The 51,508-nt window shown below is 72.2% G+C and carries 51 protein-coding genes and 1 pseudogene (1 of these 52 running past the window's edge); 24 read left to right on the forward strand and 28 right to left on the reverse strand.

Annotated features, from left to right (window positions below; genetic code table 11):
- Both AC07VC_RS10165 and prpB read left to right on the forward strand, forming a co-directional pair.
- Positions 1–592, forward strand: partial view of an MmgE/PrpD family protein gene (locus AC07VC_RS10165; RefSeq protein ID WP_494676440.1) — the 3' portion only. The gene continues 959 nt to the left of window position 1, outside the view; the window shows 592 of its 1,551 coding nt (coding positions 960–1,551); the start codon falls outside the window, past its left edge; its stop codon occupies positions 590–592.
- A complete protein-coding gene (prpB, locus tag AC07VC_RS10170; protein ID WP_494676439.1) occupies positions 592–1,506 on the forward strand; it encodes a methylisocitrate lyase in 915 nt (304 codons plus the stop codon). Before AC07VC_RS10165 ends, prpB begins: the two co-directional genes overlap by 1 nt.
- A 42-nt stretch (positions 1,507–1,548) precedes the next feature.
- Here prpB and AC07VC_RS10175 read toward each other — a convergent pair whose 3' ends face one another.
- The 4 genes from AC07VC_RS10175 to AC07VC_RS10190 all read right to left on the reverse strand — a co-directional run bounded on the left by AC07VC_RS10175 (position 1,549) and on the right by AC07VC_RS10190 (position 6,740).
- Positions 1,549–4,128, reverse strand: coding sequence for a polynucleotide kinase-phosphatase (locus tag AC07VC_RS10175; protein ID WP_494676438.1), 2,580 nt, complete (start codon positions 4,126–4,128; stop codon positions 1,549–1,551).
- On the reverse strand, positions 4,125–5,528 hold the full coding sequence (locus AC07VC_RS10180; RefSeq protein WP_494676437.1) for a 3' terminal RNA ribose 2'-O-methyltransferase Hen1: 1,404 nt from the start codon (positions 5,526–5,528) through the stop codon (positions 4,125–4,127). The genes AC07VC_RS10175 and AC07VC_RS10180 overlap by 4 nt, the downstream gene beginning before the upstream one ends.
- A gap of 71 nt (positions 5,529–5,599) precedes the next feature.
- Positions 5,600–6,145 (reverse strand): GNAT family N-acetyltransferase, encoded by a 546-nt coding sequence (locus AC07VC_RS10185; protein ID WP_494676436.1) that lies wholly within the window; start codon positions 6,143–6,145, stop codon positions 5,600–5,602.
- A 22-nt stretch (positions 6,146–6,167) separates the two neighbouring features.
- Positions 6,168–6,740 carry a TetR/AcrR family transcriptional regulator gene (locus AC07VC_RS10190; RefSeq protein WP_494676435.1) on the reverse strand — a complete coding sequence of 191 codons (573 nt, stop codon included), beginning with the start codon at positions 6,738–6,740 and terminating at the stop codon, positions 6,168–6,170.
- Between the two features lie 45 nt (positions 6,741–6,785).
- Here AC07VC_RS10190 and AC07VC_RS10195 point away from each other — a divergent pair, with 45 nt between their 5' ends.
- The gene (locus tag AC07VC_RS10195) at positions 6,786–7,829 is read left to right on the forward strand and encodes an NAD(P)-dependent alcohol dehydrogenase (protein WP_494676434.1); all 1,044 of its coding nucleotides are present in this window, start codon (positions 6,786–6,788) and stop codon (positions 7,827–7,829) included.
- Positions 7,830–7,853: 24 nt separating this feature from the next.
- On the opposite strand, the gene AC07VC_RS10200 is transcribed toward AC07VC_RS10195, so the two are convergent.
- From AC07VC_RS10200 to AC07VC_RS10220, 5 genes are all read right to left on the reverse strand, one after another.
- Positions 7,854–8,438 (reverse strand): NAD(P)H-dependent oxidoreductase, encoded by a 585-nt coding sequence (locus AC07VC_RS10200; RefSeq protein ID WP_494676433.1) that lies wholly within the window; start codon positions 8,436–8,438, stop codon positions 7,854–7,856.
- 56 nt (positions 8,439–8,494) lie between these two features.
- Positions 8,495–9,154: a response regulator gene (locus AC07VC_RS10205; RefSeq protein WP_494676432.1), complete on the reverse strand. Its 660-nt coding sequence runs from the start codon at positions 9,152–9,154 to the stop codon at positions 8,495–8,497.
- Positions 9,151–10,401, reverse strand: coding sequence for a sensor histidine kinase (locus AC07VC_RS10210; protein ID WP_494676431.1), 1,251 nt, complete (start codon positions 10,399–10,401; stop codon positions 9,151–9,153). Before AC07VC_RS10210 ends, AC07VC_RS10205 begins: the two co-directional genes overlap by 4 nt.
- A 10-nt stretch (positions 10,402–10,411) precedes the next feature.
- Positions 10,412–11,101 (reverse strand): DUF998 domain-containing protein, encoded by a 690-nt coding sequence (locus AC07VC_RS10215; protein ID WP_494676430.1) that lies wholly within the window; start codon positions 11,099–11,101, stop codon positions 10,412–10,414.
- A gap of 96 nt (positions 11,102–11,197) precedes the next feature.
- A complete protein-coding gene (locus tag AC07VC_RS10220) occupies positions 11,198–12,637 on the reverse strand; it encodes a dihydrolipoyl dehydrogenase family protein (protein WP_494676429.1) in 1,440 nt (479 codons plus the stop codon).
- A gap of 188 nt (positions 12,638–12,825) precedes the next feature.
- Between AC07VC_RS10220 and AC07VC_RS10225 the strand changes: the two genes are divergently transcribed.
- The 6 genes from AC07VC_RS10225 to AC07VC_RS10250 are packed head-to-tail and all read left to right on the forward strand — an operon-like array spanning position 12,826 to position 19,436.
- Positions 12,826–13,977, forward strand: a complete 1,152-nt coding sequence (locus AC07VC_RS10225) for a bifunctional 2-methylcitrate synthase/citrate synthase (RefSeq protein ID WP_494676428.1) — start codon at positions 12,826–12,828, stop codon at positions 13,975–13,977.
- 51 nt (positions 13,978–14,028) lie between these two features.
- A complete protein-coding gene (gene metG, locus AC07VC_RS10230; protein ID WP_317230712.1) occupies positions 14,029–15,606 on the forward strand; it encodes a methionine--tRNA ligase in 1,578 nt (525 codons plus the stop codon).
- Between the two features lie 56 nt (positions 15,607–15,662).
- Positions 15,663–16,613 carry a TatD family hydrolase gene (locus AC07VC_RS10235; RefSeq protein WP_317230711.1) on the forward strand — a complete coding sequence of 317 codons (951 nt, stop codon included), beginning with the start codon at positions 15,663–15,665 and terminating at the stop codon, positions 16,611–16,613.
- A 26-nt stretch (positions 16,614–16,639) separates the two neighbouring features.
- Positions 16,640–17,536 carry a 16S rRNA (adenine(1518)-N(6)/adenine(1519)-N(6))-dimethyltransferase RsmA gene (rsmA, locus tag AC07VC_RS10240; RefSeq protein WP_494676585.1) on the forward strand — a complete coding sequence of 299 codons (897 nt, stop codon included), beginning with the start codon at positions 16,640–16,642 and terminating at the stop codon, positions 17,534–17,536.
- Between the two features lie 10 nt (positions 17,537–17,546).
- A complete protein-coding gene (locus AC07VC_RS10245) occupies positions 17,547–18,485 on the forward strand; it encodes a 4-(cytidine 5'-diphospho)-2-C-methyl-D-erythritol kinase (protein ID WP_317230710.1) in 939 nt (312 codons plus the stop codon).
- A gap of 18 nt (positions 18,486–18,503) precedes the next feature.
- Complete coding sequence (locus AC07VC_RS10250; RefSeq protein ID WP_494676427.1) at positions 18,504–19,436, forward strand: DMT family transporter; 933 nt, start codon at positions 18,504–18,506, stop codon at positions 19,434–19,436.
- Positions 19,437–19,513: 77 nt separating this feature from the next.
- Here AC07VC_RS10250 and AC07VC_RS10255 read toward each other — a convergent pair whose 3' ends face one another.
- The gene (locus AC07VC_RS10255; RefSeq protein WP_494676426.1) at positions 19,514–20,014 is read right to left on the reverse strand and encodes a CGNR zinc finger domain-containing protein; all 501 of its coding nucleotides are present in this window, start codon (positions 20,012–20,014) and stop codon (positions 19,514–19,516) included.
- Positions 20,015–20,099: 85 nt separating this feature from the next.
- Here AC07VC_RS10255 and AC07VC_RS10260 point away from each other — a divergent pair, with 85 nt between their 5' ends.
- Positions 20,100–20,987: an alpha/beta fold hydrolase gene (locus tag AC07VC_RS10260; RefSeq protein ID WP_494676425.1), complete on the forward strand. Its 888-nt coding sequence runs from the start codon at positions 20,100–20,102 to the stop codon at positions 20,985–20,987.
- Here the strand turns inward: AC07VC_RS10260 and AC07VC_RS10265 are convergent.
- Positions 20,963–22,669, reverse strand: coding sequence for a glycosyltransferase family 39 protein (locus AC07VC_RS10265; protein ID WP_494676424.1), 1,707 nt, complete (start codon positions 22,667–22,669; stop codon positions 20,963–20,965). The genes AC07VC_RS10260 and AC07VC_RS10265 overlap by 25 nt on opposite strands.
- A 136-nt stretch (positions 22,670–22,805) precedes the next feature.
- Here AC07VC_RS10265 and AC07VC_RS10270 point away from each other — a divergent pair, with 136 nt between their 5' ends.
- Together AC07VC_RS10270 and AC07VC_RS10275 are read left to right on the forward strand one after the other, a co-directional pair.
- On the forward strand, positions 22,806–23,855 hold the full coding sequence (locus AC07VC_RS10270) for a ThiF family adenylyltransferase (protein ID WP_494676423.1): 1,050 nt from the start codon (positions 22,806–22,808) through the stop codon (positions 23,853–23,855).
- Complete coding sequence (locus AC07VC_RS10275) at positions 23,852–24,661, forward strand: nucleotidyltransferase domain-containing protein (protein WP_494676422.1); 810 nt, start codon at positions 23,852–23,854, stop codon at positions 24,659–24,661. Before AC07VC_RS10270 ends, AC07VC_RS10275 begins: the two co-directional genes overlap by 4 nt.
- Before the next feature lie 31 nt (positions 24,662–24,692).
- Here AC07VC_RS10275 and AC07VC_RS10280 read toward each other — a convergent pair whose 3' ends face one another.
- Positions 24,693–25,424 (reverse strand): phosphotransferase enzyme family protein, encoded by a 732-nt coding sequence (locus tag AC07VC_RS10280; RefSeq protein ID WP_494676421.1) that lies wholly within the window; start codon positions 25,422–25,424, stop codon positions 24,693–24,695.
- Between the two features lie 72 nt (positions 25,425–25,496).
- On the opposite strand from AC07VC_RS10280, the gene AC07VC_RS10285 reads away from it, so the two are divergent.
- Positions 25,497–26,180, forward strand: a complete 684-nt coding sequence (locus tag AC07VC_RS10285) for a GNAT family N-acetyltransferase (protein ID WP_494676420.1) — start codon at positions 25,497–25,499, stop codon at positions 26,178–26,180.
- Here the strand turns inward: AC07VC_RS10285 and AC07VC_RS10290 are convergent.
- Complete coding sequence (locus AC07VC_RS10290; protein ID WP_317229234.1) at positions 26,177–26,674, reverse strand: YflT domain-containing protein; 498 nt, start codon at positions 26,672–26,674, stop codon at positions 26,177–26,179. The genes AC07VC_RS10285 and AC07VC_RS10290 overlap by 4 nt on opposite strands.
- A gap of 86 nt (positions 26,675–26,760) precedes the next feature.
- Here AC07VC_RS10290 and AC07VC_RS10295 point away from each other — a divergent pair, with 86 nt between their 5' ends.
- The 7 genes from AC07VC_RS10295 to AC07VC_RS10325 all read left to right on the forward strand — a co-directional run bounded on the left by AC07VC_RS10295 (position 26,761) and on the right by AC07VC_RS10325 (position 34,383).
- Positions 26,761–27,273: a MarR family winged helix-turn-helix transcriptional regulator gene (locus AC07VC_RS10295; protein WP_494676419.1), complete on the forward strand. Its 513-nt coding sequence runs from the start codon at positions 26,761–26,763 to the stop codon at positions 27,271–27,273.
- A gap of 135 nt (positions 27,274–27,408) precedes the next feature.
- A complete protein-coding gene (locus AC07VC_RS10300; protein ID WP_094117036.1) occupies positions 27,409–29,427 on the forward strand; it encodes an aldo/keto reductase in 2,019 nt (672 codons plus the stop codon).
- Positions 29,406–30,452: a LacI family DNA-binding transcriptional regulator gene (locus AC07VC_RS10305; protein WP_494676418.1), complete on the forward strand. Its 1,047-nt coding sequence runs from the start codon at positions 29,406–29,408 to the stop codon at positions 30,450–30,452. The genes AC07VC_RS10300 and AC07VC_RS10305 overlap by 22 nt, the downstream gene beginning before the upstream one ends.
- 40 nt (positions 30,453–30,492) lie before the next feature.
- Complete coding sequence (locus AC07VC_RS10310) at positions 30,493–30,843, forward strand: GntR family transcriptional regulator (protein WP_104290015.1); 351 nt, start codon at positions 30,493–30,495, stop codon at positions 30,841–30,843.
- Positions 30,840–31,799, forward strand: a complete 960-nt coding sequence (locus AC07VC_RS10315; protein ID WP_494676417.1) for a DUF1648 domain-containing protein — start codon at positions 30,840–30,842, stop codon at positions 31,797–31,799. Before AC07VC_RS10310 ends, AC07VC_RS10315 begins: the two co-directional genes overlap by 4 nt.
- A gap of 50 nt (positions 31,800–31,849) precedes the next feature.
- A complete protein-coding gene (locus AC07VC_RS10320; protein WP_494676416.1) occupies positions 31,850–32,002 on the forward strand; it encodes a hypothetical protein in 153 nt (50 codons plus the stop codon).
- 179 nt (positions 32,003–32,181) lie between these two features.
- Positions 32,182–34,383 carry a sialate O-acetylesterase gene (locus tag AC07VC_RS10325; protein WP_494676415.1) on the forward strand — a complete coding sequence of 734 codons (2,202 nt, stop codon included), beginning with the start codon at positions 32,182–32,184 and terminating at the stop codon, positions 34,381–34,383.
- A 215-nt stretch (positions 34,384–34,598) separates the two neighbouring features.
- Here AC07VC_RS10325 and AC07VC_RS10330 read toward each other — a convergent pair whose 3' ends face one another.
- The 3 genes from AC07VC_RS10330 to AC07VC_RS10340 all read right to left on the reverse strand — a co-directional run bounded on the left by AC07VC_RS10330 (position 34,599) and on the right by AC07VC_RS10340 (position 36,599).
- Positions 34,599–35,516 (reverse strand): MerR family transcriptional regulator, encoded by a 918-nt coding sequence (locus tag AC07VC_RS10330; protein WP_494676414.1) that lies wholly within the window; start codon positions 35,514–35,516, stop codon positions 34,599–34,601.
- 104 nt (positions 35,517–35,620) lie between these two features.
- Positions 35,621–35,905 carry a hypothetical protein gene (locus AC07VC_RS10335; RefSeq protein ID WP_494676413.1) on the reverse strand — a complete coding sequence of 95 codons (285 nt, stop codon included), beginning with the start codon at positions 35,903–35,905 and terminating at the stop codon, positions 35,621–35,623.
- Between the two features lie 178 nt (positions 35,906–36,083).
- Positions 36,084–36,599, reverse strand: a complete 516-nt coding sequence (locus AC07VC_RS10340) for a hypothetical protein (protein WP_104289309.1) — start codon at positions 36,597–36,599, stop codon at positions 36,084–36,086.
- Between the two features lie 565 nt (positions 36,600–37,164).
- Between AC07VC_RS10340 and AC07VC_RS10345 the strand changes: the two genes are divergently transcribed.
- Together AC07VC_RS10345 and AC07VC_RS10350 are read left to right on the forward strand one after the other, a co-directional pair.
- On the forward strand, positions 37,165–37,749 hold the full coding sequence (locus tag AC07VC_RS10345) for a recombinase family protein (RefSeq protein WP_494676412.1): 585 nt from the start codon (positions 37,165–37,167) through the stop codon (positions 37,747–37,749).
- Between the two features lie 450 nt (positions 37,750–38,199).
- On the forward strand, positions 38,200–39,048 hold the full coding sequence (locus AC07VC_RS10350) for a hypothetical protein (RefSeq protein ID WP_494676411.1): 849 nt from the start codon (positions 38,200–38,202) through the stop codon (positions 39,046–39,048).
- A gap of 243 nt (positions 39,049–39,291) precedes the next feature.
- Here AC07VC_RS10350 and AC07VC_RS10355 read toward each other — a convergent pair whose 3' ends face one another.
- The 8 genes and pseudogenes from AC07VC_RS10355 to AC07VC_RS10390 all read right to left on the reverse strand — a co-directional run bounded on the left by AC07VC_RS10355 (position 39,292) and on the right by AC07VC_RS10390 (position 45,070).
- Positions 39,292–39,510 carry a hypothetical protein gene (locus AC07VC_RS10355; protein WP_494676410.1) on the reverse strand — a complete coding sequence of 73 codons (219 nt, stop codon included), beginning with the start codon at positions 39,508–39,510 and terminating at the stop codon, positions 39,292–39,294.
- A 259-nt stretch (positions 39,511–39,769) separates the two neighbouring features.
- Positions 39,770–41,032, reverse strand: a complete 1,263-nt coding sequence (locus AC07VC_RS10360; RefSeq protein ID WP_494676409.1) for a hypothetical protein — start codon at positions 41,030–41,032, stop codon at positions 39,770–39,772.
- A gap of 277 nt (positions 41,033–41,309) precedes the next feature.
- Positions 41,310–41,537, reverse strand: coding sequence for a hypothetical protein (locus AC07VC_RS10365; protein ID WP_494676408.1), 228 nt, complete (start codon positions 41,535–41,537; stop codon positions 41,310–41,312).
- Positions 41,538–41,686: 149 nt separating this feature from the next.
- Entirely contained in the window at positions 41,687–42,238 is a 552-nt protein-coding gene (locus tag AC07VC_RS10370) for a GNAT family N-acetyltransferase (protein ID WP_494676407.1), read from the reverse strand.
- A 140-nt stretch (positions 42,239–42,378) separates the two neighbouring features.
- Complete coding sequence (locus AC07VC_RS10375; protein ID WP_494676406.1) at positions 42,379–42,603, reverse strand: hypothetical protein; 225 nt, start codon at positions 42,601–42,603, stop codon at positions 42,379–42,381.
- Positions 42,604–42,782: 179 nt separating this feature from the next.
- Positions 42,783–43,568, reverse strand: a complete 786-nt coding sequence (locus AC07VC_RS10380; protein ID WP_494676405.1) for a CPBP family intramembrane glutamic endopeptidase — start codon at positions 43,566–43,568, stop codon at positions 42,783–42,785.
- Between the two features lie 118 nt (positions 43,569–43,686).
- Positions 43,687–44,076: pseudogene (locus AC07VC_RS10385) on the reverse strand (putative immunity protein); the annotation flags it as partial.
- A 238-nt stretch (positions 44,077–44,314) separates the two neighbouring features.
- Positions 44,315–45,070 (reverse strand): MerR family transcriptional regulator, encoded by a 756-nt coding sequence (locus tag AC07VC_RS10390; RefSeq protein ID WP_494676404.1) that lies wholly within the window; start codon positions 45,068–45,070, stop codon positions 44,315–44,317.
- Positions 45,071–45,476: 406 nt separating this feature from the next.
- Between AC07VC_RS10390 and AC07VC_RS10395 the strand changes: the two genes are divergently transcribed.
- Complete coding sequence (locus tag AC07VC_RS10395; protein WP_494676403.1) at positions 45,477–46,388, forward strand: MerR family transcriptional regulator; 912 nt, start codon at positions 45,477–45,479, stop codon at positions 46,386–46,388.
- Between the two features lie 179 nt (positions 46,389–46,567).
- On the opposite strand, the gene AC07VC_RS10400 is transcribed toward AC07VC_RS10395, so the two are convergent.
- From AC07VC_RS10400 to AC07VC_RS10410, 3 genes are read right to left on the reverse strand one after another with little or no spacing between them, the layout of a single operon-like run.
- Entirely contained in the window at positions 46,568–47,245 is a 678-nt protein-coding gene (locus AC07VC_RS10400) for a response regulator transcription factor (protein WP_494676402.1), read from the reverse strand.
- Between the two features lie 26 nt (positions 47,246–47,271).
- On the reverse strand, positions 47,272–48,636 hold the full coding sequence (locus AC07VC_RS10405) for a sensor histidine kinase (protein ID WP_494676401.1): 1,365 nt from the start codon (positions 48,634–48,636) through the stop codon (positions 47,272–47,274).
- Positions 48,637–48,671: 35 nt separating this feature from the next.
- Entirely contained in the window at positions 48,672–49,343 is a 672-nt protein-coding gene (locus tag AC07VC_RS10410; RefSeq protein ID WP_494676400.1) for a DedA family protein, read from the reverse strand.
- 238 nt (positions 49,344–49,581) lie between these two features.
- Here AC07VC_RS10410 and AC07VC_RS10415 point away from each other — a divergent pair, with 238 nt between their 5' ends.
- Complete coding sequence (locus AC07VC_RS10415; protein WP_494676399.1) at positions 49,582–50,868, forward strand: serine hydrolase domain-containing protein; 1,287 nt, start codon at positions 49,582–49,584, stop codon at positions 50,866–50,868.
- A 364-nt stretch (positions 50,869–51,232) separates the two neighbouring features.
- On the opposite strand, the gene AC07VC_RS10420 is transcribed toward AC07VC_RS10415, so the two are convergent.
- Positions 51,233–51,508, reverse strand: a 276-nt coding sequence (locus AC07VC_RS10420; protein WP_494724461.1) for a hypothetical protein, incomplete at its 5' end; no start/stop codon positions are given.

Consider the following 51,508-nt stretch of genomic DNA (forward strand, 5'->3'; position numbering starts at 1 on the left):
GCTCGCCGACGCGGACGCCGTCGACCGCGTCCTCATCCACTCCTCGCACCACACCCACGTGGTCATCGGATCCGGCGCCAACGACCCGCAGAAGTACGACCCGCGGGCCAGTCGCGAGACCCTCGACCACTCGATCCCGTACATCTTCACCGTCGCCCTGCAGGACGGCGCCTGGCATCACGTCGACTCGTACGCGCCCGAGCGCGCCGGCCGCCCCGACACGGTCGACCTGTGGCGCCGCGTCACGACCACGGAGGACCCCGAGTGGACGCGCCGCTACCACTCCATGGACCCGGCGGAGAAGGCGTTCGGCGGCCGCGTCGAGATCCGCCTGACGGACGGCTCGACCATCGTCGACGAGATCGCCGTCGCCGACGCGCACCCGCTCGGCGCCCGCCCGTTCGCGCGCGCCGACTACGTCGCCAAGCTCCGCACCCTCGCCGACGGGGTGCTCGAGGAGGCCGAGGTCGAGCGCTTCCTGGCGCTCGTCGAGCGCCTGCCGGAGCTCGCCGCCGACGAGCTCGCCGGCCTCACCGTCACCGCCCGACCCGGCCTCCTCGAGCGCGCCGGCTCCCCGAAGGGACTCCTCTAGTGCTGCACTCCGCCCTCACCGCCGCCGCCAAGCGCCGCGCGTTCCGCGAGCGGCTCGCCTCGGGTGAGCTGATCCGCATGCCCGGCGCGTTCAACCCGCTCTCGGCCCGGCTCATCCAGGACAAGGGCATGGACGGGGTCTACATCTCGGGCGCCGTGCTCTCCGCCGACCTCGGGCTCCCGGACATCGGGCTCACCACCCTCACCGAGGTCGCCGGGCGCTCGCAGCAGATCGCGCGCGTCACCGACCTGCCGTGCCTCGTCGACGCGGACACGGGGTTCGGCGAGCCGATGAACGTGGCCCGCACCGTGCAGATGCTCGAGGACGCGGGCGTCGCGGGCCTCCACATCGAGGACCAGGTGAACCCGAAGCGCTGCGGCCACCTCGACGGCAAGCAGGTGGTCGACGAGTCGACCGCGCTGAAGCGGATCCGCGCCGCGGTGGACGCCCGCCGCGACCCCGACCTGCTGATCATGGCCCGCACCGACGTGCGCGGCGTCGACGGCATGGACGCCGCCATCGACCGCGCCCGCGCGCTGGTCGACGCGGGCGCCGACGCGATCTTCCCCGAGGCGATGGCCGACCTCGCCGAGTTCGCGGCTATGCGCGCCGCGGTGGACGTGCCGATCCTCGCCAACATGACCGAGTTCGGGAAGAGCGAGCTGTTCACCACCTCCCAGCTGCGGGACGTGGGCGTCGACATCGTCATCTACCCCGTGTCGCTGCTGCGCCTCGCGATGGGCGCCGCCGAGCGCGGCCTCGACGCGATCCTCGAGGAGGGCACGCTCGCCGGGAGGGTGCCCGAGATGCAGACCCGCGCGCGCCTCTACGAGCTGCTCGACTACGCGGGCTACAGCGCCTTCGACGAGGACGTCTTCACCTTCACGCTGGAGGGGAACCGCGGCGGGGCGTGATGCCCGGCGGTCGCGTCCGTCGATGGGCGCGACCAGCCGGCGTCACAGCCGCGGGTCCACCGGCTCGGACTCCATCGCCAGCACGCCGAAGACCGCCTGGTGCACGCGCCATGTCGGCTCGCCCGCGACGAACCGCTCGACGGCCTCGATCCCGAGCGCGTACTCGCGCAGCGCCATCGACCGCTTGCGGCCGACGTCGCGGTCGCGCAGGCGGCGGAGGTTCGCGGGCTCCGTGTAGTCGGGGCCGTAGACGATGCGCAGGTACTCGCGGCCGCGCACCTTGATGCCGGGCTGCGCGAGCGACTTCCGGCCGCGGACGAGGCCCGCGGTCGGCTTCACGACCATGCCCTCGCCGCCCGCGGCCGTCAGGTCCTCCCACCAGCGCGTCGCGGCCGCCTCGGACTCGGGGGACCCGAGGTCCACGGAGACGGAGCGGGTCGGGATGACGAGCCCCGGATCCGCGGCGGCCAGCCGGTCCGCGAGCTCCAGGTGCCAGGCGTGGTCGCGCTCGACGTGCGTGGCGCCCTCGGTGGCGAGGAGCTGGAACGGCGCGAGCCGCACGTCCTCGAGGCCCGTGCACGGCGCCGCGTGGCGGCGGTAGGCGGCGACGTACGCCTCCGCATCCGCGGCCCGGGCGCGCGTCCGGTCCAGGAGGTCGGCCACGTCGACGCCGGCGGCCGCGGCTCGCTCCAGGGTGCGGACGGCGGCGGGCAGCGCGGCCGTCGCGGCGGCGCCGACGGACGCGTACTGCTCCCGGATCAGCGGTCCCGCCTTCATCGACCACGGCAGCAGCTCCGCGTCGAGCAGGATCCACGACGTGTCCAGCTCCGCCCAGAGCCCCGCCGCCTCGACCGCCGCGTCCAGCCGGGCGAGGAGCGCGTCGGTCTCGCCGGCCTCGAGGAACGGACGGCCCATGCGCGTGTGCACGACGCCGCGCCAGCCCTCGGGCGCGCCGAACCGCGCCGCGTCCCGGGTCAGGAGCACGACCGCGCGGGACCCCATGTGCTTCTCCTCGCAGACCACCCGCTCGAGCCCGTCGCGGCGGTACGCCTCGAACGCCTCGGCCGGGTGCTCGAGCACGTCGTCGCGCGCGGACGTCGCCGGCGGGCTCATCGTCGGCGGCAGGTAGACGAGGTGCCGCGGGTCGATGGCGAAGCGGCTCATGGTCTCGAGCGCGCCGGCGGCGGCGTCCTCGCGGATCCCGATGCGGCCCGCTGCCCGCGTCTCCACGATCTGCTTGCCCAGGACGTCGTCGATGCGGAGGAGGCCCGGGTCCCGCAGGGGGACGGCGGGTGCGCTGGCCGACCGGTCCAGCGGCGCGACCGGCTCGTACCAGACGCGCTCGGCGGGCACGGAGACGACCTCGCGCTCCGGCCAGCGGAGGGCGCTCAGCTTCCCGCCGAAGACGCACCCGGTGTCGAGGCACATCGTGCCGTTGACCCACTCGGCCTCCAGGGTCGGCACGTGCCCGTAGAGCACGGTCGCGGATCCGCGGTAGTCGGCGGCCCACGGCAGGCGCACGGGCAGGCCGTACTCGTCGGTCTCGCCCGTGGTGTCGCCGTAGAGCGCGAACGACCGCACGCGTCCGGACGCCCTCCCGTGGTACGCCTCGATGAGGCCGGCGTGCGCCACCACGAGGTCGCCGCCGTCGAGCACGAGGTGCGAGACGAGCTCCCGGCAGAAGCGCTCCACGTCGATGCGGAAGGCCTCGTCCTCCTCCGCGAGCTGGGCCAGCGACTCGCCCAGGCCGTGCGCGACGGTCACCTTCTTTCCCTGCAGCGCCCGCACGAGCTTGGCCTCGTGGTTGCCGGGGACGGCGAGCGCGTGGCCGGCGCGCACCATCCCCATCGCGAGCCGGAGCACGCCCGGGGTGTCGGGCCCCCGGTCCACGAGGTCGCCGAGGAACACGGCGCGGCGGCCCTCGGGGTGCTCGGCGTCGACCGGCCGGCCGCGCTCATCGCGCCGGATGGCGTAGCCGAGCTGCTGGAGCAGCGTCTCGAGCTCGGCGCGGCAGCCGTGCACGTCGCCGATCGCGTCGAACGGGCCGCGCTCGGAGCGGCGGTCGTTGAGCAGCGGCTCGACGGTGAACCGCGCGGCGGCGACCTCCTCGACGCCGCGCAGCACGTGCACCTTCCGGAAGCCCTCGCGGCCGAGGCCCTTCAGCGACCGCTGGAGCTGATCATGCTGGCGCTTCACGACGGACGCGCCGAAGTCCCGGTCGGTGCGGGCCGCGTTCCGCTCCACGCAGACGCCCACGGGCACGTCGAGCACGATCGCGACGGGCAGGACGTCGTGGTCGCGCGCGAGCTGCACGAGCGAGCGGCGCGACTCGGCCTGCACGTTCGTGGCGTCGATCACGGTGAGCAGCCCCGCCCGCAGCCGCTGGGACGCGACGTGCCGGAGCGCCTCGAAGGCGGCCGGGGTCGCGCTCTGGTCGTTCTCGTCGTTCGAGACGAGTCCGCGGAACACGTCGCTCGAGAGGACCTCGTAGGGGCCGAAGTGCGTGCGGGCGAAGGTGGACTTGCCGGATCCGCTCGCGCCGACCAGGAGCACGAGCGACATGCGGGGGAGGGGCAGGGCGGGCGCGGCCTCGGGCGTCAGGGCGGCGGGTGCGTCGGTCATCGGGAGACGGCCTTCCGGAAGAGGGCGAGCTGGGTGGGGGACCCGTGGGAGGGGTCGGCGTCGCCGACGGGCCGCATCTCCACGTGGTAGCCGTACCGGTCGGCGACGCGGGCCGCCCACGCGGCGAACTCGGCACGGGTCCACTCGAAGCGGTGGTCGGGGTGCCGGAGCGCGCCGGCGTCGAGACCCGGGTAGAGCGCGTTGTGCTCCGCGTTCGGCGTCGTCACGACGACGGTGCCCGGGGCGGCGGATCCGAAGACCGACGACTCGAGGGCGCCGTGCCGGTCGGGGTCCACGTGCTCGATGACCTCCATCAGCACGATCGCGTCGAGACCGGCGATGCGCGGGTCCTCGTAGGTCGCCGAGGACTGCAGCAGAGCGACCCGCTCGCGCACCCGGTCGCTCGCGTCCCGCAGGCCGAGGCGCCGGGCCGCCGCCTCCAGGTCGCGGACGCTGACGTCCGTGCCGACGAGCCGCGTGAACGCCGGGTCGGGCACCAGGTGCGCGAGCAGCGCGCCCGAGCCGCAGCCCACGTCGGCGACCGTGCGGGCGCCCACCTCGGTCAGCACCCCGTGCACCGTCTCCGCGCGCAGGCGGGCGAGCGACGGGGAGCGCGGCGCGGCCGGCGCGGATGCCGTGCCCACGGTGCCCGGCTCCGCCGTCCGCCCCTCGTCGAGGAGCGCGTCGGCCTCGCCCACGAGGTCGCGCTGGTGCGCGAGGTAGCGGCGGGTGATCAGGTCGCGGGCCGGGTGCTCCGCGAGCCAGCCCTCGCCCGCGCGCAGCAGCTTGCCGACCTCGTCGTCCGAGACCCAGTAGTGCTTGCCGTCGTCGAGCACGGGCAGGAGCACGTAGAGGTGGCGGAGCGCGTCGGCGAGCCGGACGTCGCCCGTCAGCACGAGGTCGACGTAGGCGGAGTCGCCCCAGGCGGGGAAGGCGGGATCCAGCGGCACCGGCTGGACGTCGACCTGCCAGCCGAGCGGGGCGAACAGCTCGCGCACGAGCTCGACGCCGCCGCGGGCGGGAAGCGCGGCGACCGTGACCGTGAGCGGCAGCGTGCCGGCGGCGAGCTCCGGGAAGGACTCGCTGCGCCCGCCCATGGCCGTGCGGAAGACCTGCCCGATGGCGACGGCGAGCATCGACGAGGACGCATAGGGCCGGTCGTTGACGTAGTGGGTGATGCTGAGGGCGCCCGCGCTGCGGAACCGCGCGTCGCGGACGAGCGCGATCGGGTCCACCTCCAGCAGCAGCGCCACCGTGCAGCGGTCGTCGGAGACCTCGGGGTAGAGCACGTGCGCCGTGCCCACGGGCAGGTCGAACGACTGCGCCTTGCCGGGGTGCTTGCGCAGCAGGTGGCTGAGGTCCGATGCGGAGGGCGCCGTGGAGGTGAGGGTGATGAGCACGACGGTCTCCCTGCTGGCGTATGCGACCCGGTGCGGAGGCCTCGGCCCACCGTAGCGAGCCGTGCCGCCCCTCAGAGGCGGACGACGCGGTACGTCTCGTCGACCGCGAACCCCGCGCGGGCGTAGAGGGGGATCGCGCGGGTGCTGGAGTGCACGCGCACGTAGCGGCAGCCGGCGTCACGCGCGACGTCGAGCAGCGCCCCGAGGAGGCGCGCGCCCGTGCCCGAGCCGCGGAGCGCGGGCAGCACGTACACCGACTGGACGTCCCCGGCGACGCGGCTGAGGTCGTCGGGCGTCGGCGGCCGGTCCGTGAGGGCGATCCAGGCCATGCCCACGATCCCGCCGCCGGCCTCCGCGACGAGGCACCGGTGCGTGGCGGCGTGCGCCTCGGCGAAGGCGACGGTCGCGGCGGCGTATCCGGCGAGGTCCGTGGCGGGCTCCGTGCCCGTCTCGTCGACGCTCCAGCGCCAGCGCAGCTCGGCGACGCGCGGGAGGTCCGAGGGGCGCGCGGGGCGGATGGCGACGGCGGGCCGATCGGGACGCCTCGGATCCCCGGCGTCCTCGGCGGTGGCGGCGTCGTCCGGTCGGTCGCGGGGCGCATCGGCGGGAGCGGTCATGGACCGAACCTACGGGCCGCGGTCAGCCGCCGCAGAGCCCGGCGCGCACGGTCTCCGCGAGCGCCCGACGGCGTCGCGCGTGCACCGCGTCCGGCTCGTCGGCGGTCGCCACCGTCGTGATCGAGATCTGCGCCCAGCTCGCGGCCGTCGCGATGAGCAGGCTCCACACGTCGTCGGGGTCGAGGTCCGCGCGGATCCGGCCCGCGGCCTGGGCGGCGACGATGTCGCGGCGATGGCCCGCGTCGTGCTCCTCGAGGCCGGGGTAGAGGTAGCCGGCCGGCTCGCGCTCGAGGCGCTTCCACAGCACGAGGCGGGCGAGCGCGGGATCGGCCAGGTAGTCGTCGTACAGCAGCGCCGCGTAGCCGGGCAGGTCGTCGGCGGTGAAGGGCACGCGGTCGCCGTTCGCGATCACGTGCTCCGCGAAGACCGCGTCGAACAGGCGGTCCTTCGCCCCGAAGTGCGCGTAGAGCATGGGCTTGCTCATGCCGGAGGCGGCGGCGATGCGGTCGACGCGCGCTCCGGCGATGCCCCGTGCGGCGAACTCCTCCGTGGCGGCGTCGAGGATGCGCTGGCGGGTGCGGTCGGCCGTCGTCATGCCCTCGACCCTATAGATCTACCAACCAGTAGGTAGGGTGGGGGCATGCGCACCACAGCCCTCCTCTCCCCGGCCTCCGGCCAGCCCCTCCGTCCGACGCCGATCGACCGCCGCGCCCTCCGCTCGGACGACGTCGACGTGCGCGTCACCCACGTCGGCGTCTGCCACTCCGACCTGCACGCCCTCGACCACCCGGGCCGCGGCGAGGCGCTCGTCCCCGGCCACGAGTTCGTCGGCGAGGTGGTCGCGGTCGGACCCGCCGTCACGGCCTTCGCGCCCGGCGACCCCGTCGCGGTGGGCAACATCGTCGACTCCTGCGGCGCCTGCCGCATGTGCCGGGCGGGGCACGAGAACATGTGCGTCGAGTTCCCGACGCTCACCTATGGCGGCCGCGACCGGGTCGACGGGTCCTCCACGCTCGGCGGGTACTCGGGCCGGTACGTCGTCCGGGAGTCCTTCGTCTACCACCGGCCCGCGGCGCTGGACCCCGCCGCCGTCGCCCCGCTCATGTGCGCGGGCGTCACCGTGTGGGAGCCGATGCGCGCCGCCGGGGTCGGCCCCGGCACGCGCCTCGGCGTCGTCGGGCTCGGCGGGCTCGGGCACCTCGCCGTGCGGCTCGGCCGGGCGCTCGGCGCCGAGGTCACCGTGTTCACCACGACGGCGGCCAAGGCGGCCGACGCGGAGAGGCTGGGCGCGAGCCGCACCGTGGTCTCGACCGATGCCGCCGCGATGGCCGGGGCGGACCGGAGCCTCGACCTCGTGCTCGACACGGTCTCCGTGGCCCACGACCTCGCGCCCTACCTCCGCGCGCTCGACCTCGACGGCACGCTCTGCGTGCTCGGCCACCTCGGCCCGCTGTCCGTGCAGGCGATGGACCTCCTGACGGGCCGCCGGAAGCTGACGTCCTCCGGCAGCGCCGGGCGGCCCGCGACCCGGGACCTGCTCGACTTCTGCGGGGAGCACGGCATCACGGCGGACGTGGAGGTGCTGCCCGCCGCCGCCGTGGAGACCGCGTTCGCCCGCCTCCGCCGGAACGACGTGCGCTACCGCTTCGTGCTCGACATGGAGGGGATCGACGCCGCGATCTGACCGGATCCCCACGCCGCCCCGACGTCAGTCGATCGCGGCGACCACCTCCGCGACGGCTCGCTCCACCTCGGCACCCGTCGCGTCGCGGTCGCCCGACTCGGAGTCGTGGACGAACGCGGTCGCGCCCCGCCGGGCACCGCAGTAGTCGAGGATCCCGTGGCCCACCTGCGTCTCGAACGCCGACAGGTAGCCGTGCCGCGCGAACGACGCGCGGCTCGTGCCGGACACGGGGACCAGGTGCACGGTGAGCCGCTGGAGCCGCTCCTCGATGCGCCCCTCGTCGTCGATCCCGAAGGCCCAGCCGGCGATGAAGGTGCGGTCGATCCAGCCCTTCAGCAGCGCGGGCATGGACCACCACCACACGGGGAAGACGAGCACGACGAGATCCACGGCGTCGAGCCGCGCCTGCTCGGCGAGGACGTCCGCGGGGGCGGCGGCGTCACCGGAATAGGCGCGCCGGTCGGCCATGCCGAACACCGGGTCGAAGCCCTCCTGCGCGAGGTGCGCGAGCGTCGTGCGGTCGGCCCCGAGCGCGTCGGCGAGCCGGCGGGCGACGTGATGGGTGAGGGAGTCGGGATCGGGGTGGGCCGTGACGATGAGCGCGGTCATGCGTCCATCCGACCATGCCGCGAGCCCCGCGAGCCCCGCGAGCCCCGCGAGCCCGCTCAGACGAGCCCGCGCTCGTAGGCGAGGATCACCGCGTGCACGCGGTCCCGCAGCTGCAGCTTCTGCAGGATCCGCCCCACGTGCGTCTTAACGGTCGACTCCGACACCACGAGCCGGTCCGCGATCTCCGGGTTGCTGAGCCCGCGCGCCATCGCCACCAGCACCTCGTGCTCTCGCTCCGTGAGCTCCTGGAGCCGATCCGGCGCCTCCGCCGAGGTGCGCGGGAGCCGCGGCGCGAAGAGGTCGAGCATCGCGCGGGTCACGCGCGGCGCCACGATGGCGTTCCCGGCGGCGATCGCGCGGATCGCGGCGGTCAGCTCCGCGCGCGGCGTGTTCTTGAGCAGGAAGCCGCTGGCGCCCGCGCGGAGCCCCGCGAAGGCGAGCTCGTCCGCGTCGAAGGTCGTGAGGATCAGGACGCGGCTGGCCGGGCTCTCGCGCACGATGCGCCGGGTCGCCTCGATGCCATCCATGCCGGGCATGCGCACGTCCATCACGACCACGTCGGGGGAGCGGTCCGCGGTCATGGCGACGGCCTCGCCGCCGGACGCCGCCTCGCCCACCACCTGCAGGCCGGGCTCGGCGTCGAGCACCATGTGCATGCCGCGGCGGAACAGCTCCTGGTCGTCGACGAGCAGCAGTCGGATCCCGTCGGCGGTCACGCGTCGTCCCCTGCCTGCGGGAGGCGGACGTGCACGCGCCAGCCGCCGTCGTCCCCGGGCCCGGCCTCGACGGATCCCCCGTACAGGTGCGCGCGCTCGCGCATGCCCACGAGGCCGCGGCCCGAGCCGACCGACGGGGCAGGCCGGGACCGCGCGCGGCCGTCGTCGACGACGCTGATCACGGCACCCGCCCCGGAGAGGTCGAGGCGCACGAGCACGCGGCGGGGAGCGTCGGCGTAGCGGAGCGCGTTCGTCAGCGCCTCCTGCACCACGCGGTGGATGACCGTCTGCACGCCGGCCGACGTGCGCGACGCGCCGACCCGCTCGAGCACGACGGGCAGCCCCGCGGATCGGAAGGTCTCGATCATCGCGGGCAGGTCGTCGAGGCCCGGCTGCGGTGCGAGGCCCGCGTCGCCGGGATCGTCGCCCGCGTCGTCGCGCAGGACGCCGAGCAGCCGCCGCATGTCCGTCATCGACCGACGGCCGACGGTGCCGATCTCGCGCACGGCGTCGTCGGCGCGCTCCCGGTCGACGGCCGCGAGCGCCTCCGCGCCGTCGGCGAGCGAGACCATGACGGACAGGCTGTGGGCCACGACGTCGTGCATCTCGCGCGCGATCCGCGCCCGTTCGGCCGACGCCGCCAGGAGCGCCTGCTGGTCGCGTTCCCGGGTCAGCCGCTCCGCGCGGTCCACGAGCGCGTCGACGTACCGGCGCCGGGTGCCCGCCCCGGCTCCCGCGACGGTCGCGACGAGCGTGATCAGGAGGAACAGCGGGTTGACGAGGGCCGGGGCGCCGGGTCCGCCGGAGAGGGAGGCGACGCCCGCGACGGCGACGCCCGTCGCCGCGGCGATCGTGTAGCCGACCCATCCGCTGCTAGGCGAGCGGTACGCGGCCAGCGCGTAGAGGGCGAGGGCGGCGCCGATGGGGCTGAGGCCGGAGGAGTCGAGCAGGGCGATGGCGGCGGTCGCGCCCAGCACGACGCCGAAGGACGTGGCCGGTCGGCGGCGCCGGAGGAGCAGGGCGGCGGACGCGACGACGAGCACCAGGACGAGGAGCGCCGAGAGCCCGGGGTCGCGGCCCTCCCCGGTCGCCAGCTGCACGCTGAACAGGCCGAACAGCTCGATGACCGCGTGGGCGCCCGCGACCAGGGCGTCGACGGTGCGGGGACGGGTCCGGCGGAAGCGCGTCCACCGTCCGGGGACGCGGAGCGGCGCCGGTGACGCGAAGGAGTCCACCGCGACGGGCATGGCTCCCACCCTACGCAGCCACGCGGGAGCCGCAGCGCGACCCGGATGCCCGCGTCGGCATCGCGTGCCGCCGAGCCATCGCGATCCCGAGCATCGCCAGCCACAGCAGGGCGACGGTGGTCGCGACCAGCTCGAGGGCGCCGCCGACGTCGGTCGCGGTCCGGGCGAGGGAGAGGAGGCCGCCCGCCCCCGCGACGAGCGCCACGACGACGCCCGAGGTCGACGACAGGATTCGCACGCCGCGGTCCCCGTCCGCGAACGCCGCCTGCAGCATCCCGACGCAGGCGGAGGCGAAGGCGAGCACCGCGGCGACCGTGTGCACGAGGTCCTGCCAGGTGAAGGAGGACCCGACGGGCAGCGGGCACCCGGCGGTGCACGGCACCTGCGACGCCACGAAGAACAGCGCCGCCGCCACCCCGATGCTGGTGGACGCCGTCCACGCGCGCAGCACCGGCACCGACGCCCGCAGGCCACGCGTCGCCCACGCGACGCATCCGCCGCCCGCGACCACGAGCAGGAGCGCCGCGCGGAACCAGCCCGCGCTAGGCTCTCCGTCCGCGCCCAGCTCGCTCACGTAGAGCGCGCGGTCGACGGTGAGGCGGGCGGCCCAGATCAGGGCGAGGCCGGCGGCCGTGAGGGCGGTCCCGAGGAGCGCCGCATCGGCTCGTGAGGGGGTGCGAGTCGTGGTGTCGGAGGTCATGATCCGACGCTACGAACGGGCCTCGGATCCGGCGTCGGCCCGCGGGAGGGACCCGGGCCCGGCGTCGTACCCCGGTACGACGCCGCCGGCCGCGCGTCAGTCGAGCTCGCCCGCCCGGTCCGCCTCCTGCAGCAGGCGGCGGGCCGCGATGCCGATGATCGCGCTGTACGTCGGGTACGCGAACCGCACGTGCGCGAGGGTCGCGACGTCGACGCCGGCCGCCATCGCGGTCGTCACCGACTGGATCACCTCGACGGCGTTCTCGCCCACGGCGTGCGCCCCGAGGATCAGCTCGCGGCGACGGTCGGCGATGAGCAGCAGGAAGCCGGCCTCGCGGTCGTCGATGACGGCGCGGTCGACCTCCGAGAACGGCACCCGGGCGACGACGCATGCGCCGTCGCGCTCGCGCGCCTCCGCCTGCGTGAGCCCGACGCCCGCGTAGTCCGGGTCGGTGAACCCGCCCGCGGGGAGCAGCTGCAGCGGGATGCGCCGGTTGACGCCCAGCACCGCGTTCTCGGCGGCCGCCTCGCCCTCGGACTGCGCGGCCTGCACGAGCATGTCCTTCCCGTTCGCGTCGCCCACCGCCAGGATGTGCGGCACGCGCGTGCGCAGGTAGCGGTCCACGGGGATCGCCGATCGGGTGACCTCGACGCCCGCGGCCTCGAGCCCCAGGTCCTCGACGTCGGCCGGCCAGCCGGTGGCCATGATCACGGCGTCGAAGCTGGAGGACTGCGGCCGGTCGCCCGCGCGCCAGAGCAGCGTGAGGGAGCCGTCGCCCGAGCGCGTGATGCCCGTCACGGTGTCGATGCCCACGTGCACGCGCACGCCCTGCGCGCGGAACGCGTCGGACACGGCCTCGGAGACCGCCTCGTCGGAGGCCGTGAGCACGCGCGGCGCGACGTCGAGCAGCGTGACCTCCGCGCCGAACGAGCGGAAGACGGTGACGAGCTGCGCGCCCGTGTTGCCGGCGCCGATGACGGCGAGGCGGCGGGGGATCTCCGGCAGCGCGAGCACGTCCTCGGGCACGGTCGCGAGCTCCGCGCCCGGCACCGGCAGGCGGCGCGAGTGGCCGCCGACGCACACGATCACGGATCCCGCGGTGATGCGCCGCCCGCTGTCGAGCACGAGCGTGCGGTCGTCGACGAAGCGCGCGCGGCCCTCGTGGACGAGCGTCACGCCCGCCTCCCGGAACCGCTCGGCCTCGCGCTTGAGCGAGCGCACCCGGTCGACCTGCTCGTGCACGCGCGCGACGATCGACGGCCAGTGCGGCGTGGGCTCGCCCACGCCGATCCCGCTCTCGCCCGCGGAGCGCACCTCCCGCACGAGCCGCGCGGTCTTCGCGAGCACGCGCGTGGGCACGCACCCCGTGTTGACGCAGGTGCCGCCGACGCGGCCGGCCTCCAGCACCACGACGGACGCGCCCAGCTCGGCCGCGCGGAGGGCTGCGGCGGTGCCGGCGGGCCCCGCCCCGATCACGGCGACGTCGTAGTGCGCCGGGGCATCGGCGGGATCGGCGTGGTCGGTGCTCTCGGGCATGGCGTCCTCACGGGTCGGCGCGGCTGCGCGGTCGGCGCCTCGGGAAGGGCCTGACGGAAGGCTACCGACCCGGCCGCGCCGCGACCCGGCGCCGCAGGCGGCCGTCACCCCTCGCCCGGGGAGGCCCGCCCCGATACAGTGACGAGCGCACCCGAGGGCGACCCGATCCGCTCCACCAGCGGTGCGGCATGCCGCGAAGGAGCACCATGGCCGACATCCGCAAGGGACTCGCCGGGGTCGTCGTCGACACCACCGCGATCAGCAAGGTCGAGCCGGCCACGAACTCCCTCCTCTACCGCGGGTACCCGGTGCAGGAGCTCGCCGCCTCCTGCTCCTTCGAGCAGGTCGCCTACCTCCTCTGGCACGGCGAGCTGCCCACCGACGAGGAGCTCGCGCACTTCGAGGCGCAGGAGCGCGCCGAGCGCCAGCCCGACGAGGCGGTGCTGCGCATCGTCGACGCGCTGCCCGTCGACGCGCACCCCATGGACGTGCTCCGCACCGCGGTCAGCGCGATCGGCGCGGCCGACCCGACGCCCGACGACCACTCCGCCGAGGCCGACCTCGAGCGCTCCGTGCGGCTCCTCGCGCAGATCCCCGTGCTCATCGCCCACGACCAGCGGCGCCGCCAGGGCCTCGCGCCGGTCGAGCCGCGCGACGACCTCGGCCTCGCCGAGAACCTGCTGCTCATGGTGCACGGGGAGCGGCCGACCGAGGCCGACGCTCGCGCGCTCGAGGTCTCGCTCATCCTCTACGCGGAGCACTCGTTCAACGCCTCCACGTTCACGGCGCGCGTGATCACGTCGACCCTCGCCGACCTGCACTCCGCGGTCACCGGCGCGATCGGCGCCCTGAAGGGCCCTCTGCACGGCGGCGCCAACGAGGCCGTGCTCGAGACGCTGGAGGAGATCGGCGACGCGTCGCGCGTGGAGGCCTGGCTCGACGAGGCGCTCGCCGCGAAGCGCAAGGTCATGGGCTTCGGCCACCGCGTGTACCGCGCGGGCGACTCGCGCGTGCCCACCATGAAGGACGCGCTCGACGAGCTCGTCGCGGTGCGCGTGCAGGCGGGCGGCGCGGCGGGGGAGTCCGCGACCCGCACGATGGAGCTGTACGACGCGCTCGAGCGCGGCATGGCCGAGCGCACCGGGATCCTGCCGAACCTCGACTACCCCTCGGGCCCCGCGTACGCGCTCCTCGGCTTCGAGACGCGCGCCTTCACGCCCCTGTTCGTGGCCGCGCGCGTGGTCGGCTGGACGGCCCACGTCGTGGAGCAGCGCGCCGCGAACTCGCTGATCCGCCCGCTCTCCGAGTACGACGGACCCGCCGAGCGCCACCTCGCCTGAGCCGCCGTCACGCGGCCGGGGCCCCTCCCGCCGATCGTTAGGATGGAGCCCATGTCCCGCGGCGAGCCCTTCTACATCACCACGCCGATCTTCTACGTGAACGACGTCCCGCACATCGGGCACGCCTACACGGAGGTCGCCGCCGACGTGCTCGCCCGCTGGCACCGCCAGCGCGGCGACGACACCTGGTTCCTCACGGGCACCGACGAGCACGGGCAGAAGATCCTCCGCACGGCCACCGCGCACGACACGACCCCGCAGGCGTGGGCCGACCGCCTCGTCACCGAGAGCTGGCAGCCGCTGCTCGAGGCCGTGGACATCTCCAACGACGACTTCATCCGCACCACGGACGCCCGCCACGAGGAGAGCGTCACGATCTTCCTGCAGCGCCTCCACGACGCCGGGTTCATCTACACGGGCGAGTACAAGGGCTACTACTGCGTCGGCTGCGAGGAGTACAAGCAGCCCTCCGACCTCCTCGAGGGCACCGGTCCGTTCGAGGGGCAGCTCGTCTGCGCCATCCACTCCAAGCCGGTCGAGCTGCTGGAGGAGAAGAACTACTTCTTCCGCATGAGCGACTTCGGCGAGCGGCTCCTCGCGTTCTACGAGGAGCGGCCCGACTTCATCCAGCCCGAGAGCGCCCGCAACGAGATCCTGTCGTTCGTGCGCCGGGGCCTGGAGGACCTCTCCATCTCCCGCTCCAGCTTCGACTGGGGCATCCCCATCCCGTGGGACGAGAGCCACGTCGTGTACGTGTGGTTCGAGGCGCTCATGAACTACGTGACCGCCATCGGCTACGGCGTCGACGACGAGCGGTTCCAGCGCCGCTGGCCCGCCACCCACCTGGTCGGCAAGGACATCCTCCGGTTCCACGCGGTCATCTGGCCGGCCATGCTCATGGCCCTCGGGGAGGAGCCCCCGCGCCGCGTCTTCGGCCACGGCTGGCTGCTCGTCGGCGGCGAGAAGATGTCGAAGTCGAAGCTCACCGGCATCGTCCCGCAGACCATCACCGACACCTTCGGCATCGACGCGTTCCGCTACTACTTCATGCGCGCCTTCGCCTTCGGCCAGGACGGCTCGTTCAGCTGGGAGGACCTCAGCGCCCGCTACCAGGCCGAGCTCGCCAACGGCTTCGGCAACCTCTCCTCCCGCGTGATCGCCATGGTCGGCCGCTACTTCGACGGCCGCGTCCCCGAGGCGCACGAGCTCACCGAGGCCGACGAGCGCGTGCTGTCCGTCGCGCGCGCCGCCGCGTCCACGGCCGACGACGCCATCGAGCGGCTCGCCATTCACGAGGCGCTCGCCGCCGTGTGGACCCTGGTCGACGAGCTCAACGGCTACATCACGAGCCAGGAGCCGTGGGCGCTCGCCAAGAGGGACGAGGACCGCGCGCGCCTCGAGACCGTCCTGCACACTGCGGTCCGCGGGCTCGGCACGCTCGCCGTGCTCCTCGCGCCCGTGCTGCCCGGCGCCACCGCGAAGCTCTGGACGGCGCTCGGCGGCGACGGCACGGTGGGCCAGCAGCGCATCGACCTCGCGGACGAGTGGACCGGCTCCGGCGTCGTCACGCCGCTCGAGGCCCCGCTCTTCCCGCGCATCGAGCAGGAGCCGGTCACCCCCACGGCGTGACCGGGGAGGCCGCGCCCCACGGGGTGCGGCACCCGCCCCTCGGTAGAGTGGGCGGGATGTCCGATTCGAACTACGTGCGCCAGCGCGACACCACCGCGGTCCACGGCCAGACGCGCGACCTCACGTATCCGCCGCTGCCCGAGGCGCTCACGGTCCCGGTCTACGACAACCACACGCACCTCGAGATCGCGGACGGCGAGTCGCCCATCGACTTCACGGAGCACCTCGACCGCGCGAGCTCGGTCGGCGTCCGTGGCGTGATCCAGGTCGGCGGCGACCTGGAGACCTCCCGCTGGTCGGCGGAGACCGCGGCCCACGAGCCGCGCATGCTCGCGGCCGTCGCGATCCACCCCAACGAGGCGCCCGCGTACGACGAGGCGGGCACCCTCGACGACGCGCTGGCCGAGATCCACGAGCTGGCCGGCCGACCGCGCGTGCGCGCCGTGGGCGAGACCGGGCTCGACTTCTTCCGCACGGGCGAGGAGGGCCGCGCCGCCCAGATGCGCTCCTTCGAGGCGCACATCGAGATCGCCAAGCAGCGGGGCATCGCCCTGCAGATCCACGACCGCGACGCGCACGACGAGGTCGTCGAGACGCTGCTGCGCGTCGGCGCCCCCGAGCGCACCGTGTTCCACTGCTTCTCCGGCGACGAGGACCTCGCCCGGATCTGCGCCGAGAACGGCTGGTACATGTCGTTCTCCGGCACCGTCACCTTCAAGAACGCGGTGGACCTGCGCGAGGCGCTGGCCTTCGCGCCCCGCTCGCTGCTGCTCGTGGAGACCGACGCGCCGTTCCTCACGCCCGTGCCGTTCCGCGGCCGCCCGAACGCGCCGTACCTCATCCCGCACACGTTGCGGGCGATGGCCGCGCACCTCGGCACCGACGTGTCGATGCTCGCCGCGCAGATCTCCTCCAACACCGAGCTCGTCTACGGCCGCTGGGACGACGAGCCCGTCACGTCGCCGGCGAAGGACCCCGCCGAGATCGACCCGGCGGGCCGCGCGTGAGCGACGACGCGGGCCCCGGCGCGGCACTGCCCGCCACGCCCGCGGCCGCCGGCGCCACGCTCCTCGGGCCGGCCGAGATCCGGGACCTCGCCGAGCTCCTCGGCGTCGCGCCCACCAAGAAGCTCGGGCAGAACTTCGTCATCGACGCGAACACCGTGCGCCGCATCGTGCGGGTCGCGGGCGTCGAGCCCGGCACCCACGTGGTGGAGGTCGGGCCCGGCCTCGGATCCCTCACGCTCGGCCTCCTCGAGACCGGCGCGAGCGTCGTCGCGGTCGAGATCGACGGCCGCCTGGCGGAGCAGCTGCCCCTCACCGTGCGCCTGTACCAGCCGGAGGCGCGCCTCACGGTCGTGCACGAGGACGCGCTGCGCGTCGCGGAGCTGCCCGGCGATCCCGCCGCGCTCGTCGCGAACCTCCCGTACAACGTCTCCGTCCCCGTGCTCCTGCACCTGCTCGAGCACTTCCCGTCGATCCGCACGGGCGTGGTGATGGTGCAGGCCGAGGTCGGGCACCGCATCGCCGCGGCACCCGGCTCGAAGGTCTACGGGTCCCCGAGCGTCAAGGCCGCCTGGTACGGCGCCTGGCGCACGGCCGGCAACGTCAGCCGGCAGGTGTTCTGGCCCGTGCCCAACGTCGACTCCGTGCTCGTCGCGTTCGAGCGGCACGCGGAGCCGTTCGCCGCGGAGGAGCTGCGCAAGCGCACGTTCCGGATCGTCGACGCGGCCTTCCAGCAGCGCCGCAAGATGCTCCGCCAGGCCCTCGCGGAGCTGCTCGGCGGCAGCGAGGCGGCGTCCGCGCTGCTCGTCGACGGAGGGGTGGCCCCCACTTCGCGGGGCGAGGAGCTGAGCGTCCACGACTACCTCCGCGTGGCCCGCGCCTGGGCCGATCGCGACGGTGACGGAGCGGCTCCCAGCCTCCGCTAGGTTGGAGCACATGACCTCCGCGGCCACCACCTCCGACGTGGTGCACGCGCGGGCCCCGGGCAAGATCAACGTCTCGCTGACGGTGGGCGCCCTCCAGGAGGACGGGTACCACGACGTCGCCACCGCGTACCAGGCCGTGAGCCTGTACGAGGACGTGTACGCCACCCGGTCCGACGGCTTCTCCGTCGAGTTCGGCGGATCCATCGACACGTCGCACCTCACCGTCGGCGCCGACAACCTCGCCATCCGCGCCGCCCGCCTCCTCGCGCGCAGCACCGGCTACCGCGGGGGCGTCCACCTGCGCATCGAGAAGGACGTGCCCATCGCGGGCGGCATGGGCGGCGGGTCCGCGGACGCCGCGGCCACCCTCCTCGCCTGCGACGCCCTCTGGGGCACCGAGCGCACCCGCGACCAGCTGCTCGCCCTCGGCGCGGAGCTCGGCGCCGACGTGCCGTTCGCGCTCGCCGGCGGCACCGCCATCGGCACGGGCCGCGGCGACCGGCTGAGCCCCGCCCTCGCCAAGGGCACCTTCCAGTGGGTGCTCGCCATCGCCGAGTTCGGCGTCTCCACGCCCGACGTGTACGGCGAGCTCGACAAGCACCGCGAGCGGCACGCGCAGGACATCTTCCCGGCGCAGCAGATCCCGCAGGTCGACTCCGGGGTGCTGCAGGCGCTCCGGGCGGGGGATCCGCACATGCTCGCCGAGGTCCTCCACAACGACCTCCAGGCGCCCGCCCTGCACCTGGCGCCCGGGCTCGGCGAGGTGCTGCAGCTCGGCGAGGAGAACGGCGCGCTCGCGGGCATCGTCTCCGGGTCCGGTCCCACCGTCGCCTTCCTCGCGGCCGACCTCGACAGCGCGCTCGAGCTGCAGATCGCGCTGAGCGCCGCCCGCCTCACGGTCATCCGGGCCACGGGACCCGTGCACGGCGCCCGCATCATCACCGGCTGACCCGGCGCGCTCCGCCCCATGCGCACGCCGTCGCTCCATGCCGTCCGGCCGTCCCGCCCCGAGTGGGCGCTCATCGGCATCACCGCGATCTGGGGCGGCACGTTCCTCGCGGTGCACCTCGCGATGGAGCACAGCGGGCCGCTGTCCTTCGTCGGGCTCCGATTCCTCGCGGCGGGCCTGATCAGCGCGGTCCTCTTCCGCCGGGCCCTGCGCGGCATGCGGCGGCTGGACCTGGCGGCCGGGTCGGCGATCGGCGTGATGATCTTCCTCGGCTACGGACTCCAGACCTACGGCCTGCAGACGATCCCGAGCAGCGCGTCCGCCTTCATCACCGCGCTCTACGTGCCGCTGGTGCCGCTCCTGCAGTGGGCCGCGTTCCGGAGGCGGCCGAGCGCGCTCGCCCTCGTGGGCGTGGGGCTCGCCTTCGTCGGGCTGCTGCTCGTCGCCGGTCCCCAGGAGGGTGCGTCGCTCGGCGCGGGGGAGCTGGCGACCCTCGTGAGCACGCTCCCGATCGCCGCCGAGATCCTCCTCATCGGGCTGTTCGCCGGGCGCGTGGACGTCGGCCGGGTGACCGTGGTGCAGCTCCTCGTCGCCGGGGCGCTCGCGCTCGCGTTCATGCCCCTGGTCGGCGAGGCGTTCCCGCCGTTCTCGTGGCTGTGGCTCGCTGCGGCGGTGGCGCTCGGGGCGAGCAGCTGCCTCATCCAGCTCACGATGAACTGGGCCCAGCGCTCCGTCTCGCCCACGCGCGCGACGATCATCTACGCGGGCGAGCCGGTGTGGGCCGGGGTCGTCGGGCGGGTAGCGGGGGAGCGGCTGCCGGCCCTCGCGATCCTCGGAGCGGCGCTCATCGTCGCGGGCACGGTCGTGAGCGAGCTGAGGCCGCGCGCGGTGCGGGGGCCCGAGGCCGAGGCTCCGCGGGACGGGGTCGGAGGCCGGCCCGTCATCGACTGACGCGCTCCTCCGGGCCGGCCCACGGGCGCCCCGCGTCGGGCAGGCGGACGGCGGGAGGGGGTGACGCGGGGCCGCGGTCAGCGCGACCGGCGCGCGTGCGCGCGGGCCTTCATCCGGTTGCCGCACGTCGCCATGGAGCACCACCTCGCGGTGCCGGGGCGGCTGTGGTCCACGAGGAACAGCGCGCACTCGTCGTTCGCGCACGGGCGCAGGCGGCCGGGCAGGCGGGCCGTGACGCTCGACCAGGCGAGGACGGCGTCGACCGGCAGGCGGTCGTCGGGCGGCACGCGCAGCTCCCAGGCGACGCCCTCGGATGTGACGTGCGGCGTGCGCACGGCGCCGTCGACCACGGCCGTGAGATCCGCGATCGCGGCGGGCGCCGTGACGGCCCCGCGGACGACGGCCTGGATCGCGTCGCGGGCGCGGCGCAGGCGCTCGAGCTCGGCCGCGGTGCCGGTGCCGCCCCATTCGCGGGCGAGCTGCCGCCCGGCCGCGCCGTCGAGCCGGTCCTCGGGCCGGCCGTCGACGACGGGCGCGCTGTTCAGCACCGCCAGCAGCAGCTCCTCGTCGCGGTCCATCTGCTCCTCGATCCTCCGCGCGGGTGGCGCGATGCGTCCATGCTACTGTCCGGCTAACCAGCAAAACAACTCAAAGGGGTTATACATGGGCGCCGTCCACCACCGCACCGCCTCGATCGACGGGCTCGACGTCTTCTGGCGCGAGGCCGGGCCCGTCGACGCGCCCGTGCTCCTGCTCCTGCACGGCTACCCGTCGAGCTCGCACATGTTCCGCCACCTGATCCCCGCGCTCGCCGGCCGCTTCCGGGTCATCGCGCCGGACCTCGTCGGCTTCGGGCGCTCGTCGGCCCCGTCCGTCGAGGACTTCGACTACACGTTCGCCGCGCTCGCCGAGGTGACCGCCCGCTTCCTCGCGACCATCGGGGTGTCCCGCTACGCGGTCTACGTGCAGGACTACGGCGCCCCCGTCGGCTGGCGCCTGGCGCTCGCCGACCCGCACGCGGTCACGGGCGTCGTCACGCAGAACGGCAACGCCTACGAGGAGGGCTTCGTGCCCTCGTTCTGGGACCCCATCTGGGCCGACGCCGCCGAGCGCACCGACGCCTCGCGCGACGCCCTCCGGCCCGCCCTCGGACGCGACGCCGTCGAGTGGCAGTACACGCACGGCGTGCCGGATCCGTCCGCGGTCGACCCCGACGCGTGGGAGCACGACCTCGCGCTCCTCGCCCGCCCGGGCCAGGACGACGTGCAGCTCGCGCTCTTCCGCGACTACGCCACCAACCGGGAGCTGTACCCGGCGGTGCACGCCTGGCTCCGCGAGTCGCGCGTGCCGGTGCTCGCGGTCTGGGGCCGGAACGACGAGATCTTCGCCGCGGCGGGCGCGGAGGCGTTCCGTCGCGACGCGCCGCACGCGCGCATCCACCTCGTCGACGGCGGGCACTTCCTGCTCGAGTCCCACCTCGACGCGGTCGTCGCGGCGATCGGGGAGTGGCACCCCCGAGCCGGAGGTCAGCCCGCGTCGACCCGCTCGTAGCGCTCGACGTTCGCGTTCTTCACGTGCCAGTCGTCGGTGCGCACGAACCCGCGCGGGGTCAGCGCCTCCGCGACCTCGGGCCGGATGTCCTGCCGGTCGCTCGTGACGAGCCACACGACATCGGCGCCCTCGACCTCGTCGACGCGGTCGGCGAGCGGGTACGACTCCTCCCAGAGCCCGTCCGTGTCGCCGGGCGGCGTGCGGAGGAGGATGTCGTCCATCCCGCGGAAGGCGTCGGGGTAGGAGTACGCGACGATGCGGGAGGTCGCCTTCGGGTGGCGCCGCACGGGGCCGAAGATCACGGCCTCCTCGGTGCCGGGCGCCTCCGTGGCGCGCTCCTGGGTGACGATGCGGGAGATGCCCGCCCAGTCGGCGTCGGCCTTGCGCGTGGTGCCGCGGTCGTGGGCGACCTGGACGAGCGACAGGGCCACGAGCCCCGCGGTCACGATCGCGACGGCGGGTCGCCAGCGCAGCGCCAGGATGCCCACCGCGACGAGCATGGCCATGGCCGGCGCCGTGTACGAGAGGTACCGCGGCGAGTACAGCGGGGACGTGAGCGTCGAGGCGTACACGAGCAGGATCGTGGGCACCGCGAACCACACGACCGCGAGCTGCAGCAGGGTCGGCGACCAGCCGGCGTGCAGGTAGGCGGACTCGAAGGCCGCGATCTCGCCCACGGGCTCCGCGGTCGACCGGCGCCGGGCGCGCACCAGGCGGACGCCCCGCCGCACCAGCATCGCGAGCCCGACGAGCGCCAGGATCCAGGCGACCGCCGCGAAGGCCGCGTTCTCCGGGAACAGCTGCGTGAGCACCACCTGGTTCGGCGTCCGCGGGCCGATCGGCTTGATCCACCCGACCTGGCCGGACTGGGCGGTGACCACGCCGACGAGCGGCAGCGAGAGGAGCCCGGCGACGATGGACGACACGCCCCAGCCGAGGAGCGACACGATCATGGGACGCACCGTGCGCCGGCCCACGCGGGCCGAGGCGACGGCCCACAGGATGACGGCGCCGTGGGCGCCCACCAGCAGCGCCAGGTAGATGAAGGTCGATGCGCCGAACCACGCGATGAGCCCGTAGAGCGCCCACCACCGGGCCTGCACCTGCCACGGCGACCCGGCGCGGCGGGCCGCCAGCACGAGCACCACCGTGAGGGCCACGGCGATGAGGGTGCCGAGCGCGAACGAGCGGCCCTCGGTGCCCATCCACGCCGAGCGCGGGATGACGACGAAGACGATGCCCGCCACGACGCCCGTGGCGCGCGTGGAGACGGTGCGGGTCAGGAGCACCACGCCGGCCGCGGCGAGGCCGATGGAGGCGGCGCTCGGGAGGCGGAGCGAGGTGGGCGAGTAGCCGACCAGGTCGAACCACACCTTCATGACCGCGTAGTAGAGGCCGTGCACGGCGTCGACCGTGCCGAGCATGCGGAGGAGGTCGTCCCAGTCGCGCGTGGCCGAGATGACCGTGGCGGCCTCGTCGTACCAGACGGACGGCTGCCCCGCGAGGGGGAGCGCGAGGAGGAAGCCGAACAGCCCGATGAGCCAGGCGTCACCCCAGCGGCGGTGGTGGAAGCGGCCGAGGGGGCCCGAGGGACGGCCGCCGCGGGTCCCGTCGGCGGGCCGTCGTACGCTGGGTCCGGTCGACGCGGGTCCGCGTCCGCCGTCCGTACGGAGGTCTGTCATGGGGTCGTCTCTGCCGCTCGTCGATCTGGACGGCACGCACCCCGGGGGGCGGGGCCGTGATGGTCATGGCTCCGGGCAGGATGCGCACGAACGGCGCGAACGCCACTCCCGGCACCTCGCCCTTCCCGGCATCGGGATGGGGGGTCAGTCCCGCATCGACCGCGCGCGCGTGCTCGTGATCGGCGCGGGCGGACTGGGGTCCCCGGTGCTGCAGTACCTGGCCGCCGCGGGGACCGGGACCCTCGGAATCGTAGACGACGATGCTGTGGACCTCTCGAACCTGCAGCGCCAGACCATCCACGGCACGCCTGACATCGGGCGGTCGAAGACCTCGTCAGCCGCGGATTCCGTGCACCGGACGGACCCCGGGATCGAGGTCGTGGAGCACGCCGAGCGGCTGACGGCGGACAACGCCATCCGGATCCTCAGCGGCTACGACGTGGTCGTGGACGCCACCGACAACTTCGCCACGCGCTACCTCATCAGCGACGCCGCGGCCCTCGTGGGCATCCCGTGCGTGTGGGGATCCGTGTACCGCTTCGACGCCCAGGTCACCGTCTTCTGGGACGCGGCGCCCGACGGCCGCGGCATCGACTACCGGGACGTCTTCCCCGAGCCGCCCGCCGACGGCGCCGTGCTCTCCTGCGAGGAGGCGGGCGTGTTCGGCGCGGTCTGCGGCACGGTCGGCTCCCTCATGGCGACCGAGGTCATCAAGCTCGTCACCGGCGCGGGCCAGCCGCTGCTCGGCCGGGTCGTGGTGCTCGACGCCCTCGCCGGCACCAGCCGCACCATCGGCATCAAGCGCGCGAAGGGCCGCCAGCGGGTCACCGCGCTCGCCGACTACGACCTGTTCTGCGGCGTGGGAGCGGCGACCGACGGCACCGAGCTCGACGCGGAGGAGGTGGAGCGGATCCTCGCCTCCGACGAGCCCGTGGTGCTCCTCGACGTGCGGGAGCCCGACGAGCGGCTCGTCGACTCCATCCCGGGCCACGTGGCGGTGCCGGTGCGCATCGTGACGGTGGACCCGGGCGCCGTGCCCGGCGGCGTCACCGACCAGGTCGTCGTCTACTGCGCCTCCGGCGTGCGCTCGCGGGCGGCCGCGGCGGCGCTCCGCGAGGCGGGCCGCGACGCCGTGAGCCTGCGCGGCGGCATCGCCGCATGGCGGAGCGTGGCGGGGCGGGCATGACCGCGGTCCCCGGGGCCGGTCCCGTCCTCGGGCTCGACGACGACGCGTTCCTCGAGCACGTCGCCGACGCGCTGCACGGCGTCCCGGGCGTGCGGGGCGTGGCGCTCGGCGGATCCCGCGCCCAGGGGGTGCAGCGGCCCGACAGCGACTGGGACGTGGCGGTCTACTACCGCGCCGCGTTCGACCCCGACGGCCTCCGCGCGCTCGGATGGCCCGGGGTCCTCAGCCCGCGCGGCGGCTGGGGCCGGACCTTCGACGGCGGCGGCGCCCTGCACGTGGACGGCCGCACGGTCGACGTCCACTACCGCGACCTCGACGCCATCGAGGCGGTGCACGAGGAGGCGGTGGCCGGGCGCTTCGCCGTCGAGCGGCTGCTCTTCCACCCGGCGGGCCTGCCGAGCACGATCCTGCTGGCCGAGGTGGGCGTGAACCGTGCCCTCCGCGGGGAGGTGCCGTCGTGGGGGTACCCGCCGGCGCTCCGCGAGTCCGCCCCCGGCGTGTGGTGGGGGGACGCGGCCATGACGTTGCACTATGCACGGGAGGGCCACGCGCGCCACGGCCGCGTCGCCCAGTGCGCCGGGCTGCTGGCGGAGGCGGCGAGCATGGCGGCGCACGCGGTCCTCGCCCACCGCGGCGAGTGGATCACCAACGAGAAGCAGCTGCTCACCCGCGCGGGCCTCCGCGGCGTCGACGCCGTCGTCGCCCGCATGGGGAGCGAGCCGGCGGACCTGCTGCGGGCCGTGGACGACGTGGAGGCGCTGCTGCACGACGCGGTGCGGCGCGAGGGGATCCCGGCCGCGGGCTGAGGGGCGTCGCGGCGGCGCGCCATCCGCGCCGTCACCCCACGGCGGAGCGCAGCGACTCGGTCTCGCGGAGCTTCGACGCCCAGCGGGCCGGCCATCCCTCGGCGACCCATGTCGCGTGCGGTTCGTGGCCCCGGGAGCCGAGGTGCACCACCTCGTCGACGGCGCGCTGCTGGCGGGCGAGGACCGCGTCGACGACCGCGATGGGGCCGTCCCAGCCGTAGCCGTCGAGGAGCGCGTCGACGCGGGAGCGCCGGTCGACGTCGGAGGTCAGGCCCCGCGCGTGCAGCCCGGTGGGATCGGTGCTGAACGGGGTCAGCCACTCGAGCGCGTAGGCGACGTCGCTGAGCGGCGGGGCGGGCCGCGCGGCGTCCCAGTCGAAGAGGCCGACCGCGACGCCGTCGCGCCAGGACATGTTCCCGGGCTGGGGATCGCCGTGGCAGATCACGTCGCCGCCTTCGGGCGGCACGGACCAGACGGCGTGCGGCGGCGGATCCCACCCGCGGGTGGCGTCGTGGATCCGGCGCAGGAGCCGCCCCGCGGACGCGACGGAGCGGGTGGTGGTCTGGTGCGCCCATGCGTCCTCGCCGCCGTCGCCGGGCACGAGGCGCACGCGCTCGACGCCGCCGTCGATCCCGAGGGGCTCCGGGACGGGCAGCCCCTCCGCGTGCAGGTGCCGCAGGAGCGCGTGGACCGTCGGCGTCCACGGCTTCGCGGGACGGAGGACGACGTCGCCGACGATGCGGACGGAGCGTGCGGCGGGCATGACCCCACCGTACGCATCGCCGTCGCCACCGCCTCCCGTGCCGACGCGACCGCCGCGTGGCAGGCTCGGGGGATGCCGCAGGAGCCCGTCGTCGTCCCCGCCCACGATGCGCGCGTCGACGCGCTGCGGGCCGAGGGGTGGGTGGTCGCCGCTCGCTCCTTCGGCGCGGTCCTCCACGCCGACGACGCGGATCCGGTGCGGCTTCGGTCGGCGGTGGAGCGGGTCGCGGGCATCGTGTCCGTGCGGGAGCTCGGGCCGGACGACCAGGCGGCCATGCTCGCCCTCGACGCGGCCACGCTCGACGACTACCCGGGCGGGCCCGCCACGCGCCACGTTCCGCTGACGGCCGGCACCGCGCGGGTGCCCTCGGCCGCGCGGCGGGCGTTCGGGGCGATCGACGCGGACGCGAACCTGGTGGCGCTCACCGTCGTCGACGTCGATGCGGACGGTCGACGCGCGGAGGTCGACTTCACGGTCGTGCACCCGGCGCACCGGTCGCGGGGCCTCGCCACCGCGGTGAAGGCCGCCTCCGTGCGGGCGCTCCTCGCGGACGGGGTCGCGACGATCCGCACGGGAGGGTCGAGCGGGAACGCGGGCATCCTCGCCGCCGGGACGGCGATCGGCTTCCGCGTGGACGAGGAGTGGGTGACCCTGGACGCACCGGAGCCCCGGGACCAGGGGTCCCGGGGCTCCGGACGATCGGGTCGCGAGGCCGGCCCGGCGGACCAGGCCGACCGAGCCCTCCGCGAGGGCTAGGACGCGGCGGGCGCCGGCGTCTCGAACAGGATGCGCGACGCCTCGGCGGCCCGCGTGCTGTCGACCAGCACGTCGTAGCGGCCGGCGGTCAGCGTCTGGATGGACGCGAAGTCGCGCTTGCCGCGCGTGGCGTAGTGGCCGACGAAGCCGAACAGCGCCCCCCAGAGCGCGCCGATGCCGACCGCGACGAGGAGGACGCCGAGCCAGGCGACGCCCGGCGTGAAGATGCCGAAGAGCAGGCCGATCATGAGGCCGAACCACGCCCCGCCCGCGGCCCCGCGCACCGCGGCGCTGCCGTTGGTGACCCGGCCCGTGACGGTCTCGACCGTGCGCACGTCGTGGCCGACGATCTGGGTCGACGCGACGGGGAACTCCCGGTCGGAGAGCGTGTCGACGGCGGCCTGCGCGTCGGCGTACTCGGTGTAGCTCGCGATCACCTCGCGGGGCGTGGCCGGGACGGCGTTCGCTCGGGGATCGGTGCTCGGGGTCGACATGGGGTGTTCCTCTCGGGTCGTGCGGTGGACGATATGGTTTGAGGATACCAACGGACAGGTCGCACGGAGGGGACGGGGATCATACGGTGAGCGAGCTCCCAGGCAAGGGCGCCGAGGAGGCGCCGGACGACGCTGCGCGGACAGGCGCGGCGCTCGAGCGGGCGGTCCTCGCGATCACGCGGTGGGCCTCGCGTCCGGACGTGCGCCGCCGCATGCTCGCCGACGAGGGCGGGGCCTTCTCCGCGACCGACACCTGGCTGCTCGGCCACCTCATGGAGTGCGGGGCGACGCGCATGCGCGTGCTCGCGGACTGGCAGGGCGTCGACAAGTCGACGATGACCGCGCACGTCCAGCGGCTCGAGGCGCGGGGCCTCGTGGTGCGGGAGGCCGACCCCGGCGACCGCCGTGCGGTCCTCGTGCGCGCCACTCCCGATGCGCGACGGGCGCTCGACCGCAACTCGGCGACGGCGCGCGCGCTCCTCGGGGAGCTCGTGGGGGAGTGGGCGGCACCCGAGCGCACCGAGCTGACGCGTCTGCTGGACCGGCTGGTCGTGGAGATCGAGGCGGAGGCCGCCGCGCGCGAGGCCCGAGGCGGGTGACGCGGCGCGGGCTGGCTGGCCCGGATCACGTGAACGTTCACGCGGAGAGGCGTCGGGTGCTCTTGACCCGCCCGGAGCGGACCCCGTAGCGTCGTCGTGAACGTTCACGCCGACGATGCCGCGAAGGGCTCCACCATGACCGACCCCACCACGACCACCCCGACCGCACCCGGCTGGGCGGTCCTCGGCCCGGGCGGCATCGCCCGCCGCTTCCTCTCCCAGCTGCCCGCGAGCGAGCGCGGCGCGCGGCTCGTCGCCGCCGGCAGCTCGAGCGCCGAGCGCGCCCGCGCCTTCGCCGCGGAGGCCGCCGACCACGGCTTCGCCGACGTCACGGGCGCGGGCTACGACGAGGTCCTCGCCGACCCCGCGGTCCAGGCCGTCTACATCTCCACCGTGCACACGGGCCACGCGGACCTCGTCGTCCGCGCGCTCGAGGCCGGCAAGGCCGTCCTGTGCGAGAAGCCCCTCGCCGTCAACCACGGCACCGCGATGGCGCTCGTCGACGCGGCCCGCGACGCCGGCCTCCCGCTCGTGGAGGCCTTCATGTACCGCTTCCACCCGCAGACCGCGGCGCTCCTCGAGCTCCTCCGCGACGGCGTCATCGGCGACGTCGCCCACGTCGACGCGTCCTTCTCCTTCCGCACCGGATCCCGCACCGGGCGCCTCTACGACCCGGCCACCGCGGGCGGCGGGATCCTCGACGTCGGCGGCTACACCGTCACGGGCGTCGCCGCCGTCGTGCAGGCCGCGACCGGCGTCGCCGTCGCCGAGCCGCTGACCCTGGAGGTCGACGGGACCGTCGGCCCGACCGGCGTCGACGAGTGGTCGGTCGCCCGCGCGACCTACCGCGGCGGCATCACCGCGACGCTCCGCACGGGCGTCGCCCTGCACGAGCCGGAGGTGCTCACCGTCCACGGCTCGCGCGGCCGCATCCACCTGAGCGACCCGTGGACGCTGCGCGACGAGCCGACCATCGAGATCACCGTCGTCGGCGAGGAGCCGCGCACGCTGGCCTTCCCGGGCGCGAAGCCGTACGCGATCGAGGCGGACGCCACCACCGACGCGCTCGCGGCCGGCCTCGGCGAGGCCGCGCAGATGACGCTCGAGGAGACCCTCGCCACGGCCCGCACCCTCGACCGCTGGCGCGCCGCGCTCGAGCTGCGCTACCCGTTCGAGGCCGAGGACGCCGACATCCCCACCGTCTCCGGGCGCCCGCTGCGCGTCCGCGACGACAGCCCCATGCTCTACGGCGAGATCCCGGGCGTGGGCAAGCGCATGTCGCGGCTCGTCATGGGCGTCGACAACCAGCCCGACCTCGCGCACGCGTCCGCGATCTTCGACCACTTCGTCGAGCAGGGCGGCAACGCGTTCGACACGGGCTACATCTACGGCCACGGCCTGCTCGAGGGGCGCCTCGGCCGGTGGATCGCCAACCGCGGCATCCGCGAGGACGTGGTCGTCATCACCAAGGGCGCGCACACCCCGCACTGCGACCCCGAGTCGATCACCCGGCAGCTCCTGGAGAGCCTCGAGCGCCAGGGCACCGACTACGCGGACATCTACCTCATGCACCGCGACAACCCGGACGTGCCGGTGGGGGAGTTCGTCGACGTGATGGACGAGCACCAGCGCGCGGGCCGCATCCGCTCCTACGGCGTCTCCAACTGGACCCCGGAGCGCTTCGACGAGGCGCAGGCCTACGCGAAGGCGAACGGGCGCGCCGGGTTCCAGGCGCTGAGCGACCACTTCGGCCTCGCCGAGGCGTACGACGTGCCGTGGGCCGGCTGCGTGCACGTCACGGATCCCGCCTCCAAGGCGTGGCTCGAGGAGCGCCAGGTGCCGCTGCTCCCGTGGTCGTCGCAGGCGCGCGGCTTCTTCACGGGCCGCGCCCGCCCGGACGACCTGAGCGACCCGGAGCTCGTGCGCTGCTACTACGGCGACGAGAACTTCGAGCGCCTGCGCCGCGCCGAGCAGCTGGGCGCCGAGCACGGCGTGCAGGCGACCGCGATCGCGCTGGCCTACGTGCTCGCGCAGCCGTTCCCCACCTTCCCGCTGTTCGGCCCGCGCACCATCTCGGAGGTCCGCTCCTCGATGCGCGGCCTGTCGGTCGAGCTCACCCCGGAGCAGGTGGCGTGGCTGGACCTGCGCGGCTGACCGGAGGCGACGACGGAGGTCGGGGCCCGGCCGGTCGCGAGGCGGCCGGCCGGGCCACGATCCACGACGTCGCGGCCGCGGCGGGGGTCTCCCGCCAGACCGTGACCCGCGCGATGAACGGCATGCCGGGCATCAGCGAGGAGACCAAGCGGCGCGTGCTGGCGGCGGCCGACGCGCTCGCGTACCGGCCGTCGCGCTTCGGCCGCGGGCTCGTCACCGGTGGGGACCACCAGCTGGGCCTCGTCGTCGACGACCTGCGGAACCCGTGGTCACCGGAGCTCGCGGCCGCGGTGGTGCGCATCGCCGCGGCCCGCGGCTGGAACGTGTCGCTCGCCGACGTCGGACTCGCGGCCGACTCCGACCGCATGGTCGAGGCGCTCGGCGCGCAGACGGACGCCGTGATCGGCATGCTCGGGTCGCGCGCCGCCGAGTGGATCGGGCGGCTCGGCTCCGTGCCCGTGGTGGAGCTCGACCCGCGCGGCGACCCCCTGCGGGCCGCCGTGCAGCTGGATCCGACCGACGCCGTCGACGCGCTCGCCGACCACCTGCACGCGGCCGGGGTGCGTCACCCGGTCGTGCTGGACGCGGCCGTCGCCGCCGGACCCAGCGCGCGGGCGTCGCTGCTCGTGCGCGCGTTCTCGGCGCGGTCGATGGACGTGTCCGTGGTCCAGGCCTCCGCCCCCACCGCGGAGGCGGCCGCCGTGGCGACGGAGCGCATCGTCGCGCGCCCCCGGACCGCCGACGCCATCGTCGCCTTCAACGACGTGTGCGCCCTCGGGGTGCTCTCCGCCTGCCGTCGCGCCGGCGTGGACGTGCCGGGCGACGTGCGCGTGGTCGGCATCGACGGCCTCTCCCTCGGGCGCCTGCTGGCGCCGACCCTCACGACGCTCGCGGTCGACCTCGACGAGCTCGCCCGCCACGCGCTCGACCTCGCGGTGGCGATGATCGCGGGGGAGCTGCCGCGCTCCGGCCCCGAGGTGGTGCGCCGCGTGCGGCACCAGCTGGTGGTGCGCGAGTCCGCCTAGTGCCTGGCGCCCGACAGTATTGTTCGCATAGAATGCAAACATGTTGATCACGGTGGACCCCGCGGCGAAGGCCTCCCTCGCCGACCAGGTGGCCGGGCAGATCCGGCACGCCATCGCCCGCGGCGAGCTCGCGAGCGGCGAGCGGCTGCCGTCGGCGCGCGACCTCGCGGCCGCCGTCGACGTCAACATGCACACGGTCCTCCGGGCGTACGCCCGCCTCCAGGACGACGGGCTCATCGAGCTGCGGCGCGGCCGCGGCGCGACCGTCCTCCGCTCGGGCAACGCCTCGTTCGACCGCCTCCGCGCCCTCGTCGAGGAGCTCCGGGACCAGGCGGAGACCCTCGGGGTGCCGCTCGACGACCTCATGACCATGATCAAGGGAGCACGATGACCACCGCATCCCCCCTCACGACCGCGACGCGGGTGGCGGTCGTCGCCCCCGCCGCGGTGCTCGTCCTCGCGCTCGGGGCCGCGGCCGCCGTGCTCGCGCCGGTGCTGCCGGCGCGCATCGCCATCCACTTCCGGGCCGATGGGCGGGCCGACGGCTGGGGATCGCCATGGGTGCTCCTCGGGATCGCGCTCGCCCTCGGGGTGCTCGGCGTGGCGCTCGCGGTCGCCGCGCTGCGCGCCCGGGATCGTCGGACGGCGGGCACGTGGCTGCTCGTCGCGAACCTCCTGGCGGGCAGCCTCGCGACCGCCTGGGTCGTCCTCGCGCTGTCCGCGACCGTGGGCGACGGCACCTTCCCCATGTGGTGGAGCGTCGTGCTGCTCGCCGTGGGCGGGGCGGCGGGGGCGATCCCCCTCGTCGCCCTCGTGCGCGTCGCCGGCCCCGTCCCCGCGCACGACGTGGAACCGCTCGACGTGACTGCGACGGCCCGGGTGTCCTGGCGCGGATCCGTCGGCAGCGGCTGGTTCGCGGGCATCGGCGCGGTGATCCTCGTCGCGGGCGTCGCGGCCGGCGTCGCCGCCTCCGCGGTCGACGCGGGCACCGCCGCGCTCGCCGGCATCCCGCTCGTCGCGGCCGGCCTCGGCATGCTGGCGATGGCGCGCGTGGAGGTCACGGCCGACCGCCGCGGCCTCCGCGTGACGTCCACGTGGACGCGGCTGCCGATCATGCGCGTGCCCCTCGACCGCATGGAGTCCGCGGGCTGGGAGGACGTGTCGCCCGGCCAGTGGGGCGGCTGGGGCCTCCGGTTCTCCGGCCGCGGGCTCGCGTACGTGACGCGCTCCGGGCCCGGGCTCGTGGTCCGGCTCCGCGGCGGGCGGGCACGGCTCGTCACCGTGGCGGACGCGGATCGCGGGGCGTCCGTCCTCGAGGCGCTGCTCCGCGCACGACACGCGGCCTGACGCCGCGCCGCCCGCGGCGCCCGGGGCTCTGGTCTCGGTGCCGTGGCGCGGTGACCGACACGCTCGGCGATCTGCCGTCCGCGGATCCGCAACGCATCTGGCAGGCCTCCTGGGACGTCATCGCCACGCGCGACATCGCGCTGCTCGAGATCCTCCGGGCCGCGCTCCGGGCTCCTCTGTGCGTGATGATCGGCATCAGCTGAGCTCCAGCAGCGATTCGCCGACAGCTCGCGACGCGCGCCTCGCAAGCCTTATGTTGCACGACGTCTCGGCGCGGTGGTGGCTATAGGGCGTGCCCGTATGGGGGGAAGCGCGTGTTTCCCCGCTCGTGTAAATATGACCTGCCACGTTGCACGCTCGTGGCGTACCCGAGGAGACCATGGTGCCCCGAGACGCCCGCACACCCCGCCTGCTCGATCGTCTCCGAGGGGTTGGCAAGGTCCTCACTGGGATCGGGCTCGTCCTTAGCCTCGGCTTCGCCGGGCTCAGCGCTGCACCGGCGGAAGCGGTCACAGCGAGGACTCCATCCATGCAGGCCGCTGGGACTTTCACGTCTGCGCCCGTGCCGACCATTACCGGCAAGGCCACCATCGGTAGCCGGCTGCAGGCGACGACGCCTAGGTGGACACCCGCGACTAGCCCAGCGACTCCTCGTTACGCCTGGTACTCCGGGGGAGTCCTGCTCGCCGGCAAGACCGCGGCCTGGTACGTGGTGCAGGAATCGGACGCTGGCAAGACCATCACTGTCGAAGCGACGGGTGCCCGGCCTGGGCTGGCTGCGCTCAGCAAGAAGAGCGTTCCGACGGCCACCGTTCCAGTCAAGCCCTTCGTGAGGACACCCATCCCGACCGTGACGGGCACGTTGAAGGTCGGTTCCACTCTCATCGCGAAGCCGGGAACGTGGAGCCCGGTTGCGACTTACAGCTACCAGTGGTCGCGGAACGGCAGTCCCATCCCGGGAGGCACGGCCGCGACGTATCGGATCGTCGAGGCGGATGCCGGCACGAAGATCGCAGTCACCGTCGCCGGCGTGAAGGTCGGGTACAAGCCCACCAGCGTGAGCAGTGCCGCTCGCCTGGTGCCTGGCGCGCCCGTCGTTCCCGTGCCCGTGCCCACGCCCACGCCCACGGTGAAGCCGGTACCGAGCCCGACACCGCCGGTGGTGGTGGTCAAGGACTTCGTATCCAAGCCCAAGCCGACCATCCCGGAGACGGCTGCGGCTGGTACGACGGTGAAAGCCGACGTGTCCGGCTGGGAGCCGGAACCGGAGGGCTACGCGTACATGTGGTCCGTCAACGACGTAAAGGTCGCCGGCGAGATCACCTCGAGCTACGTGCTCCGCGACGCTGACGTCGGCAAGCGGGTCAACGTCACCGTGACCGCAACGAAAGCCGGCTACAACGCCGGGCACAGCACGAGCGCTGCGCTGAAGGTGCTCGCACGACCGGTCGCTTCCGGGCCGCAGAAGTTCGTGAGCGCGCCCAAACCGGACGTGGTCGGTGATATGAGTGCGCGCTCGACGGTGACAGCGGTGGTGCCTGCCTGGAACCCTGTCGCCACGAACTACACCTACCAGTGGTACATCGACGACGTGAGAGTCATTGGCGAGACCGCGTCGAGCTACGTGCTCCGTGACGCTGACGTCGGCAAGCGTCTCAACGTCACCGCCACGGGGACGAAGACCGGTTACCAGGACGCGAGCACGAGCGTCACCCGTAGGGCGACCATGTCGCCGGGGTACGACGTGGTGGTCATCATGGGCCAGTCCAACGCGCAGGGTGCGGGCATCGGCTACAAGAAGGAGGTCGACGTGAGCGTGCCCGGGCTCTTCCAGCTCGCCGGAAGTGGACCCGACAAGGGCAAGATCATCGAGGCATCCGACAGCCTCCGCCACGTCGACACGTGGATGACGAACAACGAGCCGAGGGTGGGCCCTGGCATGGAGTTCGGGCGGCAGCTCATCGCCGCTAACCCGGGTCGCAAGGTGCTCCTCGTCCCGGCGGCGAAGGGATCCACCGCCATGCTCGAGGCGATCTACGACCCGAAGAAACCTCAGACACAGATCTGGAACCCCACGCCAGATGGCGCGGCGGAATCGAAGCTCGAGAACCTGTATACGCGAGCGCAGTCGCAGGTCGACGCCGCCCTCGACATGACGCAGGGGAGCAAGGTCGTGGCCGTCATCTGGGCCCAGGGCGAGACCGACACCGGCATCATCACCGACCGCGGGCAGAGTCAGCAGTCCGCCGCCATGCAGCAGTATCAGGACCGGCTGTTGGAGCTCATAGACGGCATGGACGAGCGCTACCCCGGAGTTCCGTTCCTCATGGGCGGGATGGTGCCGGAGTGGGTAGCTGCCCAAGACAGGACCTTCGCGGCGAAGCAGGCTATGGACCAGTTCCAGCGGGGTGTCCCCAGCGTGAGGAGCAACGTCTCCTTCGTTGAGGGGGTTCCTGACCAGCACGTCATGGCGGATCCAGCCACAGGTCAGGAGGAGGAGTCGCTCCACTATGACGCCGACGGGGCACGTGAGATGGGAAAGCGCTACTACATGGAGTACGTAAAAGCAGCGAAGAAGAGCTAGGAGCGTGAGGGCGCAAGAAGCTTGCGCCCGATGTTGCTGACTCGCGATTCGGCCGTTCCTCATCCCATAGGTTGCGATGCGTCTCGTGGGCCTACGTAGGAGTGCGCACCGTCGGACTAGGTCGCAGCGCCCGTGTCATGGGTCAGAGCTACGGCGAGTCGGGCCGTCTCCACGTTCGCGTGACTACGGCTCCCGTCGACGGGATCCGCTGCGCCCTACTGAGAGGCGTGCGCCCGCGATCCGTCCGCGGCAAGGTCGTAGACGTCCTCCGCGGTGACGGACGGGTCGAACATCGATGTCGATGATGCCCGCCGGCGGGCAGCGTCGTCCACGCCTTGGGCATGGCCTGCGGCGATGCGGTGGGCGAAGGCGATGGTGCCGAGGTAGGAGAGCGCGGTGTCATCCAGGCCGGGGTCTTCCGTCGGCGTCGCGTCGGGAAGGGAGTGCACCAGCTCCTGCCGTACCGGCAGCGTCCCGGACGTGATCCGCACGGACGCATCGATGTGCGGAGCCGCGGCCTCGGCCACGCGACGGAGCGCATCCGGTGTCATAGGGTCCAGCACGCGGTGCGCCAGGCGCATCCGTGGCACCTTGCCCGACACCGACGTCGTCCACGATTCGGCGATCAGCTCGATGCCCTCAGTGTGGAGAGTCTCAACGAGGATGCGATCCAGATTCGGGAGATCGACTGACAGGGCGGTGAAGGTCTCCTCGAGGTCTTCCGGGTCTGGGGAGACGCCGAAGGGGATCTCGCACGCGATCCAGTGCGCGGCATCGGCGTCACGGATGTCGGCGACGAGGCTGCAGGGGTCGGCTGTCGCGACCCGTTCTGCGAGGTCGAGGTAGAAGTCCTCCATGGCTCTGCGCATGGCCAACCGCCCGCGATGGTCGTCGAACTGGAAGCGGCTGTCGGGATTGAGGTCCTCGAGCGGGATCCTCGCGCGGCGGAGCAGGTCCAGGGTGACGCCGTCGACGAGCTGGTCGGCGGCGTAGGACCGGTAGCCGTTGATCGGATCGACGGCGGACGGGATGAGTACCGCGCGCTCGGCGTACAAGCGCAGCGCCTTGTCGGAGAGGCCGGTGAGGGATCGGAATCGACCGGCGGAGAAGTTCAGGGGGCGTGGAGCGGACATGTCCTCACTGTGGACCTCGCCCCTGGGGCGAAGTCAAACGCCGCGACGGGCGTAGGCCGGCGTGAGTGTTGGGGCGTCTTACGTCCCATGGCTTGCGAGACGTCTCAGGGGGGGTGAATGGGAGGGGCCGATCTGTAGCTGAAGGTGTGGAGGCCGATGAGGGCGACCAGGGTCTCCAGCTGCGCCGGCTGGATGACGCCGTGGAGGGGGAAGTCCCGGTGCAGCAGCTCCACGGTCCCGGCCTGGTGATCCCGCTCGACGAGCACATCCTGCACGGCCATAAGCTCCGTAAGCGTCGCGTCATCGTCGACCGTGGCGGTGACGGTCGTGTGCGATGACGACGCGGAGAACGTCTGCGCCTGCAGGGTGTCGGTCTCGATGTCGGTCACGGTAGGGAGTGCGCGGAGGGCGTCAGTCATGCGGGCCCCTTGCGCCGATCAGTCGCCCGGCCAGCACGCGGTCATCGTGGCGAGCACGAGGACCGAGGCCAGGAGCGCGATCGCGGGATGGTGCAGGCCCCGATCCTAGGGACACCTGCCCGCCGCGAGTCCTCCGGTCCGTACGGGGTCAGGGCATCACCTGCCATGCGGGGTCGTCGGTGATGTCGAGGACGCGGAACCGACCGATGTTGCCGAGCGTGGAGGTGAGGCTCGCCACGAGCCGGCGGCCCCGTCGTCGGTAGCGACGCTCGAGGGTGATCTCGTGCCCGCCGCGGAGGGTGAGGCGGGCTCGCCAGGTGAACGCGAGGGCATCGATGCGGCTGATGAGGCCGAGCCGGCGGGCGGTACGGGCTACATGGCGCGCGGCACGGCGACGCATCCTGGTCCGCTCGCGGCCGGGCGCCCCGACCAGCCAGACGAGGGCGATGCCGAACGGCACGGTGAGGGTGTACCCGGCGGGGGAGTCGTCCACGAGGACGCTGTAGAGGCCGAGCCCGGCGATCGCGGAGAAGACCACAGCGGCGACGGCCACCATGCCGGTCGTCACCGGCGTCCAGGCGGGGCGGTCGGCCGCGTGCAGCAGCTCGAAGATGCGCGTCGGGAGGAAGCCGCTGGAACGTTCATCCTGGATGGTGACGATCACGCGGTCACGCTACAACCCCGGGCATCACATGGGGCTAGAAGCCGTGTGCACCGTTTCGAGCCGGACGGCCGTTCGCGGTGCTCGGGCAGTAGCGTCAGCGTTGTCCGCATCACCTACGAGCAGCCCGAGATTTCCCGCCACACGGCCGACGCATCCGTCGGCGGCGTCCGAGTCGATGGGATGCTGGAGCGGGGCTTGCGAGCATCAACATCGGTGAGTCGATCACCATTGCCGGTACCGTCTTGTCGGCGGCTGCAGGGGAGACCCCGGTCATCATGCCGGGGCGCGACGCACTCGCGCCACCCGTGCGTTGAGGGCATCTGGAGTTTCGCCGCTCACTAGCGAGCACGGCTGGCCAGGTCAGGTAGTCCGTAGTCGTTTGGGGCACGCGTCTTGAAAGCTTTGATGAACACGCGTAGTCAAGCACCTACTTGAGGTACATGATTACGCGACACTCGCCAACTAGGAAGTACCAGCGTCTCGATCCCGGCCGATGAGACGTCTCGCAACCCGATGGTTGTGAGACAGGTTGGTCGTCGTGGGGAAGCTCATCGGGTAGGCGCGGGTGTCGACGCGTCAGCAGGACTCGGACAGACAGACCACCGACCTCCTCGCGGCCGGCATCCGGCGCGATGACCTCTACGTCGATCACGGCGCCTCCGGAGCTCGCGCCTCACTGCCCGCGTTCGACGAGGCACTGCGTGCGTTGCACGATGGCGACACTCTCGTCATCACGACCCTGGACCGGTTGGGGCGCTCGACGCAGAACACGCTCGCCCTCGCCGAGGACCTGCGGGGGAGGGGTGCGTCGCTTCGGGTGCTGAACCTCGGCGGGGGAGACGTCGACACTGCTACCCCGATGGGGTCGATGGTCTTCACCGTCATGGCGGCGCTCGCGCAGATGGAGCTCGAGATCAAGCGGGAGCGGATCACCGACTCGGTGTCGAAGCGGCGGGCTGCGGGCAAGGACCTGGGCGGCAGGCGCCAGGCCTTCACCGACAGCCAGGTCGAGAACGCGGCCCGACTGATCGATGCCGGAGAGCCGGCCGCCCAGGTCGCGCGCGACGTGGGCATGTCGAGGGCGACGCTATACCGCCGACTTCGGGACATTCAGAGAGCCGAGGCGGCGGCCGCGCTCACCAGCGGATAGGGCGCGGAGGGTGTCTCGCCTAGCCCCCCTTCACCGGACTCTTCACCGGACGGGTCTGTTGAGACAGACGTCTTCTGCGGGGGCCGGGAATGAGGAAGAGCCCACTGCCGCGGTGGGGGCACCGGGTGATGGGCTCTTCGCGTGTGGTCTTCTTCGGGTTGACGCACACGGTGTCGCTTGGGCTACCTGCTCGCCATGAGGGGGGTCAAGCGAGCGGTCGGCTGTACGAGGGCCCGGGAAGGCACCGCACATTCATTAGTGTACACACGGTGTCCTCCACATGGAGGACACCGGTACCGGCACTGGAGCGCATCGTTGGGTGCAGAGATGAACAACCGTTCTGGTGCCCTTAACGCCAACGCGGTGCTCATGGGTGCGGCAGGCGACGGTCCAAGTTGCTGAGGCCAGCGACGGTATGATTTCAAGAAGGAAATGTGGCTTATGCGCGAAATGGCGGCGGGACTCGGTATTGTTCGGCTGGTCGTGATGCTGGCTGTGGTTGCTGTCCTCGTGTGGCTTGCACTTACGGTTGCAGCAATTGCTCTTGGTATTTGGATGATATACCACATTGCTGTCACGGAGCGGGCGACCATAAAACCCCCTGTGGCCACCGCTGCAGGCTCTCAAGCCAGACAACAGGCGACGGGACTCGCGGAGCCGACAAACGGCGTGGCTCTCATAGCAGCGGCGCTCGCGCTAGCGGGTGCTACCCCGTTCCTCCTGGGTCACGTCTCTTGGTACGCGGTCGGCGCCTGCGTAGCTTCTGGGATTGCAGCGCTTGTGGTACTCCGCGGCCGGGCGCCATACTCAGATATAACCGGATATGCAATGCTTGGAACGCTCGGACTTAGTCTCGTCCTAGCTCTGATAACGCTGATTAACCTGCTCATGAATGCACCAGTTACTCTTTATGGTGAAAACTGGGGTGAAAATCAGGGGCAGTATACAACGATCGCTGAATATCAAGCCGAGCTGCCCTGCCAGAGTGCCCCTGTGTCACCCGCGAGTGCCGGGCAGGGAATCTACACCGTAGACCTGTCCGGCTTTGTTGCAACTTCAAGCTGCATAGTCGTGGACGGTGATGACGCCCGCGCGGCCGTTTTCGTTCAAGCTCCAAGCGCGGATGAGTTGGAGTCGATTTTTGGGTCGGGAATAATAACAGTTGGCAGAATGGATGACGGCGAAGTAAACGTAAACCGCGACGGCGCAATCGCCGTAATTACTGCTGACGAGGCGTCCACTGAATTAGCCGGAGACACTGGAACCACCTGGATTAGTCTTGACGAAGAGCGCCAATAATATACAAGTCACCTAGCGATGATAAAAGGGGCGCTAGGAATGGCAGGCCGAACTATCAACTGCCTCTCCCCGTGCTCGATCGCACGGCGCGCATCCCCCCCGATACGACTGGGGATACGACGGACCCCTACTGGTCTGGGCGGGGACAGAGTTCGTCTTCGAAGAGTGAGGCTGCGTCTGCTTGCTTATGCGAGGGAGCACTCAGGCTGTCGCGTGTTCGGGTAGCCATCCCCGCCCGGACGACTATCCGCGCTGATCGGTGCGCGGCCTACCAGCGGGCCGGTTCTCGCCCTCAACGTCGCGCGGCTTGGCGCGACGAATAGTCACTGTGGCCACGATGCCAACGACAACCACGAAGACGATGCCCACCGTGATTGCGGTCGAAGGCCCGGCTGTCACCCACAGCAGAGCGATGAGCGCGGCGGCCGCAAGTGCTAGGCCAATGGTCTTGAGCGCCTCCATGTGGCACCTCCTCTGAAAGCGACCCTAGCTACCGGACTTCCGGCGCAAGTAGCTACCGGTCCGGTCAGGGAGCCCCTATCGAGACTCCGGCATGAAGCGGCTCAATAGCCCCGCCAGCGAGTTGCGCTCTTGCGTGCCGAGGGCCTTCAGGAGCGCTTCCTCGGTGGCGAGGCGGCCGGAAAGGACCCGGTCGACGAGCTCCTCCGATCGCCCTGCCGGGCTCCCGAGCCACGTTGCTTATTCAAATGAAGGGGAGCGGCTACGCCGACGGATCAAACCCTTGAACCGCTGCATCCCTAACTATAGATAGCCCGCCGGTGTACCCCGGATGGGACACCAGTCGCGTGCGCATTGTTGTGCTATACGTGAGCGTAGTGCGCCGAAAGGCGTTCATGGCGGTTTCAAACGTGAGATCGCACAGCAAAATCCCGACATAATTTTGTCGCGACCCGTTCGATACCAAGACGCTTCGAGCCGCGACTTCCAGCCGATCTAGTGACTCGCCTAAATGGAAACCCCCTATGACAAGGAGGTTGTGATCGCCACGAAGTTGCTTAGAAGCCTTCTTCATCGTTTCTAGGATGCATAGTTCACTAGCTTGCGCGGTCAGTGGCACGTCTGGGCTACGAAGTTGCAATGGAGTCTTCACTTCAACATCAAGCGTCTCGATCAGGCTCGGCCTAAGCCACATGTCAGGCACTTTGCCGCCCTCGGTCTCGAGATGGAGTCCGACTCCGTTGTTCGCGTCGACCAAGTAGCTGGCTACCAGCAGGAGAACTAGGGAATGTAGCGGCTCTGTCTCATGTGAAAGTGTCTGTACGATTGCGGCCCAGGCCGGGTGATTGCGCCATCGATGCAACATCGCCGTCAGGCCAATTAACTCCGACAACATGTCGCCGTCTAAAACCGCGTTGGCGATTCGGGACGGTCTCTCCAGGGCCCAGGCTGTTTCGTGGGCAAACAAAATCAATTCGATCACCCTCTGTCGATTCTTCGGAGGGGACGTGGACTGCCGACCGCGTAAATCGGCTACTTGTAATTTCTGGTAACGCTGACCCAACAGTTGGATTAACTCGCGAGCAAGTCGCTGGAGGGTCGCGGCATTTAAATCACTTGGCTCCCAGACGGGAGTGGGGCTGAACACTCCGGGCACCTTACGGCCCGTCTCTTGCGCGTATCCGACGAGTGCCGTAATTCCAACCATCGCAACTGGATTGCCAGTAACGTCGAGCTCTCCGTCGAGTCGATATCGACCAGGTCTGAGCAGGACGGGAGTGCCCGGGACCGGTTCTCCCGCTTGGCGAATTGACGTTCGAAGCTCCCGATGGCACAACGGACATACAATTCCGATGTCCAGGAATTGACGAGAATACATGCCGACCGCGACCGCCTCACCGCACACGCACAGCCAGGTCTCGCCTTCGGGGGAGTTTCCACGAACAAATGGGAGCGAAGCGGGAACAAGCAGCACATCCATGCCGTCGCCGACTGTGGCCTCAGCGAGCGTGACGGTTTTAGGCATGAAAGGACTTTACGCGGTCTCGACGGCAAGGGCCGGACTCATGACTAGCGCCGTTCCTCGTGACCGACCACCCACCGTTCGCGGCGACGGTCCGCGCCCTGCCTGCGGGGCTCGTGCTGCTGCTGATCCGTCGTCGTCTGCCGCCCGGGGCGAGCCGGTGACGCATTTAAGGCAATCGCTTCCTGACCGCGTGTCGTGCAGAAGAACGCTTGGGGGACCTTCTGCGGTGACCGGGTAGGGATCCCTGCCCGAACGGCGCGAGGGTGCTCTTGCTCTCTCAGGAGGAGTCGCGTGGGTTGTCCCGCTTAGGCTTCCGCAGCAGGCTCACCACTCCAAAGATCGCAATGGCCGAGAACCACACTGCCCTGAACCAGTTCCCCGCAGGCTCCGGATTCATCAGCACCTGAATCACGCTCACCACCGCAACTATCGAGATCACCACCGTGAGGACGATCATCAAGCGGTGGATGCGCCGGCGTACGGCGGGGGACACCTCGGGCTCCATGACACGAACCTAACGGCCGACGCCCTGGCCTCGTACGTGCCCCAGCGGGCAAGCTTGTGAGCTGCCACTGGTGTCCGACAAGCGATCCCCTATCGGACGCCTGGGTCACTTCGTCGTCGTTGGACGCGCCGGCGGAATCCCGGCGTTTTTCACCAGGGGGTGCCGCGGAGGTCGATGGCTCCCGCGGGCCAGCCTGAGACGGCTTGGGTGACGGGGAGAATCAGGATCGGGTCGCCGGCCGTCACGACGACGGACCCGTCCGTTCGTGAGCGGGAGCGCTCGGTGGCCGTCACTCGTTGCCACCCGCTGGAGGCGTAGAACGGAACGACCTCCGGCCGGCAGCCCAGGTACCCGTACTGGATGCCGGCCAGCGAGCGCATCGTGCGTGCGAGCTGACTCAGCAGGCGTCCGCCTAGACCTTCTCCTCGGACATCCTCGCTGACGAGTACGCCTCCCGTCCCGCCCACGGCGACGTTCTGCTCTCCCGCGGCTATGACGCGTCGTTGGAATCCCGCGTGCGCGACCAGCTCGGATCCGTGGGTGACGAGCAGGTGCATGCCCGCGGGGGAGTAGCCGTAGGGCGCATCAGGGGTCCACGTCCCATAGTCGGCGAGGTACTCGCGGTCGAAGAGCGCCTGGAGCTGCTCGAGGTGGGTGTGGCTCAGCTCGTCATGCCGTACGACTTCGATGCGCTCGTCCATGATCCGAACCTAGAGCGCAGGCCGCTGACTGGCGGCCGTCCGGGCCGCCCAGGCTGGCCGTCCGGACGGCGATGGCCACCCGGACGGCCGCAGGATAAGCACAAGCTCTCGTCCCGCAGGACGAGGCTAGATGAGACCGACTACTTGAGCTTTCGGGCACCCACGAGGCCGAGGATGCCGAGCGCCACCATGGGCACAGCCATGACGAGTATCGCCACGCCCACTGCCGCGACGGGGCTGCCGCTCTCCTGCTCCATTGAGAGCACGAGAAGTCCCACGACAATCTCCGCGAAAGCGGTGACAAGCGCGCAGACGCTCAGGGCCAAGATCACGCTGCGACGACGAAGTTGCTCCTGCAAGGCCAAACCCAGAGTCGGCCCTAGCGCCACGAAGCACCCCGCTGGAGTGCGTCCGCTTGGGGATAAGCAACCGAGACGGCGAAGGCGGCATCAGGCCGTATTCCATCCGTACATCAGAGCAAGGCAGCAGCTACAGCCCAGCCGTTGCTGATGATGTGGATGAGGATGATGGCGGTGAGGTTCCGCTATCGCCACCACATCACACCCATGAAAATTCCGAACGATCCTTGGACGACGATGACGCGGGCGACGTCGAGTACCGGCGCTCCGGACCCGTGTGAGCCGAGGTGCATGAGTGCGAACGCGAGGGAGGCGACGACGATGCCCGGCCAGGCGCCGAGGGCGGCCTCTAGTCGCGTCTGCAGCCAGCGGCGGTAGAAGAGCTCTTCGCCCACACCGGCGCTGATGGCCGTCGCTATCGCCGCCATGAGAATGAGAGACGGATCGCCCACCGCCGGGTCGAATACCGGGTTCCATGGGGCGACCTGGGACAAGAGCGTCCACACCAGCACCACCACCGCCGGTGCCCACCACCGCGAAGCGTCCTTTCGCCACGTGATGCTCACGCTCTTCCGGACAGCAATAAGCAGGATCGCCGGCACGATCATGAACAGAGCCAGCTTGCCCAGGACGTAGGACTCGCCGACGAGGGGAACCGCGACCGTCAGAACCGGAAAGAGGACCGCCAGCACGACAAGACCGATGGTCGTCATGAGGAAGGGCCGCCGGGAGTCGATGGCCACTGGCCGGCGGGGCGAGGGATGAGGAAGCAGCAGAGTGAGGGCAATTCCCACTGCCACCGGCATCAGCGTTACCCAATAGGCAACCGGCTGGGCTGCGGTGTCACTGGAGATCCGCGTACCCGACGGCGAGGCGATGAGGAGACCCGCGAAGCTGGCGACCCACAGCGCGGCTCCCGCAGCAACGATCCATGAGATCCCATTGCGGCTGATGCTCCCTGGAGTGCGCATGGATCGACTGTAGGAGGTCCCGGATTCGGGCCGTAGGTGCTCGTCTCGTCCCCGCCGGTCAGAGCGCCCCCAATGGGCTCAGATCGGTGTCCGGGGAGGGATCCCCTGCTGGAACGAACTAGAGGCCCTTGGGGAATCCGATGGGTCGCAGGGTCGGGTCGAGGGAATCCCACTGTCGTTGCCGCTCGCTCTCGAGATCGCTGGCACCCGACCCGTGCAGCGCGATCGCCTTCGCGGCATAGGTCGCGGCGTGCGGGGAATGGTCGAACATGTGGGCGACCGCGGCCGCCTGGCCGGCAGCACGCGCAGAGGCGGTCGCCCCGTCGGCACCGATGTGAGTCGCCGCGCGCGCGGCCGCGTGGGCTGCGAATGCCGCAGAGCGGCACTCCGACATAGGGACCTCGCCGCGCTCCCACGACCGCAGGATCTCGAGTGCGCGCCGGGGGCGGGCATCGGTCGGGTCCCGCTCCTCGAACGCGGGGAGCGCGCGCTCGGCGCAGTCCGCCGCCCACCGCGCGAGGGCTCAGTGGGTCTCGGGCTCCGGATTGGCCCACTTCTGCTTCGGTACGTCAGTCACGAACCCATCGAAGCAGCTGGCGGCGTGCAGGACATCAGGCCAGGGTCGGTTGCGCGGGCCGAGGACGCGCGTACGTAGAGCCAGCGCGTGTCGAGACGGCGTCTCAGGTTGCCCGGGGCAACCCAGAAGGGGAAGGACAGCACGCGCATGCTGCCCTTCCCCAGTGTTGCTAGGACAGGCGGGTCGCGGCGTAGTGGGCGTACGCGTCACGGAGGAACACCGGCAGGGCCGGCGTCACATTCGAGAGGACGGCCGCTGACTCCGGCTGGCTCGCCAACTGCTCACCCACCTGCGTGAACGCTGCCGCGTCCGGAGTCCACATGGCCGTCATCGCGTGATGCATCTCGGCGACGACTGCCTGTGTGCGGGGATCGTCGGCGTCTGCTCCCTGGTCCACGAGCGTGCCCATCTGCCGGAGCCGTGCTTCGTGTGCGTCCTGCGCCGTGTGGGCGTCCTCGGCCGACATGCCGTTGACGGCGGTGCGCGATGCATCCGCCTGCTCAGCCCAGTGGTGCTGGGCGTCCGCCTCGATGGCGGTGGTGTCGAATCCCTCGAACAGGTTTCGTGCGCCCTCTGCGGTCATGATTTCTTCCTCCTTGGTTGCGAAGGAGTGAAGGGCGTAGTCGACGGAGCCGACCAGCTCGGCCAGGCGCTGTTGCTCCTTCAGCAGCATCTCGCGCTGCTGTAGGAGTGCCGTCTGCGGGTCGAGCTCTCCGGCGAGGATCCGCGCGATCTGCTCGAGCGGCACATCCAACTGCCGGTAGACGAGCACGCGTTGCAGGCGCAGGACCTCGTCACCGCCGTACTCGCGCATCCCCGATACCGTTGTGCCGGCCGGCGCCACGAGACCGATCTCGTCGTAGAACCGTAGCGTCCGGACCGTCAGGCCCGTCACCTTGGCCAGCTCCGAGATGGTCATCCGCATGAGCGCCCTCCACTCCGACCGCCTGGACCATCCAAGCAGTCGCTCACGACGCTATGAAGTGCCGTAACGGCAGCCGCAACACCCCCATGTCTGGTCCGGTCCGGTGCAGGTGGCGCGACGCGGGCTAGTAGGGCTGCGGCTACACGTGCACGCGGCACCGCTGCTGCAAGGTCGGCGTGCTCAGCGGCCGTGGCCACGTCCGAGGAAGGATCCCCAACCGGACAAGTCAAGCCGGTCCTCAACCGGCTCATCGTCGCGGCCTGCTGTCATGAGTTGGTTCACCAGCCACGTCGGTGCCCGAGGCCGCGAATGCCGGCCGCGGTTCTGATCCTGCGGGTTGACCTCGCCCCAGGGGCGACGTCCATGCTCGAATTACGACGATCGGTGACGAACGAGGGAGGGCACGATGGACGAGATGATCAGCGCCGGCGAGTTCGAGGTGCTCACCGGCCTCACACCGAAGGCACTGCGCTTGTACGCGGAGCGGGGGATCCTGTCGCCGACACGGGTGGATTCCGTCACCGCGTACCGCGCCTACGATCGCGCCCAGGTGCGGCACGGCGTCTCCCTCGACCTGCTGCGGCGAGCCCGGGTGCCCGTGGCGGAGCTGGCCGGAGCCGAGGAATTCGATTTCGACGCCCGGCGACAGACGGTCGCGATGGAGCGCCTCATGGAGGACTTCCACCTCGACGTGGCGGAGAGGATCGCCGCGTTCGATCCCGATGACCTCGTCGCCCACCACGACCTGGTGCCGCCGCTCGCCTGGATCGGCGTCGTGATCGACCTCGGCGTGCCCAGCGACCTCGACGGTCGAGTCGAGGCGTTCAGCGGGCTCGCGGTCGACGTGCCGGCCATCGACCACGCTCTCGCCGAAGCGCTAGCCGACGTCGGCGCGCCTCCCTCGGACATGGTCTGGACCGCGGTGCCAGACGCCACCCGGAGCGGCAGCGGGCGGATGCTCATCGCCCGGCCTGCACCGACGCGGCTGCACCCGCGTACCTGCGACGCGGTGCGAGATCGCGTCAGGTCGCGTACGGGCCGGGAGGTGAACGCGACGGCCGGCACCTTGCCGCGGCGCCTCGAGATCACGTTCAGCAGCGCACGCCTAGGCGACCTCGGCCCTGTCGACGAAGCGGCCCTCGGATACCTGCATCTGCTGGCCTTCGAGCACCACCGCCAGCAGCACAGCCTCACCGCGATCCAGGGCGCCCCGCGTCAGGTCGTCCGCGGCGGCTCCATGCTCGACGGCATGGCGCCCGTCAGCGTCTTCGACGCCCTCCCGCCGGTACGGCTGCAGCCGTCCGTCACGCCCGCGTGAGGTGCCCGGCGACCAGAGCGGCATGCGTGCCATCGGGAAGATGCCCTAGGAGTCCTCACCGGCCCACCGGCGGTGCATCGGGCTGGCCGAGGAGATGGCCGCACACCAGCCGCCTGAGCGGCGGACGAGGACCGACGTCCGGGCTCCCGTCTTCGCGAGCCCGACGATGAGTCGAACGGTCAGGAGGACTGGTCGAGCCACGCGAGTACGGCGAGGACGCGCCGGTGGGTGGTGCCGGTGTCCTCGAGGCCGAGCTTGGCGAAGATCGACGTGGTGTGCTTCTCGACCGTGGCGACGGAGAGGAACAGGGACGCGGCGATCGCGCGGTTGGTGCGTCCTTCCGCCATGAGGGTGAGGATGTCGACCTCGCGTGCGGTGAGGGAGGCCAGCGGGTCGTGTCGGCGGGCTATGAGGTCGCGGACGATGGCCTCGTCGATCACGGTGCCGCCCGTGATGATGCGCTCGACGGCGTCGCGGAGCTCGTCGAGCGAGGCGATGCGGTCCTTGACCAGGTAGCCGACCCCGTGCGCGCCGGTGCCGAGGAGGTCGGCCGCGTACTCGGGTTCCGCGTACTGGCTGAGCAGGAGCACCCCGACGTGCGGGTGCGTCCGCTTGATGGCGGTGCCGGCGCGCACGCCCTCGTCGCGGAACGTCGGCGGCATGCGGATGTCGAGCACCGCGAGGTCGGGGCGCGTCGCGTCTAGCGCGTGGATGAGCGAGTCGGCGTCGGGGTAGGTGGCCACCACGTCGTACCCGGCCTCGGCGAACAGCCGGGCGAGGCCCTCGCGGAGGAGGAGGGAGTCGTCGGCGAGGACCACACGGGTCGTCGATGGAGCGGGTTCGTCGGTGGGCGGCACGGGGTCAGCGTAGGGCGGCCTCGGGGTCACGGGCGCTCCCGGTCCGTCGCTGCCCGAAGCGGCAGGGCGATGGTGACGACGGTCGGCCCGCCGACGGGACTGGTGACCGTCATGGTCCCGCGCAGGCCGCCGATCCGCTCCCGTATGCCGGCGAGCCCGTGCCCGGCGACGGTCTCGGCGCCGCCGTGGCCGTCGTCGACGACCTCGACCGTGAGGCGGGCGGTGCGGCCGGAGCGCTCCGTCCGCACCCGGACCGAGGCGGTGGCGGCTCCGGAGTGCTTCGCGATGTTGGCGAGCAGCTCGGACACGACGTAGAAGACGCTCCTCTCCACCTCGGCGACGGCCGTGTGCTCGGCATCGATGCGCAGATCGGTCATCGTGGGCACGGCGTTGCGGGCGGCGAGGGTGCGGAGCGCCGACTCGAGGCCGCGGTCCTGCAGTAGAGGCGGAGCGAGTCCCTGGGACAGGTCGCGGAGCTCCTGCAGGGTGGCCTTGCTGAGCGCGAGGGAGCTCTCGAGCAGGGGCCGGAGCCGGGTGTCTCCGGGGTCGAGCGCGCGGAGGCTGCTGGCGAGGTCGAACTGGATGCGGAGGAGGCTCTGCTGGGGTCCGTCGTGGAGGTCGCGTTCGAGCCGGCGGAGGAGCCCATCCTCGGCGACGATGGCGGAGACGCGGGATGCCTCGGCGGTGGTGGCCTCGCGGCGGAGGACGGCGGTGCGGCTCTCGCCGAGCATCACGCGCGCGATGCCGGCGTGGGCGAGCACGAGGACGTGGATCACGATCGGCAGGGTGACCAGGAAGAGGACGCCGGCGGTGGCGTAGAAGGCGCTCTCCCCAGCGAACAGCCCGGGCAGCGTCGAGGCCGGCACGTATCCGGGGATCAGTCCCAGGACGACGGTGTGGAGCCAGAGCTCGCCGTCACCGTGGGGGAGGAGCTGTCCCCAGGCCCAGTAGGTGGGGCCGCCGACGGCGATGCCGATCCAGACGACGCCGACCGTCCAGGTGAGGGCGCCGAGGAGGAGCTGGACGAGGGCGGCGTGCAGCCAGCAGCTCCAGGTGCGCCCGTCGGCGATGGCGCTGAGCCATCGGCGCCATGCGCCTCCGTCGACGCGCCGGGCGGCCCAGTCGGGAGCCGCGACGGGCGGGAGTCCGGCGGCGGCGAGGCGGCGCAGCTCCCATCCGCCGAGGCGGCGGGCCAGGAGGAGCGTCGCGGCCAGGATCGGCACGCCGACCCAGAGGATCGCGAGCCCGACCCCCGCGGCGAGGCCGGCCCACATGAGCAGGGAGCCCACGATGGCCAGCGGGAGGAGGGGGAGGAGGTAGCCGGCTTCGCGGGGGAGCGCGCGCCACCGCCGGAGGTAGGCGGCGGCGGGGGATCGACGGGGAGCGGGCACCCCTGCATCCTCCGGCACGGGTGCGGCGGACGCGTTCATGCGCGCGCTGCTGGGGCGGTGGGCGTCGACCAGGACGATCGGCGTGCGCTGAGGCGTGCCGCGGAGACGCGGGCCCGTCGTCGGGAGAGGCCGCGGGATGCGGCGTCGAGGAGGAACCCCAGGCCCACCGCGGTGGCCATGCCGATGGCGGCGCCGAGCAGCGGCCGGTCGTGCATCCACGCCCCGGCGAGGATCCCGATGAGCACGGAGAAGCCCGCCCAGGCGAGTCCGGACACCGTCGTCAGCGGCAGGAACCGGCGGTGCGGGAACCCGGTCGAGCCGGCCACGACGTTGACCGCGACACGGCCCACGGGGATGAAGCGGGCCGTGAGGATCACCGACGCCGGCCGCTCGGCGAGCATGGACCTGCCGCGGTCCAGGACCCGGCCGATCCGAGGTCGTCGTGCCCAGCGGGAGGTGCCGAGGGGCAGGCGGCGCCCGACGAGGAACGCGATGTTGTCGCCGACGACGGAGCCGGCGGCGGCGACGAGGAGCACCGCCCAGGGGCTCGTCGCACCGGTGGCGATGCCGACGGTCGCCATCGCGACCACCGCCGTCTCACTGGGGACGGGCGGGAAGAACCCGTCCAGGACGACGAGCAGGAACAGGGCGACCAGGGCCAGCGATGAGCCGGCCCCGGACACGATCGCGTCGGTGAGGCTGTCCATGGGGTTTTCCGTCCTGACGTCTGTTGTGGGGGAGGGCGTCTGCCCTCGATGACGACGCTAGGCAGGGCCGGATCGCACGACGACGGTGTTGGCCCTCCTCCCCGGTAGGGCCAGCCCTACCCCGCCGTCCTGCTGTCCCGGTGTCGCGATCCCGCCGCCGCGGCGAGCCTGGGAGCAGACGTCGGAGAGCCGCTCCCGACGCACGAACCGGGCCTGGAGCCCGCACGAGGAGACCACCATGTCCACCCAGACGTCCACCCCCACCCCGAAGCGATCCCGATCCTCCCTCGTCGTACCCGCAGCGACCATCGCCGTCCTGCTCGGCATCGGCACCGCCTTCTCCGGATGCGCCGACGCCCAGGTACCGGCGACACCCGTCGCCGCGACCGCGCCGACCGAGCAGCAGCTCGGGGTGCTCGCGCAGTCCGCCGCCGACACCGGCGGCACGGGCGCCATCGTCCGCATCGACCGCGGAACAGGCGCCCCCATCGCCCTCGCCAGACAGGTCGAGTGGACGAAGGCCGACCACATGCTCGCGCCGACCGACCGCTTCCGGGTCGGCTCCAACACGAAGACCGTCACCGCGACCCTCGTCCTCCAGCAGGTCGCGGAGGGCACGATCGCGCTCGAGGACACGGTCGAGTCCTGGCTGCCCGGCGTCGTCCCGGGCGGCGAGGACATCACGATCGCGCAGCTCCTGAACCACACCAGCGGCCTCGCCGACTTCATCCTCACGCCCGAGTTCCTGCCCTCCCTCGCCGGGCAGGAGATCCGCGTATGGACACCCGAGGAGCTCATCGCGATCACCCCGCCGCAGGACCCCGCCCCGAGCGGCGACCCCGTCTCCTCCTACAGCAACGCGAACTACGAGGCCCTGGGCCTCGTGCTGGAGGAGGCCACCGGCATGCCGTTGGACGACCTCATCGCGACCCGCATCACGGGGCCCCTCGGCATGACGGACACGCACCTCGCGCACTCCGCCGACTGGGGAGCGAAGGAAGAGCACGCGCGCGGATACGAGCCCGCCGCAGCCCAGCTCGCCGCCATCCTCGCCCCCGTCATCGAACTCCCCGAGGGCTTCGGCTTCGCCGGCGGGGCCCGTCCCGATGACCACGTCGACACCACCGGCATCGACCCCAGCTACACCTGGGCTGCCGGAGCCATGGTCTCCACCGCCGAGGACTGGCAGACGTTCCTCACCGCCCTGAACTCCGGGCAGCTGCTTGCCGCCGCGCAGATGGACCGCATGCGCACCGTCATCCCCGACGGCGTCGGCGGTCACTACGGCCTCGGCCTGATCGAGGTGGACTCCGCCTGCGGCACCGTCTGGGGACACACGGGCGGTCTCCCCGGCTACTCCAGCGAGATCTACACCGACGCCCAAGGCGAGCGGAGCGTCGCTGTGCTGACGTCCTCCAACTTCGGCATCAAGACGGAAGGAGCCGCGGCCGCGAACCGGGACTTGGTGACCGCAGCGATCTGCGCCATGTTCGACGAGCCGGTGCCGGAGGACCCGGCTGGGTGACGTACATTGCGCGGGCGGCCCCTTATCCCTGTCCGGATAGCGGTCCCTTCGCGGTCATCCTGAGGGACCAGCTGACGTCCACGGTGCAGACGTCCGGTCGGTGCACGTGGCATGGGCGCTCTGAGGTGTGCGACCTCATTGGAGGACACCGACAGCCCAGTACGGTCGCAACGCGGGTAGTAAGAAGCGGGCGGACTACGGGCCAAGAGGTCGCGTGGTCAACGCGAGAACCCCCAGCCGGGGCTAGGGGTTCGCGGGGTGCAAGAACCCGTGAGCGACTACGAAGAAGATCGCAGAGGGCCCGCTTCAACCACTGTGAGTCACGACTTCTGTGCCACCGAGCTGCTGCACGGACTGTGTGACGTCATGCAGCGCTGTCGAGGCCCTCTGGCGAGTCGGGCGTCTCACGCCGCAGTGCGTACCGTGCCGTGCCCGCGGCGATGGCAGCGAGCACGACGGAGATGACCAGCAGAGTCACGGCGTCGATCACGGCCTCGGGCGAGAGGAGCAGGCGTGGTCCTCCGACGGTGAGGACGACGAGCATGATGATGGCGAACGTGCGCCGGGAGGAGCCGAAGAAGTAGGCCACCAGCGGTCGGGATGCGATCGTGATCGCTGGCACGGCGAGGGATCCGGCGAT

This window comes from Clavibacter sp. GW821-FHT01D01 (assembly GCF_059422605.1).

Excerpts from the sequence above, each read along its gene's own strand:
- AC07VC_RS10175 (WP_494676438.1), bottom strand. The coding sequence starts at position 4,128 with ATGACCGACGCACCCGCCGCCCTGACGCCCGAGGCCGCGCCCGCCCTG.
- AC07VC_RS10185 (WP_494676436.1), bottom strand. The coding sequence starts at position 6,145 with ATGACCGCTCCCGCCGATGCGCCCCGCGACCGACCGGACGACGCCGCC.
- AC07VC_RS10190 (WP_494676435.1), bottom strand. The coding sequence starts at position 6,740 with ATGACGACGGCCGACCGCACCCGCCAGCGCATCCTCGACGCCGCCACG.
- AC07VC_RS10195 (WP_494676434.1), top strand. The coding sequence starts at position 6,786 with ATGCGCACCACAGCCCTCCTCTCCCCGGCCTCCGGCCAGCCCCTCCGT.
- AC07VC_RS10200 (WP_494676433.1), bottom strand. The coding sequence starts at position 8,438 with ATGACCGCGCTCATCGTCACGGCCCACCCCGATCCCGACTCCCTCACC.
- AC07VC_RS10210 (WP_494676431.1), bottom strand. The coding sequence starts at position 10,401 with ATGCCCGTCGCGGTGGACTCCTTCGCGTCACCGGCGCCGCTCCGCGTC.
- AC07VC_RS10215 (WP_494676430.1), bottom strand. The coding sequence starts at position 11,101 with ATGACCTCCGACACCACGACTCGCACCCCCTCACGAGCCGATGCGGCG.
- AC07VC_RS10220 (WP_494676429.1), bottom strand. The coding sequence starts at position 12,637 with ATGCCCGAGAGCACCGACCACGCCGATCCCGCCGATGCCCCGGCGCAC.
- AC07VC_RS10225 (WP_494676428.1), top strand. The coding sequence starts at position 12,826 with ATGCCGCGAAGGAGCACCATGGCCGACATCCGCAAGGGACTCGCCGGG.
- metG (WP_317230712.1), top strand. The coding sequence starts at position 14,029 with ATGTCCCGCGGCGAGCCCTTCTACATCACCACGCCGATCTTCTACGTG.
- AC07VC_RS10235 (WP_317230711.1), top strand. The coding sequence starts at position 15,663 with ATGTCCGATTCGAACTACGTGCGCCAGCGCGACACCACCGCGGTCCAC.
- AC07VC_RS10245 (WP_317230710.1), top strand. The coding sequence starts at position 17,547 with ATGACCTCCGCGGCCACCACCTCCGACGTGGTGCACGCGCGGGCCCCG.
- AC07VC_RS10250 (WP_494676427.1), top strand. The coding sequence starts at position 18,504 with ATGCGCACGCCGTCGCTCCATGCCGTCCGGCCGTCCCGCCCCGAGTGG.
- AC07VC_RS10255 (WP_494676426.1), bottom strand. The coding sequence starts at position 20,014 with ATGGACCGCGACGAGGAGCTGCTGCTGGCGGTGCTGAACAGCGCGCCC.
- AC07VC_RS10260 (WP_494676425.1), top strand. The coding sequence starts at position 20,100 with ATGGGCGCCGTCCACCACCGCACCGCCTCGATCGACGGGCTCGACGTC.
- AC07VC_RS10265 (WP_494676424.1), bottom strand. The coding sequence starts at position 22,669 with ATGACAGACCTCCGTACGGACGGCGGACGCGGACCCGCGTCGACCGGA.
- AC07VC_RS10270 (WP_494676423.1), top strand. The coding sequence starts at position 22,806 with ATGGGGGGTCAGTCCCGCATCGACCGCGCGCGCGTGCTCGTGATCGGC.
- AC07VC_RS10275 (WP_494676422.1), top strand. The coding sequence starts at position 23,852 with ATGACCGCGGTCCCCGGGGCCGGTCCCGTCCTCGGGCTCGACGACGAC.
- AC07VC_RS10280 (WP_494676421.1), bottom strand. The coding sequence starts at position 25,424 with ATGCCCGCCGCACGCTCCGTCCGCATCGTCGGCGACGTCGTCCTCCGT.
- AC07VC_RS10285 (WP_494676420.1), top strand. The coding sequence starts at position 25,497 with ATGCCGCAGGAGCCCGTCGTCGTCCCCGCCCACGATGCGCGCGTCGAC.
- AC07VC_RS10290 (WP_317229234.1), bottom strand. The coding sequence starts at position 26,674 with ATGTCGACCCCGAGCACCGATCCCCGAGCGAACGCCGTCCCGGCCACG.
- AC07VC_RS10300 (WP_094117036.1), top strand. The coding sequence starts at position 27,409 with ATGACCGACCCCACCACGACCACCCCGACCGCACCCGGCTGGGCGGTC.
- AC07VC_RS10310 (WP_104290015.1), top strand. The coding sequence starts at position 30,493 with ATGTTGATCACGGTGGACCCCGCGGCGAAGGCCTCCCTCGCCGACCAG.
- AC07VC_RS10315 (WP_494676417.1), top strand. The coding sequence starts at position 30,840 with ATGACCACCGCATCCCCCCTCACGACCGCGACGCGGGTGGCGGTCGTC.
- AC07VC_RS10330 (WP_494676414.1), bottom strand. The coding sequence starts at position 35,516 with ATGTCCGCTCCACGCCCCCTGAACTTCTCCGCCGGTCGATTCCGATCC.
- AC07VC_RS10350 (WP_494676411.1), top strand. The coding sequence starts at position 38,200 with ATGGCGGCGGGACTCGGTATTGTTCGGCTGGTCGTGATGCTGGCTGTG.
- AC07VC_RS10355 (WP_494676410.1), bottom strand. The coding sequence starts at position 39,510 with ATGGAGGCGCTCAAGACCATTGGCCTAGCACTTGCGGCCGCCGCGCTC.
- AC07VC_RS10360 (WP_494676409.1), bottom strand. The coding sequence starts at position 41,032 with ATGCCTAAAACCGTCACGCTCGCTGAGGCCACAGTCGGCGACGGCATG.
- AC07VC_RS10365 (WP_494676408.1), bottom strand. The coding sequence starts at position 41,537 with ATGGAGCCCGAGGTGTCCCCCGCCGTACGCCGGCGCATCCACCGCTTG.
- AC07VC_RS10370 (WP_494676407.1), bottom strand. The coding sequence starts at position 42,238 with ATGGACGAGCGCATCGAAGTCGTACGGCATGACGAGCTGAGCCACACC.
- AC07VC_RS10380 (WP_494676405.1), bottom strand. The coding sequence starts at position 43,568 with ATGCGCACTCCAGGGAGCATCAGCCGCAATGGGATCTCATGGATCGTT.
- AC07VC_RS10390 (WP_494676404.1), bottom strand. The coding sequence starts at position 45,070 with ATGCGGATGACCATCTCGGAGCTGGCCAAGGTGACGGGCCTGACGGTC.
- AC07VC_RS10395 (WP_494676403.1), top strand. The coding sequence starts at position 45,477 with ATGGACGAGATGATCAGCGCCGGCGAGTTCGAGGTGCTCACCGGCCTC.
- AC07VC_RS10410 (WP_494676400.1), bottom strand. The coding sequence starts at position 49,343 with ATGGACAGCCTCACCGACGCGATCGTGTCCGGGGCCGGCTCATCGCTG.
- AC07VC_RS10415 (WP_494676399.1), top strand. The coding sequence starts at position 49,582 with ATGTCCACCCAGACGTCCACCCCCACCCCGAAGCGATCCCGATCCTCC.